General features: G+C 58.0%; 52 protein-coding genes and 4 pseudogenes (1 of these 56 cut by a window edge). 26 read left to right on the top strand and 30 right to left on the bottom strand.

What is annotated here, in order from left to right:
• Positions 1-254 carry the beginning of a Bug family tripartite tricarboxylate transporter substrate binding protein gene (locus tag ACNAZA_RS17620; RefSeq protein ID WP_415797832.1) on the bottom strand. It extends 709 nt beyond the left edge of the window, so the window shows 254 of its 963 coding nt (coding positions 1-254); it begins with the start codon at positions 252-254; the stop codon falls past the left edge of the window.
• 318 nt (positions 255-572) lie between these two features.
• Here ACNAZA_RS17620 and ACNAZA_RS17615 point away from each other — a divergent pair, with 318 nt between their 5' ends.
• The 3 genes from ACNAZA_RS17615 (at position 573) to ACNAZA_RS17605 (ending at position 3,263) form a co-directional block, all read left to right on the top strand.
• On the top strand, positions 573-1,292 hold the full coding sequence (locus ACNAZA_RS17615; RefSeq protein WP_415797831.1) for a GntR family transcriptional regulator: 720 nt from the start codon (positions 573-575) through the stop codon (positions 1,290-1,292).
• A 229-nt stretch (positions 1,293-1,521) separates the two neighbouring features.
• Positions 1,522-2,343 (top strand): IclR family transcriptional regulator domain-containing protein, encoded by an 822-nt coding sequence (locus ACNAZA_RS17610; RefSeq protein ID WP_415797830.1) that lies wholly within the window; start codon positions 1,522-1,524, stop codon positions 2,341-2,343.
• Positions 2,340-3,263, top strand: coding sequence for a LysR substrate-binding domain-containing protein (locus tag ACNAZA_RS17605; protein WP_415797829.1), 924 nt, complete (start codon positions 2,340-2,342; stop codon positions 3,261-3,263). The genes ACNAZA_RS17610 and ACNAZA_RS17605 overlap by 4 nt, the downstream gene beginning before the upstream one ends.
• Positions 3,264-3,365: 102 nt before the next feature.
• Here ACNAZA_RS17605 and ACNAZA_RS17600 read toward each other — a convergent pair whose 3' ends face one another.
• The 4 genes from ACNAZA_RS17600 to ACNAZA_RS17585 all read right to left on the bottom strand — a co-directional run bounded on the left by ACNAZA_RS17600 (position 3,366) and on the right by ACNAZA_RS17585 (position 8,275).
• Entirely contained in the window at positions 3,366-4,751 is a 1,386-nt protein-coding gene (locus tag ACNAZA_RS17600) for an MmgE/PrpD family protein (RefSeq protein WP_415797828.1), read from the bottom strand.
• 88 nt (positions 4,752-4,839) lie between these two features.
• Entirely contained in the window at positions 4,840-5,817 is a 978-nt protein-coding gene (locus ACNAZA_RS17595) for a flavin reductase (protein WP_415797827.1), read from the bottom strand.
• Between the two features lie 162 nt (positions 5,818-5,979).
• Entirely contained in the window at positions 5,980-7,251 is a 1,272-nt protein-coding gene (locus ACNAZA_RS17590; protein WP_415797826.1) for an acyl-CoA dehydrogenase family protein, read from the bottom strand.
• Between the two features lie 202 nt (positions 7,252-7,453).
• Entirely contained in the window at positions 7,454-8,275 is an 822-nt protein-coding gene (locus ACNAZA_RS17585) for a DNA-binding transcriptional regulator (RefSeq protein ID WP_415797825.1), read from the bottom strand.
• A gap of 235 nt (positions 8,276-8,510) precedes the next feature.
• Between ACNAZA_RS17585 and mhpA the strand changes: the two genes are divergently transcribed.
• From mhpA to ACNAZA_RS17495, 18 genes and pseudogenes are all read left to right on the top strand, one after another.
• Positions 8,511-10,298 (top strand): bifunctional 3-(3-hydroxy-phenyl)propionate/3-hydroxycinnamic acid hydroxylase MhpA, encoded by a 1,788-nt coding sequence (gene mhpA / locus ACNAZA_RS17580; RefSeq protein ID WP_415797824.1) that lies wholly within the window; start codon positions 8,511-8,513, stop codon positions 10,296-10,298.
• A complete protein-coding gene (locus tag ACNAZA_RS17575) occupies positions 10,295-11,266 on the top strand; it encodes a 3-carboxyethylcatechol 2,3-dioxygenase (protein WP_415797823.1) in 972 nt (323 codons plus the stop codon). Before mhpA ends, ACNAZA_RS17575 begins: the two co-directional genes overlap by 4 nt.
• On the top strand, positions 11,263-12,072 hold the full coding sequence (gene mhpD, locus ACNAZA_RS17570; protein ID WP_415797822.1) for a 2-keto-4-pentenoate hydratase: 810 nt from the start codon (positions 11,263-11,265) through the stop codon (positions 12,070-12,072). Before ACNAZA_RS17575 ends, mhpD begins: the two co-directional genes overlap by 4 nt.
• A 100-nt stretch (positions 12,073-12,172) precedes the next feature.
• Entirely contained in the window at positions 12,173-13,159 is a 987-nt protein-coding gene (locus ACNAZA_RS17565; RefSeq protein WP_415797821.1) for a Bug family tripartite tricarboxylate transporter substrate binding protein, read from the top strand.
• A 19-nt stretch (positions 13,160-13,178) separates the two neighbouring features.
• Positions 13,179-14,156 carry a Bug family tripartite tricarboxylate transporter substrate binding protein gene (locus ACNAZA_RS17560; protein ID WP_415797820.1) on the top strand — a complete coding sequence of 326 codons (978 nt, stop codon included), beginning with the start codon at positions 13,179-13,181 and terminating at the stop codon, positions 14,154-14,156.
• A gap of 22 nt (positions 14,157-14,178) precedes the next feature.
• Positions 14,179-15,129, top strand: coding sequence for an acetaldehyde dehydrogenase (acetylating) (locus tag ACNAZA_RS17555; RefSeq protein WP_415797819.1), 951 nt, complete (start codon positions 14,179-14,181; stop codon positions 15,127-15,129).
• An 11-nt stretch (positions 15,130-15,140) separates the two neighbouring features.
• Positions 15,141-16,175 (top strand): 4-hydroxy-2-oxovalerate aldolase, encoded by a 1,035-nt coding sequence (gene dmpG, locus ACNAZA_RS17550; protein ID WP_415797818.1) that lies wholly within the window; start codon positions 15,141-15,143, stop codon positions 16,173-16,175.
• 115 nt (positions 16,176-16,290) lie between these two features.
• A complete protein-coding gene (locus ACNAZA_RS17545; RefSeq protein WP_415797817.1) occupies positions 16,291-17,151 on the top strand; it encodes an alpha/beta fold hydrolase in 861 nt (286 codons plus the stop codon).
• Positions 17,152-17,262: 111 nt separating this feature from the next.
• Positions 17,263-17,604, top strand: a pseudogene (locus tag ACNAZA_RS17540) (transposase); the annotation flags it as partial.
• A gap of 63 nt (positions 17,605-17,667) precedes the next feature.
• Positions 17,668-18,764 (top strand): IS3 family transposase gene (locus ACNAZA_RS17535; protein WP_415797816.1). Its coding sequence is split into 2 segments (ribosomal slippage): positions 17,668-17,923 and positions 17,923-18,764, totalling 1,098 coding nucleotides; the frame shifts between segments, so codons are not numbered across the junction.
• Positions 18,765-18,982: 218 nt separating this feature from the next.
• Entirely contained in the window at positions 18,983-20,704 is a 1,722-nt protein-coding gene (locus ACNAZA_RS17530) for a site-specific integrase (protein ID WP_415797815.1), read from the top strand.
• Between the two features lie 4 nt (positions 20,705-20,708).
• A complete protein-coding gene (locus ACNAZA_RS17525; RefSeq protein WP_415797814.1) occupies positions 20,709-22,772 on the top strand; it encodes a site-specific integrase in 2,064 nt (687 codons plus the stop codon).
• Complete coding sequence (locus ACNAZA_RS17520) at positions 22,744-23,193, top strand: hypothetical protein (protein ID WP_415797813.1); 450 nt, start codon at positions 22,744-22,746, stop codon at positions 23,191-23,193. Before ACNAZA_RS17525 ends, ACNAZA_RS17520 begins: the two co-directional genes overlap by 29 nt.
• A 59-nt stretch (positions 23,194-23,252) precedes the next feature.
• Positions 23,253-23,573: pseudogene (locus tag ACNAZA_RS17515) on the top strand (transposase); the annotation flags it as partial.
• Between the two features lie 144 nt (positions 23,574-23,717).
• The gene (locus ACNAZA_RS17510; RefSeq protein WP_415797812.1) at positions 23,718-24,881 is read left to right on the top strand and encodes a pyridoxal phosphate-dependent aminotransferase; all 1,164 of its coding nucleotides are present in this window, start codon (positions 23,718-23,720) and stop codon (positions 24,879-24,881) included.
• A gap of 143 nt (positions 24,882-25,024) precedes the next feature.
• On the top strand, positions 25,025-25,447 hold the full coding sequence (locus ACNAZA_RS17505) for a transposase (RefSeq protein ID WP_415797811.1): 423 nt from the start codon (positions 25,025-25,027) through the stop codon (positions 25,445-25,447).
• Positions 25,444-25,989 (top strand): annotated as a pseudogene (locus tag ACNAZA_RS17500) (transposase); the annotation flags it as partial. The gene ACNAZA_RS17505 and the pseudogene ACNAZA_RS17500, both read left to right, overlap by 4 nt.
• Positions 25,990-26,817: 828 nt before the next feature.
• Positions 26,818-27,264, top strand: a pseudogene (locus ACNAZA_RS17495) (aminotransferase class I/II-fold pyridoxal phosphate-dependent enzyme); the annotation flags it as partial.
• A 146-nt stretch (positions 27,265-27,410) separates the two neighbouring features.
• On the opposite strand, the gene ACNAZA_RS17490 reads toward ACNAZA_RS17495, so the two are convergent.
• On the bottom strand, positions 27,411-28,403 hold the full coding sequence (locus tag ACNAZA_RS17490) for a tripartite tricarboxylate transporter substrate-binding protein (RefSeq protein WP_415797810.1): 993 nt from the start codon (positions 28,401-28,403) through the stop codon (positions 27,411-27,413).
• 34 nt (positions 28,404-28,437) lie between these two features.
• Positions 28,438-29,946: a M81 family metallopeptidase gene (locus ACNAZA_RS17485; protein ID WP_415797809.1), complete on the bottom strand. Its 1,509-nt coding sequence runs from the start codon at positions 29,944-29,946 to the stop codon at positions 28,438-28,440.
• A 156-nt stretch (positions 29,947-30,102) separates the two neighbouring features.
• On the opposite strand from ACNAZA_RS17485, the gene ACNAZA_RS17480 reads away from it, so the two are divergent.
• Entirely contained in the window at positions 30,103-31,014 is a 912-nt protein-coding gene (locus tag ACNAZA_RS17480) for a LysR family transcriptional regulator (RefSeq protein ID WP_415797808.1), read from the top strand.
• Between the two features lie 111 nt (positions 31,015-31,125).
• Here the strand turns inward: ACNAZA_RS17480 and ACNAZA_RS17475 are convergent, their stop codons facing one another.
• From ACNAZA_RS17475 to ACNAZA_RS17365, 23 genes are all read right to left on the bottom strand, one after another.
• Positions 31,126-32,472 carry an efflux transporter outer membrane subunit gene (locus ACNAZA_RS17475; RefSeq protein WP_415797807.1) on the bottom strand — a complete coding sequence of 449 codons (1,347 nt, stop codon included), beginning with the start codon at positions 32,470-32,472 and terminating at the stop codon, positions 31,126-31,128.
• A gap of 44 nt (positions 32,473-32,516) precedes the next feature.
• Positions 32,517-34,589, bottom strand: coding sequence for a MacB family efflux pump subunit (locus ACNAZA_RS17470; RefSeq protein ID WP_415797806.1), 2,073 nt, complete (start codon positions 34,587-34,589; stop codon positions 32,517-32,519).
• Entirely contained in the window at positions 34,583-35,764 is a 1,182-nt protein-coding gene (locus ACNAZA_RS17465; RefSeq protein WP_415797805.1) for an efflux RND transporter periplasmic adaptor subunit, read from the bottom strand. The genes ACNAZA_RS17470 and ACNAZA_RS17465 overlap by 7 nt, the downstream gene beginning before the upstream one ends.
• Positions 35,765-35,901: 137 nt before the next feature.
• Positions 35,902-36,255, bottom strand: a complete 354-nt coding sequence (locus ACNAZA_RS17460) for a DUF3325 domain-containing protein (protein WP_415797804.1) — start codon at positions 36,253-36,255, stop codon at positions 35,902-35,904.
• Positions 36,252-37,994 (bottom strand): PepSY-associated TM helix domain-containing protein, encoded by a 1,743-nt coding sequence (locus ACNAZA_RS17455; protein ID WP_415797803.1) that lies wholly within the window; start codon positions 37,992-37,994, stop codon positions 36,252-36,254. The genes ACNAZA_RS17460 and ACNAZA_RS17455 overlap by 4 nt, the downstream gene beginning before the upstream one ends.
• Before the next feature lie 3 nt (positions 37,995-37,997).
• A complete protein-coding gene (locus ACNAZA_RS17450; RefSeq protein WP_415797802.1) occupies positions 37,998-38,288 on the bottom strand; it encodes a hypothetical protein in 291 nt (96 codons plus the stop codon).
• Between the two features lie 13 nt (positions 38,289-38,301).
• Positions 38,302-40,356, bottom strand: coding sequence for a TonB-dependent siderophore receptor (locus tag ACNAZA_RS17445; protein WP_415797801.1), 2,055 nt, complete (start codon positions 40,354-40,356; stop codon positions 38,302-38,304).
• 475 nt (positions 40,357-40,831) lie between these two features.
• Positions 40,832-42,106, bottom strand: a complete 1,275-nt coding sequence (gene ccmI / locus ACNAZA_RS17440; RefSeq protein ID WP_415797800.1) for a c-type cytochrome biogenesis protein CcmI — start codon at positions 42,104-42,106, stop codon at positions 40,832-40,834.
• Positions 42,103-42,567: a cytochrome c-type biogenesis protein gene (locus tag ACNAZA_RS17435; RefSeq protein WP_415797799.1), complete on the bottom strand. Its 465-nt coding sequence runs from the start codon at positions 42,565-42,567 to the stop codon at positions 42,103-42,105. The genes ccmI and ACNAZA_RS17435 overlap by 4 nt, the downstream gene beginning before the upstream one ends.
• Positions 42,564-43,082, bottom strand: a complete 519-nt coding sequence (locus ACNAZA_RS17430) for a DsbE family thiol:disulfide interchange protein (RefSeq protein ID WP_415797798.1) — start codon at positions 43,080-43,082, stop codon at positions 42,564-42,566. The genes ACNAZA_RS17435 and ACNAZA_RS17430 overlap by 4 nt, the downstream gene beginning before the upstream one ends.
• Positions 43,082-45,088: a heme lyase CcmF/NrfE family subunit gene (locus ACNAZA_RS17425; RefSeq protein WP_415797797.1), complete on the bottom strand. Its 2,007-nt coding sequence runs from the start codon at positions 45,086-45,088 to the stop codon at positions 43,082-43,084. The genes ACNAZA_RS17430 and ACNAZA_RS17425 overlap by 1 nt, the downstream gene beginning before the upstream one ends.
• Positions 45,085-45,549: a cytochrome c maturation protein CcmE gene (gene ccmE, locus ACNAZA_RS17420; RefSeq protein ID WP_415797796.1), complete on the bottom strand. Its 465-nt coding sequence runs from the start codon at positions 45,547-45,549 to the stop codon at positions 45,085-45,087. Before ccmE ends, ACNAZA_RS17425 begins: the two co-directional genes overlap by 4 nt.
• A complete protein-coding gene (locus ACNAZA_RS17415) occupies positions 45,546-45,695 on the bottom strand; it encodes a heme exporter protein CcmD (RefSeq protein WP_415797795.1) in 150 nt (49 codons plus the stop codon). The genes ccmE and ACNAZA_RS17415 overlap by 4 nt, the downstream gene beginning before the upstream one ends.
• On the bottom strand, positions 45,695-46,456 hold the full coding sequence (gene ccmC, locus ACNAZA_RS17410; protein WP_415797794.1) for a heme ABC transporter permease CcmC: 762 nt from the start codon (positions 46,454-46,456) through the stop codon (positions 45,695-45,697). The genes ACNAZA_RS17415 and ccmC overlap by 1 nt, the downstream gene beginning before the upstream one ends.
• A gap of 1 nt (position 46,457) precedes the next feature.
• A complete protein-coding gene (gene ccmB, locus ACNAZA_RS17405; protein WP_415797793.1) occupies positions 46,458-47,114 on the bottom strand; it encodes a heme exporter protein CcmB in 657 nt (218 codons plus the stop codon).
• Positions 47,108-47,809 carry a cytochrome c biogenesis heme-transporting ATPase CcmA gene (gene ccmA, locus ACNAZA_RS17400; protein ID WP_415797792.1) on the bottom strand — a complete coding sequence of 234 codons (702 nt, stop codon included), beginning with the start codon at positions 47,807-47,809 and terminating at the stop codon, positions 47,108-47,110. Before ccmA ends, ccmB begins: the two co-directional genes overlap by 7 nt.
• Before the next feature lie 3 nt (positions 47,810-47,812).
• Complete coding sequence (locus ACNAZA_RS17395; protein WP_120967498.1) at positions 47,813-48,451, bottom strand: cytochrome c3 family protein; 639 nt, start codon at positions 48,449-48,451, stop codon at positions 47,813-47,815.
• A gap of 24 nt (positions 48,452-48,475) precedes the next feature.
• Positions 48,476-48,982, bottom strand: coding sequence for a nitrate reductase cytochrome c-type subunit (locus ACNAZA_RS17390; protein ID WP_120967497.1), 507 nt, complete (start codon positions 48,980-48,982; stop codon positions 48,476-48,478).
• A 17-nt stretch (positions 48,983-48,999) separates the two neighbouring features.
• Positions 49,000-51,492 (bottom strand): periplasmic nitrate reductase subunit alpha, encoded by a 2,493-nt coding sequence (gene napA / locus ACNAZA_RS17385; RefSeq protein WP_415797791.1) that lies wholly within the window; start codon positions 51,490-51,492, stop codon positions 49,000-49,002.
• Positions 51,485-51,769, bottom strand: a complete 285-nt coding sequence (locus tag ACNAZA_RS17380) for a chaperone NapD (protein ID WP_415797790.1) — start codon at positions 51,767-51,769, stop codon at positions 51,485-51,487. The genes napA and ACNAZA_RS17380 overlap by 8 nt, the downstream gene beginning before the upstream one ends.
• Before the next feature lie 11 nt (positions 51,770-51,780).
• Entirely contained in the window at positions 51,781-51,942 is a 162-nt protein-coding gene (locus ACNAZA_RS17375; RefSeq protein ID WP_415797789.1) for a periplasmic nitrate reductase, NapE protein, read from the bottom strand.
• Between the two features lie 255 nt (positions 51,943-52,197).
• Positions 52,198-53,682, bottom strand: a complete 1,485-nt coding sequence (locus ACNAZA_RS17370; RefSeq protein ID WP_415797869.1) for a sensor histidine kinase — start codon at positions 53,680-53,682, stop codon at positions 52,198-52,200.
• On the bottom strand, positions 53,682-54,407 hold the full coding sequence (locus tag ACNAZA_RS17365; RefSeq protein WP_415797788.1) for a response regulator transcription factor: 726 nt from the start codon (positions 54,405-54,407) through the stop codon (positions 53,682-53,684). The genes ACNAZA_RS17370 and ACNAZA_RS17365 overlap by 1 nt, the downstream gene beginning before the upstream one ends.
• Before the next feature lie 98 nt (positions 54,408-54,505).
• Here ACNAZA_RS17365 and ACNAZA_RS17360 point away from each other — a divergent pair, with 98 nt between their 5' ends.
• The 4 genes from ACNAZA_RS17360 (at position 54,506) to msrA (ending at position 57,168) form a co-directional block, all read left to right on the top strand.
• A complete protein-coding gene (locus ACNAZA_RS17360; protein ID WP_415797787.1) occupies positions 54,506-55,147 on the top strand; it encodes a cytochrome b/b6 domain-containing protein in 642 nt (213 codons plus the stop codon).
• Entirely contained in the window at positions 55,144-55,935 is a 792-nt protein-coding gene (locus ACNAZA_RS17355; RefSeq protein WP_415797786.1) for a molybdopterin-binding protein, read from the top strand. The genes ACNAZA_RS17360 and ACNAZA_RS17355 overlap by 4 nt, the downstream gene beginning before the upstream one ends.
• Positions 55,936-56,030: 95 nt before the next feature.
• Complete coding sequence (locus tag ACNAZA_RS17350) at positions 56,031-56,342, top strand: pentapeptide MXKDX repeat protein (RefSeq protein ID WP_415797785.1); 312 nt, start codon at positions 56,031-56,033, stop codon at positions 56,340-56,342.
• 127 nt (positions 56,343-56,469) lie between these two features.
• A complete protein-coding gene (gene msrA, locus ACNAZA_RS17345; protein ID WP_415797784.1) occupies positions 56,470-57,168 on the top strand; it encodes a peptide-methionine (S)-S-oxide reductase MsrA in 699 nt (232 codons plus the stop codon).
• The last annotated feature ends 151 nt before the right edge of the window (positions 57,169-57,319 follow it).

The following is a 57,319-nucleotide window of genomic DNA, read 5'->3' as shown; positions in this document are numbered from 1 at the left end:
TTGGGAGCCGTGGTGGTCACATAACGGGTACCGATCAAACCACCAGCGCCAGGACGGTTTTCCACAATTACCGGTTGCTTGATTTTTCGTCCGAGCTCCTCCGCCACGATGCGCGCTATCGCATCAGTTCCCGAGGCCGCTGGATAAGGCACCACGATCTTGACGGATCCGTTGGGGTAGCCATTGGCATTGGCGGCTGCGGCACTCAATGCCAACAAACAACCCAGCCCCATCTGGCGCAACATTTTCTTCATAGCGTGTCTCATCCTTATTTGTAGCAACAGGCGTTGATGACAGCGGCAGCCATTCACTGACGCAATCAACACCTCCAATTGGCACGTATCTTTTGAAAGATGCGCCATTATTGAGTGGCTAAAAAAATAAAAAAGACTGTGCAAAGAGTGCACAGATAGATCAGGGAAAACCCAAAGACACTTCATTTCATCAAAAAATTATCATTTGGCACGTGAAAAGATCAATTTGGCATTTTTCACAACTTTGGTTGTACTTAAACTCAACTTCCTCGCTTCATGAATGCACACGTTCTAGCCATCGCAACACCCCCTGAGACCATGAACGCACCTACCCCTGCCACGAGTCCACGTAAAGGTCGGCACACTTTTAACGTTCAGGAAGCGTTGCTGAATGACATTGACCGGGGGGTGCTCACACCAGGCATGCCACTGGAAGAACGTGCGCTGGCAGATAAATTTGATGTCTCTCGCACCCCTGTGCGCGATGCTCTCAAACAACTGGCCCAGATGGGGCTAGTCAAACTCACGCCGCACGCGGGGGCACAAATCGCACGCAAATCCATTGGTGAGTTGCGGGCTTTGCTGGAGTACGTCAGCGAGTTGGAGCCGCTGTGCACCAAGCTGGCGGCCCGCCGGGTGGATGCGTTGCAGATCGCACGCATGGAGGCCGCCAATGCCCTGTGCGAGCGCTGTGCCAACACACCGGAGGAATACGGCAAGGCCAATGAAGCCTTTCATGATGTCATCTATGACGCCAGCCATAACCCGATCCTGGCCAACCAAATCAAGGCGGCTCGTCGCCAAGTCAAGATGTACCGGGTGGGAAGCCTGGCGTCTCCTGCGCACATCCAGCGCTCGCTGGAAGACCACGCCGCCATTGTGAAAGCCATCTCCAGCGGCGACGAACGCCGCGCCATGGAAGCCATGCAAAAACATTTGCCAGCTGGAAATACGGGCTTTTCGGAGTTTTTAGCCAAAGTACCCATGCACTACTTCGACAATGAATCCGCCAACCCCTATGCGTTGATGCGCTTATAAAATTCATAGCACCTCATCTACTCATATCCAAGCATTCAACACTATTTACATGAAGCTCCTTCATTCACAGTGACTGAATGCTTCCATATAGATAGCAAAAACCAAACACCAGGCACCTAGATCGCATACCTGCACTGCAACCGCAAATGCTGCAGCACACATCGGCTACCTCGCGATCACAGACGCACGCGTTTATCGAATCCACGCTTCCTCGACACATTTACAGGCCATGGCTACCACCACTCCCAACGCAGCTGCCGTATGCCCCGACCCGCAGTACAAAGAAGTGCGAGGCCTGGCGCGTGGTCTTTCACTGCTTCGCTCACTCAATCAGATGCCGGGTGGCATGTGCTCGACCAGCGAATTGGCTAGGACCTGCGGTATTCACCGGACCACGGCGAAACGACTCCTGGAGACGTTGCGCCAGGAAGGCTATGTAGCCCTGGGCGAGCGCGATGGGCAATATCGCCTGTCACGCATGGCCCGCGTATTAGGGGACGGCTACCAGGAGCGTGCATGGGTGAGTCAGGTGGCCCTGCCCCAGTTGCAGGCCCATGCCACCCAGCTCCTATGGCCCTGCAACCTGGCCACGTTTGAAGCAGGCTGGATGGTGCTACTGGCCTCCACCCGCAAACAAAGTCCCATGGCGCATAACCACGCATTACTGGGTGAGCGACTTCCAGTCCTGCAAACTGCACTCGGCCGCGCCTACCTTGCCGCCTGCAGCTCCGAGCGATTGACTGCTGTGCTGGCCGATCTGCGCTACCGCCAAAAAGAGTGCAACGTCACCGAAGCCGACCTGCAAACCGTGCAAGAGATCATCGACCAAACCCGTGCCCGTGGCTACGCCCTGAGCGCGGATGTGCAAAATGCCCGTTTTTCCAGCCTTGCCGTGCCAGTGCAGTGCGATGGCACATTGCTGGGCGCACTGAATTTGGTGTTCACTAAAAATGCCCTGGACACCGAAGCCATCGCTCAGGCCTACTTGCCCAAACTTCAAGCCTTGGCCAAAGACATTGGCGAGACCAGCATTTCCTGGATTGACCGATGAGCCAGCCCCTGCGTATTTCAGAGCGCATGCCCTCACTGACGGCAGTGCGCTATTTTTCTGTGGCAGCCCGACTGCTGAGTTTTACGGGTGCGGCACAAGAGCTGCATGTCACGCAAGCGGCCGTCAGCCGCATGGTGCAAACGCTGGAGCAGGATCTGGGCGTTGCCTTGTTTCAGCGCAGCGGCAAATTCATTCGACTGACCCCTGCAGGCCTTGCCTACTACCAAGAGGTCAGCGAGGCTTTGGCCAAAATTATGCAAGCCAGCCAAACTGCACGTCGCTCTGTCCAGGAAGAAACGCTCTCGCTGATTGTCAACACCGGTTTTGCCATTCGCTGGCTGGTGCCCCGGCTGCCAGATTTCCAACGCCTGTACCCCCACATTCACGTGGATATTCTGGCTAGCGAAGCGGATGCCCTGGAAAGTCAGCGCCCAGTGCACTTAAGCATTCGCCTCGGCAGCCAGAGCGCGGCAGGCCACAGCGTCACGCGCCTGAACGTAGGAGATGACTTTGGCGTGGTGTGTTCACCGGCACTGCTGAGCTACAAAAAAGTCTCTACCCCTGAGGACCTGATAGGACAGCCGCTACTGGCCCACACCAACCCCACCCGCGACTTCTGGGCAGAGTTTTTTGCCGACTTTGGCCTGGGCTCACCCGACTTGGGGCAGGCCCCGCGCTTTCATCAACTGCTGATGATTGCGGAGGCGGCGATCTCAGGCCTTGGTTTTGCGCTGGTGCCTCTGTTTTTATTTCAGGAAGAACTGAAATCTGGCCGCTTGGTGCCGGTGTTTAGCCAAACCCACCGACCACGACAAGGCTACTGTTTGGTGCAATCCAAAGAGTCCGAAAAAGACCACAAGGTCAACTGCTTCAAGCAATGGCTGCTGAAGACGGCAGAAACCAATATGCCCTCCGCCTGAAGCATCAGCACCCAATGACGCGGGAGACAAGACTCGTCAATGCAGGTCATGCCTGACGAAGAGCACCCCTGACGTGGCGCTCTTGCATATCCTCGCGGTACTTTATGCCGCTGGTTGGCCGACTAAGCACGACACTAGAGAGCGTACATCGCTCAGTGTCTCTAGCTGATCGAGTAACGCTAGACCTTGCTGGGCTTGCTCCGCTGTCACTCGCCCCGAGAACGTCATATTGCGATCATATTTTTCACGCACGTGCGCAGGCGTGATAGGGTTGTCACCCCAGCCCAGCGGGGTGTCTCTGAAGGCAGAAAAGCGCTCGCCATTGCGCAAGTGCACCGTCAGCAGTCCCGCATGGGGCTTCGCCATCTCATCAGAGGGCAGCAGTTGCACCTTGGCCGACAAAGCAATCACATCGGCATCGCGGATAAAGCCTTCGGTGTAGTGCTCAATGCGCACTTCGCGGTGCAGCAATGCATTGGCCACGCCATACGGAATGCTGAACAACGAACGGGGCTGCGCATCATCCTGGGCCATAGTCTGGTTCAAAAAGTGCTTGATGCGGTTGGGTGGTACCTCCAGCGTCACCGAGGTGATATCAGCTACCTCGTAGGATTGGTTGCGGGCAATTTCCAGCGCGCTTTCAATCGGGTTGTGCACGCCGTAGCAAGATGGATGAATCTTGTGCATGCCCTTGGCATAAAACACCTTCCCCAGATCGATCAGCGCGTTGTCGGGCTGCGGGTTGTGGCAATACAAGTTGAAATAGCCTTGCAGAGCATTGAGCGGATCTTTCACACCCTTGAATCCCTTCATGGCCAACTCCACCGCCAGCACAGCGTTGTATCCAGCCAGGGCACCTGGCAGCTTGAAGGTATCCACCCCATCCCACAAGGACTGGAAAGAGCCAGCCATCATGTGCAGCAAAATGCCATAGGCATTCACCAATTGCTCATGATTGGCTCCCATCAAACGGCCCACTGTTGCTGCCGCGCCCATGGCGTTCGCCGTGCCGCACACTTCAAAGCACTTGTCAAAATTAAACTGGTCAGAGACAGCGATCCGCGCGCCAATATCGCCACCCAGCACCACGGCTGCGATCAACTCTTTGCCACTGCTACCCACAAACTCAGCGGTGGAAAATGCCGTGGGGTCCGTGGTGCTGCACACATGACCCACCATTTTGTGGGCATTGGCACCTTCAGGCTCCGGACCGGCCACTTCAAAGTCAAAAGAGCGCCCCATCAAGCAGTTCATCATGACCGCATGCTGAAGTGGCACCTTATCGCCATGCGCCAAAATGCTGGCCTGCGCCGCACCACCCCAGGTGCGAATCAACTCTAACATGGCATTGTTTCCGCCTGCTTGCCAGCCACCTACCGTGCAGCTGAGCGTATCAATCAAGCGCAACTTGGCGGCGTTCACCGTGGCTTCGTCGAAAGCCTCGAAAGGAGTGTTGAGAGTGTGATCAACCAGCGTATCAATAAGCATTTTGTAGTCTCTTACAGTCTCTGAAAAACAAACAAGTCTGCGCCGGTCCAGCGGGCAGACTTGCAGATGGATACCGTGTAGCGCGCAATCAGTGGGCCTGCAACGAATCCATCACTTTTTTGGCCGTTGCAATCTCTTGGGCCGTCAGACCTTTGAGCTTTTGCAAAGTGAAGTCCATAGCGCGCTGGCGCAAAGCCTCCACTTTGCTTCGGCCGCTGGCGGTCAACGTGTACTCGCCTGAAGCGTCTGCATGCGTCACATAGCCATTGGCCAGCATCTCGTTCAGCGCATCTTCGGTGGAGGTTTGTCCCAAATAGGTGGCACGTTCCAACCCATCGAGAGTGCTAATGCCATCACCCAAAGCATTCAACATGCGGCTGGTGGCCAGCGTCATACCCAAAGCTTCACGATGCTCCTCAAACTGGCCAGAGAGCTTTTGCGCCGTGGATTTGAGCAGCGACAGCAACGGCATCTCAGACGAGTCTTGCTTGGGCACAGGCGTTTGCTCTGCGGCAGGTGCCAGGAGCGAGGGATGACTTTGCGCCACGGCATACTGCCCTTGCGTGAACAGCAGAGGACGACCATCAAAGCGGGAAAATCGCAACACGCGGCCAATCAAAATATGATGATCACCCCCATCGGCCACATGCTCCAGCGCGCATTCAAAATGCCCAATAGCCGGAGAAATCAAGGGACAGCCATGTACACCGCTTGCCCAGCGCACTTGCTCAAACTTGTCTGCGCGTCCCGCACCAAAGATGCGGGACACTTCGGTCTGCTCTTCTTCCAAAATGTTCACCGCATATTTTTGCGCACCCAAAAAGGCCGCCGCACTACTGGACTCTTTGCGAATGGACCACAGCACCAGCGCAGGATCGAGCGATACCGCAGCAAAAGAGTTGACAGCCATGCCCACCGGCTGACCCTCAAATTCTGTAGTGATGATCGCAATACCCGTGGCAAATTGACCCAGGCAACGGCGAAATGCCCGCGCATCGTCTTGAGGTTGACCCTCTTCCACGGGCTGTACAGCAGGTGCAGTATTGAGTAAAGGTGCGGTGTTCATGGCGTGATCTGGATCTGCAACGCCCGGCCCATCAAGGCAGGCCGAGGTGCTTGTTCAAGGAAATCTTCAGCCCCACCCAGTCCAGCATTGGCTTTGAAAGAGCCAGCGCTGCAGGGGGCTTGAAGTCAAAGAATGGGAAAGCTTTGAGTGCCTTGTCTGAAATTACTTGTAGTAGGCCAGCGTTCCCATGTCGCTGAAGGGTGCTGGCTCCATGCCAAACATGGTCTTGATATACAGACTTGCCGCCATTTCACGACCCGCCGACCCGTGGTTGCGGGCTGCCATCAAATCACGATAAACCTGCTGCAAATCGTTGTTTTGTGCCGAGGCCGCTGCACCGGCAATCGGCCAGATTTCATGAATTGCATCAAAACAAGTGGCATTGGCATCCGCCGATTCAAAGCGCACACGCATGCGCTCCAGCGGCGTACCTTCTTTGCCCTTGCAAGCCAGATCAAACAGCGCACTCCAGTTGCTCAGGTGACGGTTGCGCACACCGTTGACCTTGGTCAGCGTGTCTGCCAACTTCAGGTGCAAAAACGGATTATTGGCAATGGGTGCGCCCGTGCCTTGACGTGTCAAGCGCACCTTGGCTTGTTCCATAAAGTACTGCAGACCGTAGCTGGCCGTGCCAATTACAGTATTGGTAGCTGTGGAGTTGAAGATGCCCATGAACGACAGCCAGTAAAGCGGACGGTTGTTGAGCAACCAGCCAGCGTTGTTGTCTTCGTAGGTATCGCGCAAATGGTGCACGCGGTACTCGGGCACAAACACCTCGCGCAGTGTGAGCGACTTGCTGCCCGTGCCCTTCAAGCCTTCCACATTCCAGCTGCTGTGGTCGACTTCCAAGTCGGTCACGGGAACCACAAAGTTCTTGTCGCCACCGCCCAGAATCACCCATTGAGCGTGGTCCACGCCGCTGGAGAATGTCCAGGTGCCGTTGAGCTCATAACCCCCCTCCACTGCTCGGAGTTTGCCGATAGGCGCATAAGAGCTAGAGGCACGGGTGTCGGGGTTGTCGCCCCAGAACTCTTCTTGCATACGCTCGTTCATCAAAGCAATTTCAAAAGAGTGGCAATTCAGTTGCCCGGCAATCCATGCGGCGGCGCTATCTGCTTCGGCAATTTTCATAACGCCTTCAAAAAACGATGCGGGATCGGCTTCCAAGCCGCCGTACTGCAATGGCGTGAAGGTGCGGAACACGCCCGCTTGCACCATCAAGTCACCTGTGCGCTGGCTCACCTTGCCATCGCGCTCGGATTCATGGCGCAAAGACTTGATCTCCGGTGTGACGGCTTCTACAGCCTTCACAAATTCGCCGCCTGCCTTATAGGCACGAGCGCGGTAATCGCTCCAATCTTGCGTAGCAGCCATGGCGCGCAGCTGTGCAGGGCTGTTGCATTGCTTGGATTCAATTTCGACGGTCACGGACATGGTTTCTTCCTTGTTGATGAGTGCTTAGGAAGAAATGTAGAAGCGATGACTACAAAACCAAAACGACCTTTTTCAGGGCTTCCATGACGTCAGATCATGCAAGTCCCCAACTGCCCAAACCACGCCATCCAGCATTACCGGACACTTGGCAGATTGCAAGACTGCCTCAAACATGACTGGCGTGGACTTCAATGACGCTTTGCTACTCGCGATTACTCATCCATGGCTGAATATCCTTGCCAATACGCTGAGCCAGGCGCTTTAAACGAGGAAAGTAACGATTTTCTATGTCTGCCACGCTGACAGAGGCTTTGGGAAACACCAGGTTAACCCCTCCGAGCAACTGGCGCCCGCAAGTCACCGGGACGGCAATGGCCGCAAACGCGTCTTCTCTATCCCAGTCACCATCGTTGATGGCATAGCCCCGAGAACGTGTTTCCGCAATCAATTGCTCTACCGTACCCGTATCACGTGCCATCACCCCCACGTCATCAGCTCGTTGTGCAAGCAGTGTGAGCAGTCCTTCTCGCTCAGCGGTAGAGCAGGCTGACAAATAAGCACGCCCCATTGCCGTAAAAAACAATGGCAGTTTTTCGCCTATTTTCCCCCGGTGCTGGGACAGAAGACTGAAGCGATGCGTACTCTCACGCACCACCATGAAACCGCCTTCCAGAGTCCCCAAATCACAAGGCCAAAGCAAATCCGGTATGGCTGCACGCATGAGTGGTAATGCAATTTTCTCCACCCAGTCGTCATCCACAAAACCTTCACTCAGGCCACGCACCGCAAAAGTCAAATAGTACTGGCCCTCTTTCTCTCCTTTGCGAACATAGCCATCTGTGCGCAATGTCTCCAGAAGACGTTTCACCGTTGTTCTGTGAATATTGCAACTTTGAGCCAATGACGTCGTCGTGGCCATGCCTCCAGGAGCGCGATTGAGTGCCTGCAATAACGCAAGGCCACGAGAAAGACTGCGGACATCTTTGTAGTCGTTGTTGATCGTCCCGAGATTGGAAGATTGCATATTGATGAAATGTTTTTGTGGGGAATCTCGGCCATATCCGTACCTAAGCCATCACGTAGCAAAGCGCGCATCTAAGAGATCAGAGGTATGTACGCTCTCTACTGAGCTAACGCTTCGAGGGTATTCACCAAGCTTTATGTGCACCACGTGCACGCAGTTCTGAATTTTGGCACGGGTGTTGAGAATGATCAAAACAGCGGGAAATTCGCGCTGAAGCGACATTGGAGACACAGGAATGAATGCCAAAGATCAACGACCAGTTGAAATCAATGAGTGTGATGTTTTGATTGTTGGAGCGGGGCCAGTGGGACTGACCTTGGCCAACACCTTGGGACTCGCTGGTGTCAGCGTACTCGTGCTGGAAAAACTCGACAGCATCATCGACTATCCCCGCGCTATTGGCATTGACGACGAATCTCTGCGCACTCTTCAGGCCGCAGGTTTGGCCGAAAAAGTTCAGGCCCACATCACGCCTGATCACTGGATGCGTTTTTACACCGCATCAGGCCAGTGCTTTGCCTCTATCGAGCCACGTACTGACGAATTTGGCTGGTCACGCCGCAATGCCTTTATTCAGCCCCAGGTCGATGCCATCCTCTACCAAGGGCTTCAGCGCTTTCCTCAAGTACAAGTGCTGCTGGGCCAGGAGTTGCAGCAGTTCTCGCAAAACGACTCCGGCGTGAGTGCAGAGATCAAAGACTCCAGCGGTCAGCAGCGCATATTGCGGGCCAAATACATGGTGGCCTGTGATGGCGGCAACAGTTTGATCCGCAGAACGCTGAATGTCGGATTTGAAGGTCGCACTAAGCCCAACCAATGGATTGTGGTTGATGTGCGCAATGACCCATTGGGTACACCGCATGTCGGTATGCACTGCGACCCTGAACGCCCTTATGTGTCCGCAGCCCTTCCCCATGGCATTCGCCGCTTTGAATTCATGGTGATGCCCGGCGAGACGGAGGAAGAACTTTCCAAACCCGAAAACCTGGCCCAACTCATGCGCAAAGTGGTGGCAGACCCTGATAAGGTGGACTACATCCGAAAGCGCGTATACACCCACAACGCACGTTTAGCCAACCAGTTTCGCGTGAATCGTGTTTTGCTCGCCGGTGATGCCGCGCACATCATGCCCGTCTGGCAAGGTCAGGGCTACAACAGCGGCATGCGTGACGCCAGCAATCTGGCTTGGAAAATGGCAATGGTCGTCAAAGGCCAAGCAGGTCCCTCCTTGCTCGACAGCTACGAGCAAGAGCGTCGCAGCCACGCACGCAGCATGATTCACCTGTCTGAAGTTGCGGGTGACATCTTTGCCCCAGAAAGCCACACGGCGGCAAAGGTGCGCGACACTTTGATGCTCGCACTGAATGCGGTGCCCCCCGTGAAGCAATACTTTGCAGAAATGCGCTTCAAACCCATGCCGCGCTATGAGCAAGGTGTGGTGCTTCACCAGACTGCTACGCAGAATCAAGGTCACAAAACGCCTCTGGCCGGCCTGCTGAATCGCTCTGGCGATACGCCATTCAGCCGTCTGCTTGGTCTGATGGCTGAAAAAAAGGAATCTCTGTTTGGCCGCTTGGTTCATGGCTTGGAGGCCCCACAACCCAGTCCTATCGGGCGAATGTTTATTCAGCCCAAAGTCTCGACACCTGACGGCGAAACGGTACGTCTGGATGACCTGATTGGCCTGAACTTTGCCATCATTGCCTGGGGCACTGATCCAAGCTATGGTATGGATGAAGCGACCCTTTCCTTCTGGAAAAGCCTTGGTGCACGCTTTATCCGTGTCATGCCAGTTGGGCAAATGCAGCACTCTTCACCCACTCGTGAAGGTGTTTTGACCATTGGCGACGCACAAGGCCGTATCAAAGACTGGTTTGGCGCACAAAACAAATCCATCGTTTTCGTGCGTCCAGATCGTTTTGTCGCTGCGCTTGCATCACCTCAAGAAGTTTCCAGCGTTACGCGACAACTCGCAGGTGCGCTGCATGCCCAACTGCCCTCCACTCAAGAGGCATTTGCATGATGCAAGTCACACTCCAAAATGCCCAACGCGCATTTTTGGGTATGTCTCATTCGCCCCTGCTGGGACTCAACCCCATCAGTGCCGAAGATCAGACCGCCCTGGACAATGCAGTGGCACAGGCGAAGGCAGCCGTTCATGCTTTTGATCCCGAGCTCATCATCTTGATTGGCCCTGATCACTACAACGGCTTTTTCAATGAGCTCATGCCTACCTTCTGTATTGGTAGCGATGTAACGGCCGTCGGAGACTACTTGTCTCCCGCTGGCCCATTGAATGTCCCCAGTGATACCGCCATCGCCTTGGCTGAACACTTGATGGATTCGCATTTTGATATGGCCGTGTCTAGACGCATGCAGGTCGATCATGGGTTCTCCCAAGCGCTTCAGGTTTTATGGGGAGATGACCTCAAAACACCACCAGTGATTCCAATCTTCCTCAATGCGGTAGCCCAACCCACCATCGCACGCCTGAGTCGTTGCGTTGATCTGGGCAAAGCGATTGGTAATTTTCTGGATACCTTGCCGCAGCGCACCTTGCTGATCGGCTCCGGCGGCTTGTCACACGAACCACCCGTGCCTACGCTGCAGCACCCCGACCCCGCTGTGCGCGAACGCATCACGATTAAGCAGATACCGACATTGCAGGAGCGCGATGCCAAGACCGAGCGCGTCAAAGCAGCGGGCATGGCTCTGGCTCATGGTGAAGACTGGATGAAGCCGCTCAACCCTCAATGGGACTTGCAATGGATGGAAGCGCTAGCTAGCGGCGAGCTGACAGACCTCTGCGCCATGAGCGAAGACTCGATTGCCCAGGAAGCCGGCAACTCTGCCCACGAGTCCAAAACCTGGCTGGTCGCACGCAGTGCCCTGCCGTTGAACACCAAACTGCCCTGCCCTGTGCGGGCCTACCGCGCCATTCCTGCACTGATAGCGGGCTACGGACTGATGCTAATGCACACCCAGCAATGAACGAACACGAGAGCACCATGTCTGAATCCACCCTCCAAATCGCCCGCTGGGCTGAACGTCTTCGCCAAGCCGAGGCAACCTCCACTCCGATCGCGCCACTGCGCGACGATATCAGTGACAACGAAACCGCCTACGCTGTGCAGCTTGCCAATGTCCAGCATGCGCAAGCGCAAGGTCGCCGTATTGTCGGCCGCAAGATTGGCCTGACATCGCTCGCCGTGCAAAAGCAGTTAGGGGTTGATCAGCCTGATTTCGGCACTTTGTTTGCTGACATGGTGTATGGCGACGACGAAATTGTTCCCCTGTCACGCACACTGCAACCCAAAGTGGAAGCCGAAGTGGCTCTTGTGCTCGCGCGCGATCTGAACTTGAAGGATGCGACTCTGGTCGACATCATCAACGCCACTGACTACGTGCTTCCGGCCATCGAAATCGTGGGCAGCCGCATTGCCAACTGGAATATTCGCTTCATCGACACCGTGGCCGACAACGCCTCCAGTGGTCTGGTTGTTCTAGGCGCTGTACCCACCCGCTTGAATGCACTCGACCTGAAGCTGTGCGACATGCGCATGGAGCGTAACGGCGAGGTGGCCTCCACCGGCTCTGGGGCTGCCTGTCTGGGCCACCCGCTGAATGCTGCTGTCTGGCTTGCCCGCAAACTGGCACAGCTAGGCCAGCCCCTGCGTGCAGGTGATCTGGTTCTCACCGGCGCCCTCGGCCCCATGGTTCCTGTGCAAGCAGGAGATCGCTTTGAGGCACATATCAGTGGCGTCGGTTCGGTCCGCGCCCAATTCGGACAGGCCTAAACGCGCTCACAGACTGGTCATAGCCAGCACGCCCATCAAGCTGTCTGATTTTTCGCTTTTCTACCCCTGCAAACGACACAACACCAACGGAGACAATCGGATGTGGAATCGACGTAACCTGCTGAGCCTGACGGCCTTCACCCTAGTAGCAACCGCTACGCCTGTCTGGGCACAAGCCACAGCCCCAAACTTTCCCAGCCGTCCGCTGACGATGGTCGTGCCTTTTCCCGCCGGCGGCATCACGGATGCCATTGCCCGCATTCTGGCGCTGAAGGTAAGTGAGCAACTAGGCAAGCCTGTTGTGGTGGACAACAAGCCTGGCGGTGGCGGCCAGATTGCAGCCGCTTTTGTGCGCCAACAACCAGCTGACGGCCACACCATCTATGTGGCAGCCACCGAAATGTTTGCGATCAACCCCACGTTGTTCCGCAACTTCTCGTATGACCCACTCAAAGACTTCACGCCTATCACGTCGCTGATTTCATCTCCCCTGGTGCTGGTCGTTGGTGCCAACAGCCCCATGAGCAGCGTCAGCGATGTGGTAAAGCAAGCCAAGATCCGTAAGGACGGCCTGAACTTTGCATCGCAAGGCATGGGATCCATTGGCCATCTACTGGGTGAAACCTTCCGAGGCAAGACAGGCGGCACCTTCAACCATGTGGCATACAAGGGCTCAGCCCCGGCGCTGCAAGATGTGATGAGCGGGCAGGTGGACTTTATGTTCGATCCTGTCATCAGCACGGCGCCTTTGATTGCAGGCAAAAAACTCAAGCCGCTGGCCATTGCAGCTGACAAACGCGCCTCGCAAATGCCCGATGTCCCCACACTCAACGAGCTGGGTATTGCCGGTGTGAATGCTGGCGTGTGGTTTGGTGCCGTCGCCAAGGCAGGCACACCCGCGACAGCTGTCAACCGTCTCAACGAAGCGCTGCTCAAAGCCATGAAAGATCCAGAAGTGCTCAAGCGCTTTGCCGATCAAGGCATGCAGCCCTTTCCTTCAACACCTGCGCAGTTCGGCACTTTCATTCAGTCCGAACTGACTCGCTGGGCACCGCTGATCAAAGCCAGCGGCGCCTCTATCGATTAACGCAGACAGGAAACAACGCATGTTCGACCGTCGCACAGCACTTCAAACAGCTTTGGTTTTTACAGCATCAGGCTGGGCAAACCTGTCTTTCAGCCAGCACTTTCCCTCTCGCCCTATCACCCTTGTGCTGCCATTCGCCGCTGGTGGTATCAGCGACACCATGGCCCGACTGCTAGGCCAGCATGTCGCCCAGCAACTGGGTAAACCTGTAGTGATAGAAAACAAGCCCGGGGGCGGTGGGCAGATTGCTGCCTCCTACGTGAAACAACAGCCCGCCGATGGGCACACCATGTATGTCGCTGGTACAGCCATGTTTGCGATCAATCAAACTTTGTTTCGTACCTTTTCCTACGATCCGGTTAAAGACTTTGATCCGGTTACTGCACTGGTCACTTCACCGCTGGTTTTGGTCGTCGGCGAAAACAGCCCGATTAAAAATGTGGCCGATCTCGTCGCGCTGGCCAAGAGCAAAAAGGCGGGCTTGATCTTTGCTTCACAAGGCCTTGGCTCTATTGGTCACCTGCTCGGTGAGCTTTTCCGCAGCCGCACTGGTGGCGTTATGGAACATGTAGCCTACAAAGGCTCTATGGCGGCATTGCAGGACGTCATGACGGATAGGGTGGATTTCATGTTTGACCCCATCAGCTCAACCGAAGCGCTGATTGCGGGAAAGAAAATGCGCGCCCTAGCCATTGCAGCTGACGTACGCGCACCACAGCTGCCCAATGTGCCCACGCTCAAGGAGCTGGGCATTTCCGGCGTTGATGCTGGCGTTTGGTTTGGTGCGGCTGTACGGGCAGGCACTCCCGCTTCTGCTGTACAGGTGTTGAACAGAGCCTTGGTTGCTGCGCTCAACGAGCCGAGCATACGACAGCGCTTTGCATCACAAGGCATTCAGGCAATACCTCAGACACCTGAACAGTTCAAGCAATTCATTCGCAGCGAAATATTTCGCTGGACACCGCTAGTCAAGGCCAGCGGCGCCTCAATCAACTGATTTTTTCTGGAAAGCAATTGCTATGACCCGCAAACTCAAGGCTGCCATCATCGGCAGCGGCAACATCGGCACAGATCTGATGATCAAGATTCTGCGCCACGGCCAGAACATCGAAATGGGTGCCATGGTTGGCATTGACCCTGCCTCCGATGGCCTGGCTCGCGCTGCCCGCATGGGTGTGGCCGTGACCCACGAAGGCGTGGAAGGTCTCACGCGCATGCCCCAGTTTGCCGACATCGACTTCGTCTTTGATGCCACCTCAGCAGGTGCTCATGTAAAGAACGATGCCTTTTTGCGGGGTCTCAAGCCCGGCATTCGCATGATCGATCTGACGCCTGCGGCCATCGGTCCTTATTGCATTCCCGTGGTCAACGGCCTAGCGCACCTGGACGCGCTGAACGTGAACATGGTCACTTGCGGCGGTCAGGCCACCATCCCCATGGTGGCAGCTGTCTCGCGTGTGGCAAAGGTGCATTACGGCGAAATCGTTGCCTCCATTGCCAGCAAGAGCGCAGGCCCAGGCACCCGCGCCAATATCGATGAGTTCACCGAAACCACCTCTAAAGCCATTGAAGTGGTGGGCGGTGCGACCAAGGGCAAGGCTATCATCATCATGAACCCGGCCGAGCCGCCACTGATCATGCGCGACACCGTCTACACCTTGAGCGACTTTGCGGACCAAGATGCAATTGCCGAATCGGTGGAGCGCATGGCAGCAGACGTGCAGTCCTATGTACCCGGCTACCATTTGAAGCAAAAGGTGCAGTTTGACCACATCGACACGCCCATCCGCATCCCTGGCGTGGGCAATGCCTTAACGGGTCTGAAGACCTCGGTGTTCTTGGAAGTGGAAGGCGCTGCCCATTACTTGCCCGCCTACGCTGGCAATCTGGACATCATGACCAGCGCAGGTCTGCGCACCGCTGAACACATGGCCGCCCGCATGCTGGCCGCCACACTGGCTACTGCTTGAGGAAGACCGCCATGAACGCGAACAAGAAAATCTACATCTCCGACGTCACCCTGCGCGATGGCAGCCATGCCATTCGTCACCAGTACAGCGTCGAGCAAGTCAAGCAAATCGCCAAGGCCTTGGATGATGCCAAGGTGGACTCCATTGAAGTGGCCCACGGCGACGGCCTGCAAGGCTCCAGCTTTAACTACGGCTTTGGGGCACACACCGATCTGGAGTGGATTGAAGCGGTTGCCAGCGTTGTCAAGCACGCCAAGATCACCACCTTGCTGCTACCCGGCATCGGTACCGTCCATGACCTGAAAGCCGCCTACGACGCCGGCGTGCGCGTGGTGCGAGTAGCCACTCACTGCACCGAAGCCGACGTTTCGCGCCAACACATCGAATACGCCCGCCATCTGGGCATGGAAGCCGTGGGCTTTTTGATGATGAGCCACATGCAGACCCCCCAAGGTCTGGCCCAACAAGCCAAACTGATGGAAAGCTACGGCGCCACCGTCTGCTACGTGGTGGACTCGGGTGGTGCCTTGGGCATGCAAGACGTGCGTGACCGTTTCCGCGCCTTCAAGGAGGTTTTAAAGCCGGAAACACAAACCGGCATGCACGCCCACCACAACCTGAGCTTGGGTGTGGCCAACTCCATCGTGGCTATCGAAGAAGGTTGCGACCGTGTGGATGCAAGCTTGGCCGGCATGGGCGCCGGTGCAGGCAATGCGCCTCTGGAAGTCTTCATTGCCGCTGCCGAGCGCATGGGATGGAACCACGGCACCGATTTGTACAAACTCATGGATGCGGCCGACGATATCGTTCGTCCCTTGCAAGACCGCCCAGTACGCGTAGACCGCGAAACACTGGCTTTGGGTTACGCCGGTGTGTACAGCTCGTTCCTGCGCCATGCCGAAGTGGCAGCAGCCAAGTACAACTTGAAGGCCGTAGACATTCTGGTGGAGCTGGGCAAGCGCCGCATGGTGGGTGGTCAGGAGGACATGATTGTGGACGTGGCTCTTGATTTGCTCCGCCAGCGCGGCGCAGCTGTAGCGGCTTAAAACGGTGCGCATGGCACGGTGGCCGTGCCATGCGATGCACTTCAAGTGCCTTAAGGCACTTTCAACTTTGTGCAGCCCCTTTCTCAAGGCGCTGCCCTCTTAAGGAATTTCAGGCATGAGCACCCCCATCACCGAAGAATCCACCAGCCACTTCATCACCATCACCGAAGACGGTAAGCCCCTGAAGCTCCACTACAACGACGTCGGGCAAGGCGAGAAAGTAGTGGTCATGCTGCACGGCTCCGGCCCCGGCGCTAGCGGCTGGGCCAACTTCCACCGCAACATTGACCCGCTGGTGGCTGCAGGCTACCGCATCATCTTGCTGGACTGCCCAGGCTGGAGCAAAAGCGACACCATCATCAGCACCGGCTCACGCTCCGACCTGAATGCGCGCTGCTTAAAAGCCGTGCTTGATGGTCTGGGCATTGGCAAGGTTCACATCATTGGCAACTCCATGGGCGGTCACAGTGCCGTGGGCTTTGCACTGGCCAACCCCGACATGGTGGGCAAGCTCATCTTGATGGGTGGCGGCACGGGCGGCCCCAGCAACTTTGTGCCCATGCCCACCGAAGGCATCAAGCTGATCGGCGCGTTGTACCGCGACCCCAACGTGGAGAACATCAAACGCATGATGAGTGTGTTTGTGTACGACACCAGCAGCCTGACCGAAGAGTTGTACCAGCAGCGCCTGAACAACATTCTGGCCCGCCGTGACCATCTGGAGAATTTCGTCAAAAGCGCTCAGATCAATCCCAAACAGTTCAGTGACTACAGCCCGCGTCTGCACGAAATTAAGGCAAAGACCTTGGTCATCTGGGGCCGAGATGACCGCTTTGTGCCGCTGGACATTGGTCTTCGTTTGATCTGGGGTATTCCGAATGCCGAGTTACATGTTTTCAACCAGTGCGGGCATTGGGCTCAGTGGGAACATGCTGATTCCTTTAATCTTATGGTCCGCCAATTTCTCGCTTCCTGAGCGTAAGTGGACTGATGTTGTCCCAAATTGTGGGGTTCCTAGGGATCCTTTGCATAAATCTTCAACGCATGTGCTTGCACATGCGTGCCAGGAGCGGCAGCATCCCGGCCCATGCAGCAATTTGATCTCGGCCTGAACCTTTCCACCAAAAAAACACACAAACGCGAATTCCTGGAGCAGATGCAGCAGGTTGTGCCATGGCAAGAGTTGGTGGGCTTGATTGCACCCTATGCACCTGAAGGGCGTAAGGGACGGCCACCGTTTCCTGTTGAGATGCTGCTGCGCATTCACTTCATGCAGCAGTGGTTCAACCTCAGTGACCCGGCCATGGAAGAAGCGCTGCATGACATGCCTTTGTTTCGGGACTTCGTTGGCTTGTCATGGGACAGTCCTGTACCCAACGAGAGCACCATCTTGCGTTTCCGCCATTTGCTGGAGTCACACAAGCTGGCCTGAAGCCTCCTCGAATCTTCGCTCCACTCCAAAGTAGAGAATCCACCCCACGGAGGTCTCTGCATGAAGAAATCCAGATTCAGTGAAGCGCAAATCGTCGGCATCCTCAAAGAGGTCGAGCTCGGCGCCAAAGTCGGTGACACCTGCCGCAAACATGGCATCAGCGATGCCACGTACTACAAGTGGAAGAGCCAGTATTCAGGGATGTCCGTGCCCCATCTGGCCCAGATGCGGCAGTTGCAGGAAGAGAACGCCAGGCTCAAGCGCATGTATGCCGATTTGGCGCTCGTGCACCATGCACTGAAGGATGTTGTCGAGCGAAAGCTCTGACCCCGGAGCGTCGGCAGTCCGTCGTGCATGCGCTCATGAGCGAGCATTGCCTGAGCCAGCGCAGAGCTTGCCAAGCTGCGGGCCTGGCTCGCTCAACGCGGCGATATGCACGGGTGGTCTGTGACGACTCCGGGGTAATCGACTTCATCCAAGGATACGTGGCATTGAATCCTCGCCACGGGTTTTGGCTGCTTTACGCCAGCGCCTGCTATCAAGAACAGCCCTGGGGCAAGACTGTGCTCTGGCGCGTGTATTGCCAGCTCAAACTGAACCTGCCCAAGCGAGGCAAGAAGCGTTTGCCGCAGCGCATCAAGCAGCCCTTGGAAGCTGCTACCCAGCCAAACCAGGGCTGGAGCTGCGACTTCATGTCCGATGCCCTGTGGTCAGGACGGCGCTTCAGAACATTCAATGTCATTGACGAATTCAACCGGGAATGCCTGCGTATCGAGATTGACACCAGCTTGCCCGCCGCTCGGGTTGTACGTGCCTTGGAGGAACTCGCTGAGGTCCGTGGGACGCCGCAGTCCATTCGCCTGGACAATGGACCAGAGTTCATCGCCCAGGCTTTAAAGCAATGGGCACAGCGCAAAGGCGTAGAGCTGCGCCACATTCAGCCGGGTAAGCCGACGCAGAATGCTTACGCAGAACGTTTCAACAGAACCTATCGCACGGAGGTGCTCGACTGCTATGTCTTTGAATCGCTGCAGGAAGTGCGCTCGATGACCGAGGACTGGCTGCATCGCTATAACCACCATCGTCCACATGAATCGCTGGGCCGGATTCCGCCGGTCGCGTATCGTGTCAAACGTTTCCCCAACCTCTACTTTTAAGTGGCGCAGGAAAGCGAGGATGCTTCAGATGTGGCGCTACAACCATGAGCGCCCAAACATGGCATTGGGCGGCATCCCCCTAAACAGCGGCTGGCCATGGCCGCATAGCTTTACTTCTCAGTGCGGGGTCTATGGGGGATTAACATTTCTTCATGGTACAGATTCTCCTGTGAGAGTCTCTACTTCTCAGCGCGCTGGAATTGCGGAAAGATTACCGGATGAGTGACATCGAAATACCACCACTGACGTTCACAGGTGTTCCGTACGGTGACAAAGAGACGCCCTGGACTTTGTTTCCGCTACTGTACAAAGGTGGGGCGGCGATAAGAGCTAACTTGGTAGGCGCAATAATCACTGCAGGAGAGTTGGGACCAGCGCACCTAGAGCGCCTCCCTCTGCTTGTAGGATTACATGGCGTCATTCAAGGAAATATAACTGGAGGGGCCAGTAAGTTTTCAGAACAAGTCGTCCTTAACACGATTAAACAATTCTTCCGATGGATGGAGGAGCGTGAAATGTCTTTCAGACTTCAGGATATAGAAACTACTTATCTTGTCTGGACTGACTATCTATTTCATCGTGTAAGAACGGTTAGGAACCTCTCAGAGCACAGTGCATATGTGACCGCTTCCAGGTTGGGCCGCTATTTGGACCAGATTCTTGAGCGACGCAAACCAATCTTGCTTCAATCGAGTTTAAGAAGTCCACCTAATCCAAAGAGTGCGATCGGGACAGGGGCCGACAAGCAGAATCTTGAACATGCATTCTCTTTTGGCGCCGCTCTGTTGGATATCTGCAGGGGTTTGGATCTGAATGCGCTTTGGGGGCCTTTGCCTGTTCGAATTCACTTGCGCACTGGGCAAACTCTCCTTGAGTATTCCATGCCCGGTCGGCGGGAATGGCCCCACCCACTCGAGGCGGATTCAGCCAGCCGGAAGTCCCAAGAAAGAGTTAAGGCCGCTCACCATGCCAAGCATGAGGCAGATCGGACACTTAAAACCCGATACTTGATAGTCAATCTTCGTATTGAAGCTGAATTGCTGGTCTTCATCGCGCAGACTGGAATGAATTTGTCCCAAGCTCACCAGCTACGGATGGATCAATACAGCTACACCAGCTCCACCGATGGATACCAAGTGCGAAGCTACAAGCAGCGGCGAAATGGACCGGTGTTGTTTGAAATTTTTTCTCACTACAGGGAGATGTTTGAACACTACCTCCAATGGCGCAACGCGGTCTTCCCAAATGACCGTGATGGCCTATTGTTTCCGCTGATCCGGCGCTCGCGTCATGTCTCCACACCACCCACATTTAACAAGATACAAGCTGCTTGTGAGAAGTTGAATTTGCGATTCATCGCACCTCAAGCGCTGCGCAAGACGCGCGTAAATTGGCTGCTCCGGCGCTCGCGTGATGCCGATCTGACGGCCGAACTGGACCAGCACACCAAAGAAACGCTGTTGCAGGTCTACGCGGAACCTAGTCTCCAGGTGGCGATGACTGAAGTGACTCGTTTTTGGCATAGCCACGACCCCGCCATCGCGCCTCCATCACCTGGCATTTGCGTCGGAGCGGGGCCTAAACCGCTCGCGGACATTCCACGTGAAGCAACGACACCAGATTGCATCACCCCTGCCGGATGCCTGTGGTGTGAGCATCAGAGAGACATCGACAGTTTCGATCACGTATGGAGTCTGTGCAGCTTCCGCTATCTGAAGACCCAAGAGCATGCGACAGTTCGTCCGAAGGTAAGGCTCAATGGAGTTGTCCCACCACATCCAGCGGGGTTAGCAATCGACCGTATCACTGAAAAACTGCGCTTTTTTAAGAATTCAAGCGAGGTCAGATTGCAGTGGGTCGAGGAAGGGCTGACACGAATTGAGGAAGGATTTTTTCACCCAGATTGGGCGAACCGAATTGAAACCTACACAGGAGCGTAGCTTCATGCAACTAGAAAACTTGAGCTTAAAAATCGTTTCGCCCGTGGTTTCGCCATCAGCGGCCAATTTCCGTCCGCCCAATTGGCCGCCTCCGCCCGATTGGGCACCTGTGCTTGACTCGCAAGGGCACCCTGTCTGCTATTACAAAGACTCTATTTGGCCTTTGCGCAGCTGGAGCGGTCAAAGCGGCCGAGCGAAACAGCTCAATTTTGGCGATGGCGGAAAGTCTAAAACTGCGCCCATCGCACGAGATAACGCTGACTTATTGCGCCTGTTAATGACTTGGCGAATTTGGGGACCCCGCGGAGCAAGAACCATTGGAAGCATTAAGAATGCCTATGACCCCCTTCGTTCCATCATGGTGTTGTGTTCCCAGGAAGGGATATGCGCTAGCGAACTAATGCGTTTTCCTACTGTTGTGGATCAGATTGCGGCACGTATTCCTTCCTCCAAATACTCCTACGTCATAGGTCTGCTGCACGATCTTTATGACGCCAGAGACTCTTTGGGCTTCGTTCTGCTTGATCGTGAAGGCATCTCCCGCTTGGTTGCGGCGACGCCGATACACTCGAAAGAGCAAACCCCCTATATTCCGCCACGTATCTGGGCCTATCAAGTGACTCGACTGCGATCATTTCTTGATGATTTCTTAGAGCATAGGCAGCAGATCGAGGAGTGCTTTGGCTTCGCATGGGAAGCCTACGCACATAACTTTGGTTCCCATTCTTCCGCCTTTACAAAGAAGGGCAAGACAACCGTGCTTCCTTTTCAAGACCCAGAAGTTACGAGAGTCAATGGAATCCGAAAGGGCCTCGTAATTCATGGTCCTTTCGCATTTACAGAAGCCAGATTCGGCCTTGGCGAATTGTTCGACCGTTGGCTTGGAAAGGACGATGGTCGGCGAACTCTGGGCATCGTTCGCCTTACCCAATTTCTTTCATTAGCATCGCTAGTCGGACTGAAATACCTCTTAAATTTTTCTCTAATGCGAGTCAATGAGGCCTGGAACCTACGTGCCGATTGCCTGTTAGTCGAAAAAGATGAAAAGCTTGGTGACGTCTACATGCTCCGCGGCGAGACTACCAAGACGGATCCCGATTCAGATGCTCGTTGGCCAGTAAGCTCCAGCACCTCGGTTGCGGTCAGTGTCATGTCAGTCATTGCACGTTTACGCATGCTCTGCGCACGCCACAACCCATTACTTGATCTATCAGAAGAAGAAATCACGAATCCCTTTTTGTTAGGACCCGCACATGAGCCCTGGTCAAACGACGGAGGAAGAGGCAAGGCCCGAAAGCAAATTCGTCAAAGCTACCAATCCTACGCCGTGTATTTGGGAAAATTCCCTCATCTATTTGATCGAGAAGTACTCAAGATAACCGAGCAGGATTTGCAGACTGCCCGCTTGATCGAGCCAAGCCTGAACGAATCGGAGTTCGCGGTGGGCCTGGTTTGGCCGCTAGCATTTCACCAATTGCGGCGAACAAGTGCCGTCAATATGCTCTCCTCTGGGATGGTATCCGAGTCTTCTCTACAGCATCAGCTCAAGCACCTGTCACGGGCAATGACTTTGTACTACGGTCACAACTATGCCCGCTTGAGTTTGGATCCTGAAACTCGAGGTGTCTACCTGCGCACAATGTACGAGGCGCTGGCCAGAGAGCTGGCTAACATCGTTTCACCTCGCTTTGTGTCCCCTCACGGGGAATCAAGAAAACTGCAAATCGTCGCCCTCATAAGTGAATCGGACAGCAAGAAGCTGGAATCTGCTGGTCGAAAGGGAGAGATTTCTGCACGTCAGATCCGTCTTGGGTTTTGTATGAAACGGAGTGCGTGTACATACGGCGGCATAGAATCCATTGCTCACTGCGGCGGTGGAGATACCGGGACGCCTTGTATGGATGTTCTTTACGACAAAGAGCAAGAGAAGAAGATCTTGCAATATGAACAGGATTTGAATAATCGGCTGCAGACTACTCCTGCAAACTCGCCACGCCACAACTCCTTGCAAGCGGAGAAGAGGTCGACGGAAAACTACTATGACGTCATCCACCAACCAGAGCGCTGAGGATCGATTTCGAGAGGCATTCGCCCGCTTGAAGTCCGGACTGCCGCGCACACTATCAGCCGGTGCATTGGTCAGCCAGAACAACGTCGCAAAAGAGGCGGGCTGCGACCCGTCTGCATTGCGAAAGTCTCGATACCCAGAACTGATCAACGAGATTCAGGCCTACGTTGACGCTCATAAGGATGAGCACCCTCCTTCGAATCGCCAAGAGGTGTTAAAAAAGCGGAGAAATAACAGATCTATTCGTCAGGCAAAGATCTCCAGTGATCTGCAGAGGGATCAATTGGCCAGTCAGCTGCTATGCGCCAATGCGCAAATTGTTGAACTCACTCGCAAACTAGCTGATGCAACTGCGAAGCTTGAGACCTTCATGCCGACCGCTCAACGCTTGTCACTGCCTAGCAGACTGGACTGCCCCTAGGCAGGTAGACATCCCTGGCCTATCTTTGGACTGCCCCTAGGCAAGTAGACATTGCCGGCTGGGGAACACCTTCCATCTTCAACACCGACCAGGGCAGCCAATTTACGAGCGACACCTTCACGGCAGAACTCAAGCGCCACGGCATTCGCATCTCTATGGATAGCAAAGGCGCTTGGCGTGACAACCTCTTCGCGGAGCGCCTATGGCGGTATGAAGAAATCTACCTCAAAGCCTATGACAGCGTGCGTGCCGCACGCTGCGGGATTGCCCAATACTTGGAGTTCTACAATTCACAGCGACCCCATCAGGCTCATAACCAAGCCACCCCTGATGAGGCGTACTTTGCAGCATTGCCATTTACACAATTGCAGGCGGCATAGCCCCGAGGATCTCGCCTAGCAACCAGACTTAGTTGTTCAAACGACCGGGTCCATCTCTGTTGCCCAAGCGTTGGTGACTTTTTCGGCCTAAAGATGAGATTGCCCGCTCAAGTAAACTTAGTAGGGTTTAGATTGCATATAGCTATGAGTTTCATTCCAAAGACACCGAAAATTGAGTCGAACCTGCCCAACGTTGGCACAACCATCTTCACTGTCATGTCGGCCCTTGCTGCCGAGAACGGCGCCGTCAACCTGGGCCAAGGCTTCCCAGATTTCGAAGGCGACTCACGCCTGGTGGATACCGTTGCCGACGCAATGAAACGTGGACTAAACCAGTATCCGCCCATGACAGGTGTGCCTGCGTTGCGCGAGGCGATTGCGATGAAGATCGACGCACTCTATGGACATCGCTACGACTCTAACAGCGAGATCACCATTACTGCGGGCGCTACGCAAGCCATACTTACCGCAATACTGGCCACCGTGCATCCAGGCGACGAGGTTATCGTGCTTGAGCCCTGCTACGACAGTTACGTGCCCAATATTGAACTAGCCGGCGGAGTGGTGGTGCGTGTACCGCTCACGCCCGGTAGCTTCCGCCCAGACTTCAACAAGATTGCCACAGCCATTACACCCAACACGCGGGCGATCATAGTTAACTCGCCGCACAATCCAAGCGGAATAGTCTGGACGCGCACGGAAATGCTTCAGCTGCAGGAGTTGCTGGACCCGACGGACATCGTCGTCATCAGCGACGAGGTGTATGAGCACATAGTCTACGACGGCAAGTCGCACAAATCCGCAGCGTGCTTTGCAGGTCTGGCCGCACGCAGTTTCATTGTCAGCAGCTTCGGAAAAACGTACCACGTTACAGGTTGGAAGATTGGATATGTCGCGGCCCCAGCGTCGTTGACTGCTGAGTTCCGAAAAGTACACCAATTCAACGTTTTTTCTGTAAATACGCCAGTGCAGCACGGCCTGGCTGCCTATATGGTTGACCCCAAACCCTATTTGGATTTGCCCGCTTTTTACCAACGAAAGCGTGACTTGTTCCGCGCGGGACTAGCTAAAACGAGACTGCGGGCACTGCCAAGTGAGGGGACGTACTTCCAATGCGTGGATATTTCCGAAGTTAGCGACCTTAGCGAGGCGGACTTCTGCAAATGGCTTACGAGCGAAATAGGAGTCGCTGCTATTCCAGTCTCGGCTTTTTACGGCAGCGGATTTGATCAGCGCGTGATCCGATTCTGCTTCGCCAAGCGAGACGAAACACTTGCCAGCGCGCTTTCGAGGCTGGCAAAGTTGTAATCGGGGTGAGTCGGCTCTATGGGACCTGCACCGCCGGCCGCATTTTGTATGAAAAGAAGTGGCTCCGGTTTTTTGAACAAGTAGCTAAGCGAGATCTCTTCCCGTAAAAATGGCCTGACAGCAGGCCGAAGCTGGAGAGATCTATGAGCATCAAATCGAGACGCAAGCACGGCGCCGTTTTCAAAGCCAAGGTTGCCCTAGAGGCGGTGCGCGGAGAGCGCACTGTTGCTGAGCTGGCTCAGCAGTATGAAGTCCATCCTAGCCAGACAGCGGACTGGAAACGGCTGCTGTTGGAGCGAGCTGCAGACGTGTTTGGCCCAGCGCCGGAACCTACAGCACCTGTGATAGACCTCAAAGAGCTACAGGCCAAGATTAGACAACTGACTTTGGAGAAGGATTTTTTTGCACGGTGCGCTGAGCAAAGCGGGATTGCTCAGCGGCGGTCGATGATTGACCCCAGCCATGACCTGTCGCTCACCCGCCAGGCGCAGTTGATGCGCATCAGCCGAGGCTCTGTGTATTACCGCCGCAAACCGCCATACCATGCCCAAGTGCAGTTGATCTGATCGCCGTCACCGACGGTCTGAAGGGCATGCCCGAGGCGCTGGCGGCGGTGTTTCCGGCGACCACGCTGCAAACCTGCATCGTCCACCTGATCCACCTGATCCGCAACAGCCTCGATTACGCGGGCTGGAAGGATCGCACGGTACTGGCCGCCGCCATCAAACCAATCTATACAGCTTTCAGTGCCGAGGCAGCCCAGGTCGAGCTCAATGCCTTTGCCGACGGCCCCTGGGGCCAAAGATTCCCCACGGTCAGCGTGGCATGGCGCAATGCCTGGGATCGCGTGATTCCATTCTTCGCCTTCCCGCCCGTCGTGCGCAAGGTGATCTACACGACCAACTCCATCGAGAACATCAACTCGCAACTGCGCAAGATCATCAAGACCCGGGGCCATTTCCCCACCGAAGAAGCCGCTGCAAAATTGATCTGGCTTGCTTTGCGAAACATCACAGCTAAATGGAGCCGCTCAGCCCACGATTGGAAGCAAGCCAGGAATCAATTCGCTATCCTTTACGCTGAGCGATTCAGCCGACCTTCCGTGTAATTCTCAACCCGCCCTAAACACGGAATTTCTGACACCCCCATTGCAGCTTTCGGATGATCACTTCTTTATCCTGCAAGACTGCTTTGGGTCGCGGTCTGCCTCTGGAGGCGACCAGAAGACGTCACCCAGACCTCTCTCCCAGTTGAAGCGCAACTCAAATCTGGGAGGACATCGCACCCAGCAAAGATGGCAGTGATTTAATCAACAAGGCCAAATTAATGTGTTGCTGGTCATGACCAGTATTTTTCCTTTTTCTGGACACCAACCTCCGACATCGGCGGTCAAGTGGATCGGAATGCGCAGTATTGCTTCCAGCTGATAGTGCGATAACGAGGTTTGGGCTGCGGGGCTGACTCATCACACGAGGCTACCTGACCCTAGCCGGCGATTTGTGCAACAGCGCCTAGTCAATGTTGATCTGGCCGACGCTGAGCGCAACCATTGATCCCATGTACAGCACTGTATCGCGGAACAGCGATGCTTCCAGTTTCGGGAAATGTACCGCAAACAGGTAAAAGCCTGCTATCTGGCTGATAGATGGTTCTCTGACATCACGAACCAAGGCCGCTTCTTTCTGGCAAGCGGGTCGCCCCTGCTCCGATCGCTGCGGATCAAGTCCGAGAACACCAGTGCGAAAGACTTGATGTCAGACCGACTAGCAACCTTCGACGGAATAGACAGTCTCAAAACGAACCGAGAGATCAGCCATGGACAAAATCTTCAGATGCACCTGGAAAATCCACAAACCCTATGGACATTGAAAGCACTGTTAATCTAACCCGATTGCCTAGGAAGATGCAAAATGTCAATAGATCTAAAACTCACCGGTACTCCAACACGGGCTGGAAAGTGGGTACCGTGGCAGCGCCCGCCGCTCTCACTGCCGAATTCCGCAAGGTGCACCAGTTCAACGTGTTCACCGTGAACACCCCCATGCAGGCTGGCTTGGCCAGCTATATGCAAGACACGGCCCCTTATCTCAATCTCTCGGCCTTCTACCAAGCAAAGCGTGACCTGTTCACCAGCGGCCTGCAGGGATCGCGCCTGAAGCTTTTGCCCACGGCGGGCACGTATTTTCTGTGCGCCGATATCTCGTCGGTATCCGACCTGAACGAAGCCGACTTCTGCCAATGGCTGGTCAAGGAAGTGGGCGTCGCCGCCATTCCGTTGTCGGCCTTTTATGGTGATGGTTTCGATCAGCGTGTAGTGCGCTTTTGCTTTGCCAAAAAGGACGAAACCCTGATCGAAGCGGCAGCACGCTTACGCAAGCTGTAAACCGGCAGTGAAAGGCAAGACGCCCGGGCAGTTCTGCTCTGGCAAACGTCACGCAGTCAGGACCTTGCCTTGATGCCTGCCTGAATCGGGCGGGTGAATTTCACACCGCACCCGACCAAGGCAGGCCAGCGCATATGGCCTAGCCTTCAGTCGTTGGCAACAAAGCCCGAGGCCTCGACTATGGGTTTCCACTGCGCGCGCTGCGTCTGAATGGTCTTGCTTGCCTCGGCGCCAGGCAAGCCGGTGATCTCCATGCCGGCCACGGCCATCTTCGCGCGCAGGGCAGGATCCTTGACCGCCTCGATAAGGGCTTTCTCCAGACGGCTGACGGTTGCTGCAGGCGTGCCGGCCGGCACGAAGGCCGAGTACCAGCCCGATGCCATGTCGAATCCGGGGATGCCGACTTCCTTGAGCGTGGGAACGTCAGGGAGCAAGGTGGAGCGCTTGGTGCCGGTCACGCCCAGGAAACGCAGCTTGCCGGACTTTTGCAGCCCTACCTGGCTGGCAATGGCATCAATGCCTATAGGCAACGAGCCACCCATCACATCGGTAACCATCATTGACGCGCCGCGGTAGGCTGTCGGCGTCAGGGGCAGATTCAAGGACTTGCTCATCGCAAGAGTACCAAAATGGATGGCGCCGCCCATCGAAGCCATGCCAAACCCGGCAGTTTCCGGATGCTTACGCACCCAGCTGACATATTCGGGCATGGTCTTGAACGGCTGGTTGACGCTGGTGGATGCGACCAACGGTACGTCCGCAAGATGGGCCACGGGGATGAAGTCCTTGTCCGGATCGTAGCCGGGGCGCGCATAGGTCATGGGAAACAAGACAAAAGGCGGCGCTGGCGAGATCAGAATTGTCTTTCCATCCGGCGGCGCCCGCTTGACTGCCTCAACGGCCAGGCGGGTGGATGCGCCCGTTTTGTTCTCCACCAGAACGACGCCACCCAGCGAGACGCGCAGCTTGTCCGCGATCGAACGCGCGAGCACATCAAGCGCGCCGCCCGGCGCAAAACCGATGACGATTCGCGTGGGGGTGTTGTCGGTGTCGCTGGCAGCAGCGACACCCGGGCCTACTGCCGCACAAGTGACGGCCAACATGGCAGTCACTTTGCGCAAGGAGAAAAAACGTTCCATGGATTTGCCTCGTTTGGTTTTTATGAAGGGAGTGTCAGGACGCTGCGCATTCCAGCTGGGTATCCAGCTCCAGCGGGTAGATGGGTCGGCGCAGGTTCTCGAAGGGAAACAGCTTGTAGTCAGAGCTGCACACGCCCGGGCCTGCCACCAGCACGATGTGTTGGGCAATGGGACCGAAGCCGGCGCGAAAGTGCTGGCGTGACTTGATCAGAATGTATTTCTTGCGTGCCGGATCGATCCCGGCGTGGGTGAACACCCCCGTGTCGAAAGGCTCCTGTGGCTTCTCACAGACCATGACCAGGATGCCGCCCATATCCAGAACTGCAGTCCGCCCCAGGCTGAGATGCACGCCGGTGAACATAGGCCCGGTAACCTGGTAGTTGCCGTCGGTGATGCATTTCACGCGCCCTGTCAGCTTCAAAGGTTGCCCCTTGAGCTTCATGGCAGGCATGTCCGTCTTGCCGCCCACCTCCAGGCTGATGGTCTGGCCTACGCCTGCCGCTATCATTTGCGCTACAGCGCCTGGGTCGCAGAAAGGGCCGGCCACCACATCATCAAGTCCCTGGCGCATCACTTCCGCCAGCACGGCCATCTGGTCCGTGGATCCACCTGCGCCGCAGTTGTCGCCATGGTCCACCAGAACAATCGGCCCACCCTCAAGCATCTTCGCGCTTGCCACTGACTCCGCCATCGGCTCGATGGGATAGACAAAATCAGCGCGCCGCTCCCAGGCCATCTGCGTCAAATCATTCAGCAGCTGCTGTGCAGCTTGCTGCCGTCCGGCATCGGCTACCAGCAGCACGGTCAGACCGACATGGGGAATGTCCGAAAGTGGAAAACCGCCAAACACGGAAGCATTGAGCACCTCGCCATCACGCTCTGCGGCCAGGACACGATCCATGATGTCCTTCATGGGCTGCTCCCTGGGCGACTGGCGCAGCATGTGGGTGAGCATGGGCAGCGTGCGGCTGAGGATGACCGGTTGCACCTCGCCTCGCAGCTTGGCCATCAGTGTGCGTGCGGCACGCACGCCGGTTTCGTAGACATCTACGTGCGGATAGGTGCAATAGCCGGCAATAGCCGTTGCGTTGCTCACCAGGGCATCGCTGAAATTGGCATGAAAATCCAGCGCCACTGCAATCGGCATCTCGGGCGCCACAGCCCGTATGCGTCTGAGCAGCTCGCCTTCGGCGTCCGGAAAGCCCTCGGCCACCATTGCGCCATGCAGATCGAGCATGACGGCATCGCATCCCTCGCGCACAGCAGACACGATGCGCTCGCTCATGAATTCAAAGGCCTCGGCCGTCACGATTCCGCTGGGCACGGCATTGCCCAACAGCGGCATGACGAACTCGTCACCCTGCCTGCGCACTATGTCGATAAAGGCGGCAGCAGCATTGTTGGTGCCTTCGCAGGAGCGGATGGCATTTTCACCAACCGCAGGTCCATTCGTATCCGAGCCACGATTGAAGGCCGTGAGCGGCGTGGCAATGGGGGAGAAAGTATTGGTTTCATGCCGCATCAGGGCAATGACAAAGCGCATGTTTATTTCCTTGGCTCGCATGATTTCGCTCGCGTTCAGGAAAATATAGTCCAGGCACTCATTAGCCAAAAGCGAATTAATATTGATATGTATTGAGCATTTGGTTAACTATCTGGGAATTTCATGCAATCTGCCGTCCACCCCGTCCAATCGCTTTTGGCACGCCTGAAGCTGCGTCATTTGCACGTTATTCAGGCACTGGGAGAACTGCGCACCGCAGCCAGGGTGGCAGAACATTTCCATGTGAGCCCGGCAGCTGTGTCAAAGACGCTTGCGGAAGTGGAAGAGGTTGTGGGCATGCCCCTGTTCGAACGTGGGCACCGGGGAATGCGGCCGACCGAAATAGGCAGGGAAATGCTGGACGGCGCCAGCATCGTCATCAGGCAACTCGGTCGCATGGCGGAGTCACTGCACGCCATGAAGGAAGGTACGCAAGGCCAGCTCAGCCTGGCTTTTCGCACAACCTCGGTGCACGCCCATGTTGCGCAAGCTATTTGCGCATTCCGCGAGAGCCATCCGAATGTGGACATCACCATCGTGGAAGGCGGAATCCTCGAGCTGATTGATCAGCTCGATGAAGGTGTGCTCGATCTGGTATTTGCCTATGATGATCCACGCTTTGAACAGAAGTCATTGCGGCGCGCGCCCATGATTGCCGAGCAAGCGCTGCTCGTGGTAGCCAGCGTGAATCACCCCCTGCTCGAGAAAAAGCGACTTACGGCCAAGGAGTTGGCCGAGTACCCCTGGTGTTTGCCCGTTCAGGGAGGGCGCATGCTCTATCACCTGCAAGCTGCGTTCCGAGCCTTGGGAGAGGCTCCGCCGACAAAAGGCGTGCGGGTCAGCGATGTGTCCATGACAACCAGACTGATGCAGACGGCCGATTTTCTGGCCGTCTATCCGCAGCACATCGCGACCCAGCTGGAGCAGGAGGGGCTGGTGCGCGTGCTGCCCTTCAAATTGGACAGAAAGGTCGAGCAGGTTGTTGCCGTATGGAATGGCGCCCTGGTGTCGCGCTCCGCCGCGAAAGCCTTTCGCAACTACATTCTGGACGGGCAAGCAGCTGTCTAGCTTCTGTCCAGTTCCGCCTGAAAAAAAGCAGGCAAGCGTTATTGCGCAACAAGCTGGACCTACTCATCGGACAAATCTGGAGAGCACCTCCCCAAATCAAGGTACTTCCGCTCAAACGCTTCGGCCCCAACCACCGCCAAGGGCCTTGTACAGGGCCACGCTTTTTTGCAAGCGTTCCTGATGCAGTTGCACGGCCATGTCCTGGGCTTGATACAAAGACCGTTGTACATCAAGCAGCGTCAGCAGCGACTCGGCTCCCGCACGGTAGCGGGCTTCAGCCAAGGTCAGCGCCTTGTGGGCTTGCTCCAGCTCTTCGACCTGCGCCCGCACCCGCGTCTGCGTCCAGGCCACGCCGTTCAGAGCCGTCTGCACCTCCGCAAACGCTTGAACAATGCTCTGCCTATAGGCAATCAGCAATTCTTCGCGTCTGGCAGCAGTCAGATCTCGACCTGCTGCCAGACGGCCTGCGTCAAAGATGGGGGCGACCAGGCCCGCGCTCAGAGAATACAAAGGGTTGTCAAACACTTTGCGCAGCCTGTCGCTCTCCGAACCCAGATCCAGCTGCAGGGTCAGGCGCGGCAACATCGCTGCCCTGGCCACCTGCAGATTGGCATCGGCAGCCGCCAGCCGAGCTTCCGCTCTGGCGATGTCAGGTCTGCGGGTCACCATCTCCAGCGGCTGGCCCTGATCAATCGCGGGCACCTGCACCGCCGTCAGGCTGGTCTGAGCTAGCGGCAGGTTCTCCGCCTGGCCCAGCCACAAGGCCAGCGTTGTTTGTGCATCGGCCTCTTGCTGCTGCATCGATGCCAGAGCCCGTTGCTGCACCGCCACCAGACCGCGCTGCTGGGCCAGCTCCAGGGGAGTGGCCGCACCCCAGCGGGCCCGGGACTCCACCAGTTGCAGCAGGCGCTGTGCGGTTGCGAGGTTCGCTTGCGCAATGCCAATGCGCTCGCGCAAGGCAACCACCTGCAGCCAGGCATCGGCCACCCCGGCGGTGACGGTCAGTTGCACCGTATCCCGGTCAAACACACTGGCATGAAAGCCGGACTGGGCTGCGTCGCGAAAGGCACGGTTACGCCCCCAGAAGTCCACCTCATAACTGGCAGACAGCAAAGCGCCCATGCGATCAGACGTCGTATGCTGGGCACCGTCCAGGCGCCTGTAGCCTGCAGCATTGAGGCTGCCTGTAAGTTCGGGGAACAAGCCGGCCCTTGCCTGGCGTGCGCCGGCTGCGGCCTGGTTCACTCTGGCGACGGCAGCCGCCACATCCCAGCTTTGCTGCCTGGCCATGTCAATCAGGCCCGACAGCTCTGGACTGCCAAAACTTTGCCACCAATGCTCGCTTACCTTGTTGGCGCTGACATCTGATTCCAGCTGCCACCGGGCAGGCAACTTCACCGCTGCGACTTCCTGTGGAATTTCCTGCCGCACCGCTGGCGCGCTACATGCAGCCAGCATAAGAACCCCTGCTGCTGCTGCAGCTGTCTTGATCATCGCCATCCTCATTCTCCTGCCAGTGCCCGCACGGGGTCCAGGCGCGCTGCCGTCTTGGCAGGCATGTAACCAAACACCAGCCCCGTGATCACGGCGCAGGCAAACGCGCCCAGCATGGCTTTCACGGAAAAGACCATGGGCACGTCGGCCAGGATCAGCACCACACCAATCACCAGACCGGCAAGCAGCCCTGCGGTTCCCCCCACCAGAGTCACCAAACTGGCCTCCGTCAGAAACTGGCGCAGGATATCGCGCTGGCGTGCGCCCACAGCCATGCGAATTCCTATCTCGCGCGTGCGCTCCTTGACGGTCATCAGCATCACATTCATCACGCCTATACCGCCCACCACCAGAGAAACGGCGGCGATCAGGCCCAGCATTATGGTCATGCTCTTGCGAGTGGCGACTTCCGCCTGAATGCGCGCTGCAGCATTGCCGATACCGAAATCTTCCCGGCCTCCATGCCGGGCCAGCAGCAGCTGGTGCATCGCCGTCTCGGCCTCATTCACCTGGGCCGAAGACATGGCTTCCACCACCACATAGTCGGGCTGGGTCTGGCTTTGGTAAACACGCGCCCTCCCCGCTCGGTAGGGGATGAACACCATATCGTCGTAATCCTGCGCCCCGGACTCTGCACCGCGCTCGCTCATGACGCCAATCACTTCAAAGGCAGAATTACCGATGATGAGCTGCAGGCCCAAGGGCTTGGGCGTATCGGGGAAAAAATGCCGCCAGGCTTTGTGCCCTAGTACCACCAGGGGCGCCAGGTCATGATCTTCAGCATCTGTGTAAAAACGACCCTGGGCCACACTCCAGTGGTGCACGGCCGGCATCTCATGGCTGGCCGCAAACACATAAATCTGCTTGTCGGCACTACCATAGCGCACCGTCACGGGGTCCCCTATCACCGGCAGAACCCGGCGGATTTCCGGCAACTCGCGCACCGCTTGCAAATCCTCTGCGCTCAACTCTCCCGCTGGGCCACCAGTAGCTGGGGGCTTGCTTCCTATGTAGAGAATCGACGTTCCCATGGTGCCCATGCGCTCCAAGACCTGGCGGCGAGCACCTTCGCCAATGGCCAGCATCACGATCACCGAGGCCACGCCAATCACAATGCCCAGCAAGGTCAGGCTGGTGCGCGCACGGTTGCTGCGCATTCCGCGCCAGGCACTGCGGCAGGCTTCCTGCATATCGGCCCACCAACTCCGGGCGTTCGCAATCGAAGCCAGAGGCGGAGTAGAACCGGCAACAGGCAAAGGCAAGACCGGCTGGAGTTCGGCTTGCGCGGCTGGCTGCCGCTCTGCGCCTTGAGGCTGGGCTGCACTATCGCTCACAATGCTGCCGTCACGGATTTCAATCACCCGCCGCGCCTGTGCGGCCACCGCCCTGTCGTGGGTAATCAGGATGATGGTGTGCCCGGCATCAGCCAGTTCGCTGAGCAAAGCCATGACTTGTGCTCCGCTATGCGAATCCAGCGCACCTGTGGGCTCATCGGCCAGGATGATGCGGCCGCCGTTCATCAACGCGCGGGCGATGGAGACACGCTGCTGCTGCCCACCCGAGAGCTGATGGGGCCGGTTGTCCATGCGCTCGCCAAGACCCAGCCGCTCCAGCAATTTCTGTGCGCGCTGTGCACGCTCGACCTGGGATAGGCCTGCATAGATGGCCGGCATTTCCACGTTCTCGCGCGCCGTCTCACTGGCGATCAGGTGATAGCCCTGGAACACAAAGCCAAAAGCCTCACGGCGCAACCAGGCCAGCGCATCGGCATCAAGCCCAGCCACATCCTGGCCTTGAAAACAATAGGTTCCGCTGCTGGGTCTATCCAGACAGCCCAGAATATTCATCAGCGTGGACTTGCCCGAGCCCGAGCTACCCACCACGGCCACAAACTCTCCAGCCCGAATCTCAAGGTTCACTCCACGCAAGACCGTGACTTCGGGCTGACCGCTCTCGGCGCCGCCATAGTGCTTGCAAATGCCGCGCAAGCCAATCAGGGGTGGGCCGCTCTCAGACTCTGTACTTACCACTTGTGCGACTTTGGGCTCATCGGCTACCGGCTCTGCAAGAACACTCACCATTGCAGCCACCGCAGTCCGCCTTCGCTGGTGGCTTCAGCCGTCACCACCTTGTCACCTTCAAGCAGACCTTCAAGCACCTGCACCTGATGGCGGCTTCGCACGCCGGTGCGCACGTTTTTCAACTGCGGTTTGCCGTCGGCACCCAGCACGCGCACGGCATGGCCATCTTGTTGCGCCGTCGCTTGCAATGCCATCAGCGGTATCGTCAATGCCTGCTTGGCATGTGCAGTGACGAAAACGACTTGGGCCGTCATCTGCGGCATCAACTCGGCATCGAGATTGTCCACATCAAACAGCACCGTATACGCCACTGCCTTGGTGACGGGCGCAGGTACGGTAGCCGATCCACCTGCGGCCGCTGCGTTGGCCGAAGGTGCGGGCAAGACCTGACGCACCTGACTGTTCCAGCGGCGTGGCTTGTCCTGGCCCGCACTTCCCAGCGTGGTGAAGTAGACCGCCATGCCATCCTTGACGCGGCGCACATCGGCCTCGGAGACATCGGTCCATACCGTCATCGCGCTCAGGTCGGCAATTCTCAAGATGTTGGGCGTCTGATAGGTGGCATTCAAGGTCTGACCTTCGCGCGCATCCAGTGACACCACCGTCCCCGCCATAGGCGCATAAATGCGGGTGTAGCCCAGCCTAGCCTCATCGGCCTTCAAGCTCGCCTGGGTCTGGTCTATTTGCGCCTTGAGATGGTCGATTCGTGCGGCAGCACCTGCCAGTTGAGCTTCTGCGGACTGCACATCTTCTTCCCGTGTAGCTGCCTCGCGGGCCATCTGCTGCTGGCGATTCCATTGCTGCCGCGCCAGGCGATGCTGGGCCTGCTGCTCGGCCAACTGGGCACGCAGCCCAGCAAGCGAAGCGCGGCCTGCATCCACCGTGGCGCGCTGCACGCTGGGATCGATCTCCACCAGCAAAGCACCTTTTTCCACCTGGGCACCCGGCGCCACCAGCAGCCGCGTGATCTGCCCCGAAACCTGCGCCCCCACATCCACATAGCGCCGGGGTTGCAATATACCTATGGCCGTGACCGTGGCCTCTACATCGGCGCGTGTCACCACGGCGCTCTGGTACTCGGTGCGGGGACGACTGGCCCACCACAAAGCACTGCCAAGCCCACCAACCACCATCAGGGCAAGCACGCCCCAGCGTTTAACTCCACCAAGCTGCATCAACGTAGCGCTTTCCAGAAAATAACAAAACCGCAGCTTGGCAACGCGCGCTGCGGCCCAAGCTGCACACGGAGTGCCCTCGGCGTATACAGACGAATCTGTTCACCGCTGAAGACCTCGGAGCGGCTGTTTGACATTCAAAACATCAAGGACCAGAGACAGCTACCTATGCCCAACACAGCAGCCGCCATGGCGGCACGAGCCAACCAGCGGGCAGACACTGCCAGCCACCCGGCCGTCAGCAAGGCGCCCAGGCTCCAGAAGCCCAGAACCACCACCGTACTGACGGACGCACTCCAACCCGACACGGCTGGCACCCAGGCTCCCACCAAAAGCAGCACACCTGCACAGCGCCACAGCCGACGCTGTAGGGCAGGAACCTCATCCACCGCCGTCCACTGCGCGTAATGGCGATCCATGGCAAAAGCCAGCGCCGTCATGCCGGCAAACGACAGCGCCCAGGCTTGCAGAGATGCAGACAACATGCTCATACAGCCTCCTCTTCTTGCACGGCATTCCTGGGCCTGTGCGCAGGGGATGGGGAAACGTCGGCAGGTGCATACGGCGGCGCACTGGATTGAGGCTTTTGCTGGCGCCTGCTCTTCACCACCGGAGCGCGCAGCAAGCCGCGCAACACCCCGGTCGCGGCAAGGCCTACGGCACACACAAACAACTCCAAACCTGCGCTTTCCCAATCGCCAGCCAGGAAATACGAGCCCAGATGCTCACCCGTGCTCCAGAAACTCAGCAGTGGCAACAGCAGGCACAGCAGCGAGAGCACGACCATTTGCTCCTTCCAGGCTGCAGCGGGCGTGCGCATCAGGGCATGGGCCAAAGCCAGCAGCCACAGCGCAAAGAACACGCCCAGTTCCCAATCGTCCCGGTGCGGCAAGCCCAGCGGCACCAGTCGGTTGGCCCATAAATAGCCAACACAGGCGATGGCCAGCCCGGCGATGGCTGCCACATTGAGTCCTTCAACCAAGCGGTAGACCCCGGCTGTTGCATTGCCAAACTCGCCCAGATGCTTGGCACGGCGCTTGACCACGAACAAGATGGCCCCCGTAGCCATCATGGCGCTGCCCGCCAGACCGCAGATGAAGTACACCCACTTGAGGGCCAGACCTCCGAAGCTTGCCATGTGCAAGCTGCCCATCACCGATTGCGTCAGTGAAGCGGCTCCACCATCCACCCTGCCCGGTTGGCGCAGCTGCAGCAGCTCACCGGTGGCGGCGGAAAACATGGCCAAGCCGCTGGTAGGACTCAGGCGCTGGCGCAGCTCGTCAGCATCGTTCCATCCATACACGCCGATGCGGGCCGACGCATCTCCCGGGTAATCGATCACCACCGCTCGAACAGGCTGGCCCATCAATGTCTGGCCACGCAAAACAAAGGGTTCCAAATCAGGCACAGCCATGGCCTGCCCTGAGCGCTGCGGTTTGCCGGGCTCGTTGAGCGCCGTCTGAAAGGCCTTCGTACCTTCGCTGCTCGCGCCAAAATAGGTGGCAATGCCGGCCGGCATAAAGGTCGGGCCGGAGATCGCAATTCCCGTGTAGGCAATCATGAGCTGGAACGGCAGCGTCAACACGGCCACGGCATTGTGGGCATCAAGCCAGCTGCGCTGGCCCTTGTGCGAACGGAAAGTGAAGAAGTCCTTGAAAATCCGCCTGTGAGTGATCACCCCGCTGACCAGGGCTACCAGCATGGCCAGGGCTGCAATTCCCACGATCCACAAGCCGATCTGACCGGCATGGAGTTCATAGTGGAAATCCACAAAGTGATGCCCGCCCTGGGTCTGGCGCAGCGGCGCCTGGGCAGCCCCTTCCAACGACTCGCCGGTCAGCGGGTCCAGTTGCACCGCCGCGTACTGGCCTTTGGCATCAAACCAGTACACGCGCAGCTCCCCGCCCCCTTTAGCGTCGGCGGGCCACAGCTCCCACATGCCAGCGCCCGGGTGCTGCCGCTCCATATAGGCCGTCGCCCAGCCCAAGCGCTGGCCCAGAGATGCACCGGGCTCGGCGGCCTCATGGCTCAACGCCGCAGCAGCCTCCTCGGCATGGTGCTCGGGGGTCATCCAATGGGTAATCGGCTCTTCAAAGACCGCCAGAGTACCGGTCAGAAACACGGCATACAACAGCCAGGAAAACCACAGGCCGCACCAGGTGTGCAGCCAGGCTTGGGCCTGACGAAAGCCGCCCTGCCCAGCACCAAAAGCGTTTTTTTTCTGCGTCACGGGTCAGCCTCTCAAGGAGGTCAGCAACGCAGCAACACCCAGTAGCAGCACCGTCACCCCGCTCAGCACAGCCCATACCCGGCGGGGCGCCACCGGCGAGAAAGCCCAGATCACAGCGGCCACATACCACAGCCAACTCGTTTGCACGCCACCAAGAACGGTCTCCACGCGAGCAGTGCCTAGAGCCCCGCACATCACCACCCAGGCGCTGGCGAGCGCATAGCCCCCCAACACCGCGGCAGCGAGGCGCGAGATCAGAGCCAAGCCCGAATGCTTTTCAGCAGATTGATCCATCTCGCACACCTAATCAGAAGCGACCCTTGAGGGATACGGTCACCGTGCGCTTTTCGCCATAGAAGTTTCCGTAACCCGCATAACCCACGGTGCTGTAGTAAGTCTTGTCGAACAGATTGCCCACATTCATAGCCACGCTCCAGTCCTTGTTGATGGCGTAGCCCACCCGCGCCGACCAAACGGCATAGCCAGGCGAAGTGAAGTTGTAAGGCGTCCAGGCGCCGTCATAGCGACCGGTGCTCGGGTTGTAGGCACTGATGCCCGAAGCCCGGAAGTTGGAGCCTTGCGCCACCACGCCAGCGCCCAGGCTCCAGCCGCGCAGTGCGCCGCTCATGCGGTAGTCCGCCCAGGCCTTGAACAGATGCCGTGGAGTCACGGTGCTGAACTGGGCGTTGTCCTTGCGCCTGTCTTGATTGCTGTTGTAGGTATAGCCCACGGCCACCTGGAAGTTGGGAGTAATGCGCCCCGTCATCTCCAGATCAAGACCCTGACTCAGCTGGTAGCCATCACGAAAATAGCAGCAGCCGCCGCGCCAGTCTGTTTGTGGATAGGCTGGGTCATAGACCGCCTGGCCCCTCTTCTCGGTACGAAACAGGGCGGCACTGGCCATCAGATCCTTGTTCAGCTCTCCCTTGATGCCCAACTCATAGGTACGCCCACGGACCGGATCCAGGGGCGAGCCAGGCAAAGGTGCCGAGAATTTTCCAGCCTGTGATTGATAGATCTCTGCCGTGCTGGCATACAGGCTGGCCGACTTGGAAAGCTCATAGACCAGTCCGGCATAGGGAACGAACACATTGGATTCACGACTCTTCGAGGTCAGAGCACCGTCCATGTCGTGCTGCGTATTCCTGTCCTGCAGCACATAGCGCCCGCCCAGAATCACGGCCCAGCGGTCTATGGGCCTGAGTCGTACCGAACCATAGAAGCCGGATTTCTGCGCCTGAGTCTGGGAACCATTGGCCCACTCGCCCAGCGGATAGCCCGGATCTGCCGGAGGAATCCGGTTGAACACATCGGCTGGCCCGATTCTGGGCCACAGGCTGCGATAGAAGTTGCTGGAGCGGTGTTGATCGAAGCCCAGTATCACATCGTGGCGCTGGCCAAATGCGTCAAAGCCGCCTTGAAGATTGATGTCGAAGCTAGTCTCGCGCTCGCGCGACTTGGCCTGATGTATCCACCAGTCCGTACCCAGCAAGGTGCCGGGTTCCGGAGCACTTTCGATTTCGGCCGCATTGATGCCTTCATTGAAGCGCGTATGCCTCAGCTGCGTCTTGAGCAACCAATCGGCATTGAGCTGGTGCTCAAGCTTGGCAAACACCGTCGTGTTTTCTCGGTTGATCCAATTCCAGGGTGCGCCAAAGTTGGTGTTGCGCGGAAAACCGATATCGGTGCCGTCCGCATAACGCGGCAGGCTGGCATTAAAACCGGTGTTGCGATCTTTTTGGTAGCTGGCGCCCAGCGTTGCAATCGTGCTGGAGGTCAAATCGAACTCCAACGCGCCATACAGCATCTGTCGCTTGAGCTTGGAGGGTTCCGCCATTTCGCGGCGATCATGGTTGACCGCAACAAAGCGCCCTCTCACGCTGCCGGACTGGTTCAACGCCCCCGTGGTATCGATCTCTGCACGATAGTTGTTCAAAGTCCCGCCGGAAAGCAGCACCTGCGTCTGGCGCTTGGCAAGCGGCCTCTTGTAAGTGAAATTGAGAACACCGCCGGCTTCTCCGGCGCCGAACATACCGTCGGCCCCGCGAAGCAGACTCACGCTATCGAATTGCGCCATGTCCAGGTTGCGGTTGCCAGAGCGTGTAGAGCCGGCAGCGCCGCCATCAAAGCGCACATTCGAGATCGACATACCGCGCGACAGGTAGGTGGTATCGAGCCACGTCTCCTCACGCGTCACCCCAGTCGTGTAGTTCATCACGTCATCCAGGGTTCGCATGGCCTGGTCATCCATGCGTTGGCGCGTGACAACGGTCACCGACTGTGGAATTTCGCGCAAAGACTGAGTCGTCTTGCCGACCTCGACGCCCTGGGGAATATAGGAATCGACAGCTTCCCCATACACGCTTGGGGCGGCCTTCTCGGTAACCGTGACCTCCGCCAAAGTGGAGGCAGTTTCAGCTGAAGAGCCGCTTTGCGCGAAGCTGACGTGGGGAAGAAGGCAAACCAAACCTGCTGCAACAGCAGTGCTGCGAAACGAAAATGGCAAAGCCCCGCTGGCGGGACGGTACGAACGATCTAGCATGAGCAATTCAGGTGCAAACCATGGGAGGCCCTCGACAGAGATCGCTTTTCGATCACTTCAAGAGGCAGTGAATGCTGTGGCTAGGTCGGAAGAAACCGCATGCGGGCTAGCAGCTCACAAGAAAAAGAATGATTCTCACTTGCGTTGCCAGCAATTGTAAAGCAGGCGTAAAGAAATTTTCATGTGATGACACAGCTTCAGCCTTTGTCCGACAAAACTGGCCGATGTTAAGCAGCGTGAATCAAAGCCAGAAGCGTGCCATATCTGCCGCCTGGCGGCTCCTCTTTGTTAAAGCCTAGGGAACAGCACCAAGCTCCAACACCAGGGCTGAGGCCCCAGGTGCAGCCACCAAAGCGGGGCTGTAGACATCACCATTTTTTGGCATTGCCTGGCCGTCAAGCGACAGCCGCGCCTGCACTCGCAGTGCAGCAAAGGCCGGCAGAGCGACGGAGGGATCAAGCAGGTTTTCAGGGCCCAATGTGAAATGCGTGGGCAAAGCGCTTGCAGGCAAGCGCAGCACAGCCACCGGTCGAGGATGGCCGTCGGCACGTACCACTACAAAGACCTGGGCCTGTGTGCCCTGAATCTGCGCGGTGTGAGTTGTCTGTCCAGCAGCCCAGCGCAACTCGCCACTGAGTCGGCTCGGCGATGTCTCTGGAACCTTGGCCTTGGCTGCCACCGGCTGCCCGCCTTCCTGCGACAAGGTTTCCAGCTTGAGCAAATCGTCTTGCACACGCAGCGCCAGATCCGAGCCTGGCTCCAGCAAGGCCAGCAAAGCCTGCCAATGCTTGCGTGCCTGCCCCAGCTCGCCAAGACGCAAGGCTGCACTACCCGCCAGAGCCAAGGCCTTGGGTTGCGTTGGTTGCAGCTTAAGCGCCTGGGCAATGGCCTGGCCTGCTTCACCATCCAGGCTGCCGCCACGCGCAGAAGCCAGGGCATCGGCCATATCGGCCCATAGCATGGCCTGAACTTCTGCATCCATCTGGCTGTGCTGCGCCTCTTGCAAGGCCTGACGCCAGGCCTGGGCCGCGTCGTCGTAGCGCTCCAGAGTTTCATAAGAGCGAGCCAGCATCACCCAGGCGGGCAGATTCTGCGGCTGCTCCTGCAGGCGACGGGCCAGTCCGTCCACCATGGCTTGCACCTGATCATTTTGCCCGCTATGCGCATCGGGTTGCGCCTGTGTCAGCCGGGCAGCGGCCTGCGGATCACCCACCTGCAAATACAGTCCAAACGCAGCAACCGGCAGCAGCACGGCCAGCGCCAGGGCGCTGCCACGCTTGACCCAGGCGCTCTGGCGCCAGGCGGCCGAGCGCTTGGGCCTTTCAAGCTCGTTCAACAAGCGGCGCTGCAACTCTTCCATGGCCTGGGCATGATCGGTCTCGCTCAGGCGCGATCCCTGCCGTTCCTGCTCCAGCTCGGCCAGTTGGGCCTGGTACAGGCGTCTCAGCTTTACCTCATCACGCTCGGCTGGGACCGATGTCGTCTCAGTCAGCAGCGGCGGCAGCAATACCGCCAAACTCAGCAGCATCAAAGCAATGGCTCCCAGCCACAACCAGTGCATGGCAGTCATGCTTGCTCCTCTTTCTTACCCTCATCCGGCATTTCTTCATCCAGCCATTGCCGGGCTCTCTGACGTTGAGCCTGGGTGAGCGGCACATTCTCGGGGCGACCACGGCGCAAGGTGCGCCGCAGCAGCCAGAATCCGCCCAATGCTGCAAAAAAAGGACCGCACCACAGCAACCAGGTAGACGGTTTCCAAGGCGGGTTGTAGCGCACAAAAGCGCCGTAGCGCTGTTCAAAAAATGCGATCACCTCGGCATTGCTATGGCCTTGCTCAAGCTGGGTACGAATCTCGCGACGCATGTCCTGAGCCATGGGCGCCCGTGATTCGGCCACGGTCTGGTTCTGACAGACAACACAGCGCAGCTGCGCAGCCAGCGCCATTTCCCGATCCTGCAGGTCCTGTGAAGCCTGAGTCTGGGTACAGGCCCAGACCACGGCTGCGGCCGACAGCCATTCACGAAGCCTCATTTCACGCTCCTGATTGCGGGCAGCAGATGATCACGCCAGACCTCAGGCGTCACCGGTCCTGTATGGCGAAAACGCACCCGGCCCTGGCCGTCGATGACAAAGGTTTCGGGCACGCCCTGTATACCGAAATCCATGCCCACGCGGCCATCGGCATCTACTGCCGAAGCTCGGTAAGGGTTGCCGGCAACGCGCAGCAGCGCGCGGGCCTTGTCGGGCTGATCCTTGTAGTTCAGGCCATAGACCGACACCTGGTCCTGCCGAGAAAGCGCCAGCAGCACGGGCAGCTCTTGACGGCAAGGCGCACACCAGGAGGCCCAGACATTGAGCAACCAGACCTGGCCGCGCATGGAGTCCAGTTCCAGGCGCTGACCGGGATCGTCAAGCAGGGGTAAAGCGATGGCCGGCGCCGGCCGATCCAGCAAGGCCGACGGCAAGGCCCGGGGGTCGCGCTGCAAGCCCAAGCCCAGCATGACTGCCAGCCCCAGGAAAATCGCCAGTGGCAGGACAAAACGCATCAGGCAGCCCCTTGCAATGCGGGGCTATCCAGCTGGCTGCGCGTGCGACGCGAGCTCATGCGAAAACGCCTATCCATCAGACTCAGCCCCGCCCCCAAAGCCATCATCAGCGTGCCAATCCACACCCAGTCCATGAAAGGCTTGATCTGCAGACGCACGCTCCAGCGCAAGCCTTGGTCGTCAAGCGGCTCCCCCAGTGCGACGAAGACGTCGCGCGTCCAGCCACTATCAATGGCGGCCTGACTCAGTGCCATGCCCTGGGCGCGATAGACGCGTTTTTCTGGCAGCATGATCCACGCGGCTTGCCCCGGTTTGCCTACACTAAATTGCGCTCGCTGAGCGTCGTAGTTGGGGCCAGCAACCGGTCCCAGACTGTCAAAGCGAAACTGATAGCCGCCAAGCTCCACGGTTTCACCTTGTGCCATTGTGGTCTCGTGCCGGCTTTCAATGCCATCGGCCAGACAGACGGCCAACACGAAAACGCCCACACCCGCATGCGCCATCAACATGCCCCACCAGCCCCAATTCTGGCGTGCCAGACGCTGGCCCAACTGGCCTTTTTCCAGCCCTTGGAAAAGACGCTGCCAGAGATGAACCATGGTGCTCAGGACACACCACAGTCCCAGCGTCAAGCCCAGCAAGGTCGCAGGCGACAGTTGCAGCCCCCACCAGCCGCTGCTCAGCGCAAGCACGAGTGCACAGACCGCGCTCATCACCACGGCCATGCGCAGACGGCGCCACAGCTCGCCAGCGGAGTTGCTTTTCCAGCGTGCCACCGTGCCCACGCCCATCAGCGCCAAAGCAGGCAGCACCAGGGGCAGAAACACGGCTTCAAAGTAAGGGGGTCCCACGGAAATTTTCTCCCCACTCAGCACATCGAGCGCCAGCGGGTACAAGGTGCCGATCAGTACAGCCAGCGCGGCAGCGCTGAACAGCACGTTGTTGATCAGCAGAAAACTCTCTCGCGAGAGCATGGAAAATTGCCCTGAACCCCGCCCTAGCTCAGGCGCACGCCAGGCAAACAGCCACAGCGAGCTGCCCACTACGGCCACTATGAAGCAGAGGATGTAAAGCCCTCGCCCGGGGTCCACGGCAAAAGCGTGCACCGAGGTCAGCACACCGGAGCGCACGAGGAAGGTGCCCAGCAGACACAAAGAGAAGGCACAGATGGCCAGCAGCGCCGACCAACTGCGGAAAGCTCCACGCTGATCGGTGACTATCAGCGAATGCACCAAGGCCGTCCCCATCAGCCAGGGCATGAACGAGGCGTTCTCCACCGGGTCCCAGAACCACCAGCCTCCCCAGCCCAGCACGTAATAGGCCCAGGCGCTGCCCAGCAAAATGCCCAGGGTCAGAAAGCCCCAGGCCGCCAGAGTCCACGAACGTGACCAGCGCGCCCAGGCGGCACCCAGCTCGCCAGAGATCAACGCGGCTAATGCAAAGGCAAACGGCACGGCAAAGCCCACATAACCCATGTAGAGCAAAGGCGGGTGCAGCACCATGCCGGGGTCCTGCAGCAAAGGATTCAGATCCTTACCCTCGGGAGCCGCCGGCACCAGACGGGTGAACGGATTGGATAGAAACAGCAAAAACAATAGCAGGCCCACGCTGATCCAGCCCAGCACGGCCAGTACGCGGGCCACAAAAGCCGGTGGCAGATCTCGGCTACGCCAGGCCACGGCCAGAGTCCAGCCCGACAGCATCAGCTGCCACAGCAGCATGGAGCCTTCGTGCCCGCCCCAGAACGCCGCCAGCTTGTAAGCCATGGGCAGATCGCTGTGTGAATTGGCCGCCACATACAGCACGGAAAAATCGCCCTGCCAAAAACACCAGAACAGGCTGGCAGACGACAGCACGCACAGCAGGAATTGCAAAGCGGCCGCTGGTCTGGCCAGGCGCACCCAGCTGCTCAAGCCCCAATGGGCTCCGACCAGCGGTAGAACTGCCTGCAAGGCTGCGACAACCAAAGCCAGCACGAGGGCGAACACACCAAGCTCAGCAATCATGGCCGTCCTCCTTTTTCTGCTGCTTTATCTGCCGCCTTGTCGGCCGCACTCTTGAGCGCGTGGGCGGCCTCGGGCGGCATATAGTTCTCATCGTGCTTGGCCAGCACTTCGGTGGCATGAAAATACCCTTCTGACGCAAGCTTGCCCGAGACAACCACGCCCTTGCCTTCGCGAAACAGATCGGGCAGCAGGCCTCGGTACTGCACGGGAACGCGCTGCACCTCGTCGGTAACCACGAACTTCAGCAGCAACCCGTCTGCGCTGCGCTGCAAGGAGCCCTGCTCCACCAACCCACCAAGACGAAAAGCCGCCCCATGCGGCACGGAACCAGACTGGACCTGACTCGGGCTATAGAAGAACATCACATTGGAGTTGAGCGCACGCAACACCAGGGCAACGGCGGACGACACCAGAACCAGCCCGGCAAGCACCCACAACAGACGACGCTGGCGCGGCTTCATGGACGATCCTTGGATTCGGATTCGAATGCGTCAAGCGAATCACGGCGGGCGCGGCCGCTGCGGCGGTACAGAAAAAGCAGCTCAAGGCCTATCGCCGCAATGCTTACTCCATAGGCCAGTGCGATGAAAAATGCATGGTCCTGCATTACAGATGCTCCTCACGGCTGCGTTCCAGAATCAAGGCACGGGTTCGCACCAGGGCCACGGCCAACGTATAAGCCCAGCAGGCCAGAGCCATCAGCAACATTCCGGCCAGCATGGTGTAGGTCATGCTGGGCGCAGCATCCATGCGTATGCTTGCCCCCTGGTGCAAGGTGCTCCACCACTGCACGGAGAAATAGATGATGGGAATATTGACCACTCCGGCCAATAGCACGATGGCACCGGCACCGTCGGCACGGCGCGTATCCTCGATGGCCGAGACCATGCCCATATACCCAAGGTACAGGAACAGCAAGATCAGCTCCGAAGTCAGCCTGGCATCCCACACCCACCATGCGCCCCAGGTGGGCTTGCCCCAGGCAGCCCCTGTCCACAAGGCGATGGCTGTGAACAGCGCACCGGTGGGGGCCAGTGCACGGGCCAGCAAAGGCGATAGGCGCGTGCCGTAAATCAGTCCTAAAGCCGCATGAGCAGCGGCCACAAGATAGATGAACATGGACATCCAGGCCGCAGGAACGTGCAGAAAGATGATGCGGTACACCTCACCCTGCTGACTATCGGTAGGAGCCAGTGCAAATCCCACCCACAGGCCTGCGGCTGCCAGCAAGGCGGCCAGCACAGCCATCCAGGGCCAGACCCGGCCCGCCCAGTGGTAGAAAACCGGCGGCGAGGCCAGTCGGCGCCATTGCCGGCCACGGCTGCTCGCAGCAGACGGCGACGAAGATTCGGAAATCAGGGAATTCATATCACTCCAGCGCCAGACGCAAAGCGCCTGCTATGGCCCAGGGGCCGGCCAGAATCGCCAAACATAGCCAGGCGCCCAGCAAATTGAGAGCAGGCGCGGCGCTCAAGCCCTGCTGGGCCTGGGCCACGGCATGGCTGCCGAAGATCAGAACGGGAATGCTCAGCGGCAGCACCAGCAAAGCCAGCAACATCTGCCCTCGCACCCCCAGCGTTAACGCAGCGCCCAGGGCTGCCAGCAGACACAGACTGGGCATGCCCAGCGCCAGCGAGGCCAACAAAATGGCAATCACATCGCCATCCAGGCCATATTGCCAGCCAAGCAAGGGAGCAACCAGCAGCAATGGCATCACGCCCAGCAAGCAATGCGTGGCCACTTTAATACCCACCAACAAGGGCAAAGCTGTGGGTGCCAGCAGCCACTGCTCTAGCGAGCCATCGGCCATGTCGCTCTCAAACAAGCGGTGCTGACCCAGTAGCACGGCCAGCAAGGCCGCTACCCAAACCATGCCCGGGGCAATCTGCTTGAGCAAAGCCGTATCAGGCCCCAAAGCCAGCGGAAAGAGACTGCCTACCAACACGAAAAAGAACAAGCCCCCCAGAACATCGGCAGGCCTTCGGGCGGCCAGTTTCAACTCTCTGGCGCAAACAGCTCTCAGCAAACAGCCACCTGCACATTCTTTGCAGTGGCTTGCGCGGGCGAGGAAAGATCCAGTATCGACATGGCGGATTCCGGCAATATCAGGTTGCGATGCGATGCAACCACCGCCATACCGCCTCCTGCCAGATGCTGCTCCAAGGCCTGGCCCAGATACTGTTCGCCCTGCATGTCAAGGCAGTTGTCGGGCTCGTCCAGCAGCCACAGCGGACGCTGGCCCAGCAAGACCCGCGCCAGGCCTAGGCGCCTGCGCTGCCCCTGGGACAAGCGACCAAATGGCCGTGAGGCCACATCATTCAGCGTCAAAGCCTGAAGGACGATCTGCACCGCAGTCTTATCCCAGGACACGGCCATCAACTGCAATGAAAAATGCAGATTCTCCAGCCCGGTCAGGGTATCGCTCATTCCAGCCTGATGCCCCAAATAGGCCAGTTGTCCCTGGTAAGCGGCATCCGCTGCTCTCACCTCCTTGCCGCACCAGTGCAGGCGGCCCGCACGCCAAGGCAGCAGACCGGCCAGACAACGCAGCAGGCTGCTCTTGCCAGCACCGTTATGACCTCTCAACATCAAAAGCTGACCGGAACCCAGTTCCAGACTACGATCACGAAACAGCACCCGGCCGCCGCGTATGCAACCCAGGCCGGAAACTGAAAGAGAGTGCGAGAGGCGCGGGCCAGCTGCCGCGTCAAAATCTTGCATGCGTTACTGAGCCAAGGCGAGCGGTGACCCAGGCACCTTTTGACCAGGCGAATCGCTGGGACCTTGGCCGGGCGGGATATGGGGCAACTTATGGGCAATGCCCTTGTGGCAATCAATACAGGTTTTTTCCTTGCTGGCCAGATAGGTGTTGTGCATGTTCTGGGCACGCAGACTCTGGCGCGTCATGTCCATGGAGTCATAGTTATGACAGTTGCGGCATTCCAGCGAGTCATTGGCCTTCAGGCGCGCCCATTCATGCTGCGCCAGCTCCAGCCGCTTGGCCTGGAATTTTTCAGGCGTGTCTATGGTGCCGAAGATCTTGCCCCAGACCTCTTTGGAGGCCTGCATCTTGCGGGCAATCTTGTCGGTCCAGTCATGCGGAACGTGGCAGTCGGAACACACGGCACGCACGCCAGAGCGATTGGTGTAGTGGATCGTGCTCTTGAGTTCAGCAAACACGTTTTCCCGCATTTCATGGCAACCGGTACAGAATTTCTCCGTATTGGTCAGTTCCATGGCGGTATTGAATGCGCCCCAGAACAAAATTCCGCCGACGAAGCCGCCTATGGTCAGAAAGCCCAGACTGAAATGCACACTGGGGCGGCGAATCACCGCCCAGTAGCGCTTGAGAAGTGTCAACATAAATGGACCTCGTGCGCCGCAGCGTCAGTTTTTCTTGGATGCCTTGCCCGACTGGGCCTGCATGGCCTTGAGGATCACGGTGTCCACATCCTCGAAGGTATTGCTGACCAGGGGGCGCACGGCATCCTGGGCCACATGGCACTGCTGACAGAAATAGCGCCGCGTGGACACCTGGCCCAGCATGCGGCCATCACGATCCATGTAGTGCGTCACCGATACCGGTATGGCCTGGGAAATCTCGGCCTTGGTACGTGAGTGGCAATCCATGCACTTGTTGAAATTCTTGTCCACCTGATAGCCGTCCACACGATGAGGAATCGTGGGCGGTTGCCAGGTGTAGTTGCGCGTGCGACGCACATCGTCGTTGATGGCATTGCCCAGCACCGGCGGCTTGGTGGCTTGCATGATGGGCGTGGTTCCGCGCGCCGCATCGTAGAACGTCTCGGCAACAGCAGATGGCCCCCAGGCCATGCCCGTGCACAGCATCAGGGGCACGACCAAAGCACGAACGAAATGACGGATGAAATTCATGACCCACACTCCTTTCGTCACACCTTGGTGATCTTCACGGCACACTTCTTGAAGTCCGTCTGCAGCGAGATCGGATCGGTTGCGTCCAGTGTCACCTTGTTGATCAACTGGCTGGCATCGAACCAAGGCACATAGACCAGGCCGCGCGGCGGCTTGTTGCGACCCCGGGTTTCGACACGGGTACGCATGGAACCACGCCGTGAAGACACCTCCACCTGACTGCCCCGGCGCAAGCCCATGGCCTTGGCATCGTCGGGATGCATATAGCACAGCGCATTGGGTACGGCACGGTGCAGCTCGGGCACGCGCCGGGTCATGGAGCCCGAGTGCCAATGCTCAAGCACCCGGCCCGTGGAAAGCCAGAACGGATAGTCCTTGTCAGGTGCTTCGGCGGCCGGCTCATAGGGCAGAGCAAAGATGTTGGCCTTGCCGTCAGGGTTGCCGTAGAACTGGTACTCAGTGCCCGGCTTCACATAAGGATCCGTGCCTTCACGGTAGCGCCAGCGGGTCTCCTTGCCGTTGACCACCGGCCAGCGCAGACCACGCACCTTGTGATATTCGTCGAACGGTGCCAGATCGTGCCCGTGGCCGCGACCGAAGGTCGCGTACTCTTCAAACAGACCTTTTTGCACATAAAAGCCGAACTGCTTGGCCTCATCGTTCTCATAGGCCGGGTCCATTTCGGCCAGAGCAAACTTGTCCACCTGACCGTTGCGATACAGCACATCGAACAAGGTCTTGCCACGCAGCTGGGGCTTCTTGGCCAGCAACTCCTCGGGCCAGACTTCCTCGACCTTGAAACGCTTGGCAAACTCCATCAGCTGCCACAGGTCGGAGCGGCACTCGCCAGGTGCTTTCACCAACTGATGCCAGAAGTGCGTGCGACGCTCGGCATTGCCATAGGCACCCTCCTTCTCCACCCACATGGCCGTAGGCAGGATCAGGTCAGCCGCCACGGCGGTGACGGTCGGGTAGACATCGGAGACCACCACGAAATTTTCGGGATTGCGGTAGCCCGGATAGCCTTCCTGTGCCAGATTGGCACCGGCCTGGATATTGTTGTTGACCATGACCCAGTAGGCATTGAGCTTGCCATCCTTGAGCATGCGGTTTTGCTCGACCGCGTGGTAGCCGGGCTTGGGCGGGATCGTGCCTTCTGGCAGCTTCCAGATGGTTTCCGCCGTCTTGCGGTGCTCGGGATTGGTCACCACCATGTCCGCGGGCAGACGGTGAGAGAAGGTTCCCACTTCGCGCGCCGTGCCGCAGGCCGAGGGCTGGCCCGTCAGCGAAAACGGGCTGTTGCCCGGTGTGGCAATCTTGCCCAGCAACAGATGAATGTTGTAGACCAGATTGTTGGCCCAGACACCACGTGTGTGCTGATTGAAGCCCATGGTCCAGAACGACACCACCTTGCTGTTGGGGTCGGCATACAGCTCTGCCAGGGCCTTGAGCCGATTGGCCGCAACCCCTGTGAGCTTGGCCGTGTAGTCCAGCGTATAAGTGGAGACAAACTTGGCGTATTCCTCAAAGCTCATGGGCTTGGCGCCGCCGGGATCATTCGCGTTCTTGGCCGCTCTTTGCAGCGGATGCTCGGGACGCAGGCCGTAACCGATGTCGGTGTTGCCCAGCTTGAAATTGCAGTGCTTGGAGACGAACTCCTTGTTGACGCGCCCCGTGACAATGATGTGGTTAGCGATGTAATTGAGAATCGCCAGATCGGTCTGGGGCTTGAAGGTCAGCTCCAGATCCGCCAGTTCGTAGGAGCGATGCTCGAAGGTGGAGAGCACGGCCACTTTCACGCCCGGCGTGGAAAGGCGGCGGTCCGTCACCCGCGTCCACAGCACTGGGTGCATCTCGGCCATGTTGGAGCCCCACAACACAAAGGCGGTCGCGGCCTCGATATCGTCGTAACAGCCCATGGGCTCGTCCATGCCGAAAGTGCGCATGAAGCCTGCGACGGCCGAGGCCATGCAGTGGCGGGCATTGGGGTCGATATTGTTGGTGCGAAAGCCCGCCTTGAACAGCTTGGAGGCCGCATAGCCCTCCCAGACCGTCCATTGACCAGAGCCGAACATGCCCACGGCATCGGCCCCTTTGGCCTTGATTGTTTTCTTGAACTGCTCGGCCATGACATCGAATGCCGTATCCCAGGACACCGGCTGGAACTCGCCATCCTTGGCGTAGCGGCCGTTTTTCATGCGCAGCAGCGGCTGGGTCAGACGATCACCGCCATACATGATCTTGGACAGGAAATAGCCCTTGACGCAGTTGAGGCCTCGGTTGACCTCGGCTTCCGGATCGCCCTGGGTAGCCACCACGCGGTTTTCCTTGACGGCGACCATGACGCCGCAGCCGGTGCCGCAAAAGCGGCAAGGAGCCTTGGACCACTTCAGTCCGACATCCGCGGCCGCGACACTGCCTTGCGACAGAACTTCAATGGGAATGCCGGCCACAGCGCCTGCAGCGGCGGCAGCGGATTGACGGACAAAGTCGCGCCTGGTGCTAGTCATGTTCTACCCCTTGATTGAGTGATTGCCAGCTTTCCGCATGCTGGTAGACGAGTGAGGCGTTGATCACCCCCTGGAGTTGCTCGATTTGAGACACACGATCCAGAATTTCCCTTGCATGGGGTGCTTCCAGCGTCACCACCAGCTTGCCGCTGGGGTGGCTTCCATGCACCTTGGCACCGTCGATGGCGGCCAGCCCGTGGGCCACCTGCGCCAATGCCTGGGGAATTACATGCACCACCAGACTGGTGATGTGCAACTCATCGTTCGTATCGGGCATGCGCAATGCCCTCATGCGTGCGGAGGCCCGCCGATCAGCATCTGATAGATCCAGACCAGAAAACCATAGCTGGCAATCAGCACACCAGAGAGCACTGGGGCCATCACCACCGTCATAAAGACAAAACTACGCAGCTCTTCCGAGCGCGTCGAGTGGGGCTGAGGATTCGTCATAGTTCAATCTCCGCTTGCTGGATACCATGGCATCCGTAATCTGGCTAAAGAGATGCAGATAGACAATTCTGCCCAGAGATTACAGGCAAGCGGACATAGTCACAAGCAACTTGATCATTCCTTGCGCTATGACAAGATCACCGCTCTTCGTCATCAGTCGGTCATGGATGATTGCTGGCGCCCTGGAAAAATGAGTCTGGCGCGTTGATTTAGCAGGCTAGGCGTGCCCTCCCTGGGAAAGACACGCCGCAATTCTCAGTACCCCGCCCCGGTAAGCTGAAAGCGAAATACCGCGCCCTTGTCTGGCAAGCGCACCAGCTGAATATCGCTGCCGTGCAATTGCAGAATGCGCTTGACGATCACCAGACCCAGGCCGCCGCTGCCGGATCGCTCTGAGCTTGCGCCACTCATAAAGGCCGGGCGTATGAACAAGGACTGCTGCAGTTCGGCCGGTATGCCGGCACCGGTATCGCTCACCTGTACGGCCACGCCCGCGTTCTGGGGACTCAGCTGCACCACGATTTCACCGCCCGTGGGCGTGTGGCGAATGGCGTTATCCAGCAGATTTGTCAGAACACGTTCAATCATGCCCAAGTCGGCAGACACTACAGGAAGATTGGACGCAATATCGGGCCTGAGCCTTTGCTGACGGGCTTCGGCCGCCAGTTCGAATTTCTGGAATACGTCCTGCACCAGGTCGGCCAAGGCAAAATTTTCCCTCTCGGGCTTGACCACGCCGTACTCAAGCCTTGCCAGCTCGAAGACCTCTTGGGCCAGCCGCCCGACCTTACGACTCTGGCCCAGTGCAATTTCCAGGTAGCGTCGTCGTTCGGTCTCGTCAAGCGTGGCAGCCTTGAGCATCAAGGTCTCCAGATAGCCATGCAGCGAGGTCAGCGGCGTGCGCAAATCGTGGGAGATATTGGCAAACAGTTCCCGGCGCTGCTGGTCTTGCAGTGTCAGCTCGCGCCACTGCTCGGCAATGCGCTGCTTCATCTGCATGAAGGCCTGACCCAGTTGCGCAATCTCGTCGTGCCCTTGCGACAGACGCTCCAACCTGGGCGCCTCGTTCTCCAGCGCCGCAACGCCTTCGGTTTCAAAACGCTTGACCACAGCCGTCAGCTCGCGCAGCGGCCGGGTGATGAGGCGAAATGCGGCCAGACCCGCCAGCAAACCCAGCAAAGCAACCAGCCCCGTCAACCACAGCGTGGTCCGCAGCACGTTGTCGGCCACCGTATTGGCGACCAGCGCATCATGCTCCTCGCCCTGAAGCACCACATAGACATAGCCCGCATCACGCCCTCCCACGCGCAGCGGGGCCGCGCTGAACACTTTGCGAGCATCCAGGCTGCGCGGATCGTCACCCACAATCGGCAGCGCTATGCCGGCGAGCAGGTCACGAACCGGCTTCAGATCGACTTTATCGCGCTTCAAATGCCCTGGCGGTGCGGCCTGCGCCTCGATGCGACCGTCCAGTCCCAGCAGATAAACCTCCACGCTGGGATTGACGGCCATGAGCTTGTCAAACAAATCCTTCACCGCCTCCTGGTTCAGGCCGCCGGGCTTCATCAACTCTGCATTCCCTGCAATATGGGCTGCCAGCCCGCTGGACAGGCGCTGAATCACCTCCTGCTCGTGCTTGCCATTGGAGCGAACCTGCAGCCAGACCGAGGCGCCGCAGCACACCAGCAGCAAGACAGCGAACACGGTCGACAGCCGTCTCGACAAGGAGGCCCAGGCCATCATGGTGCCTCCTCCTCACCGGCAGAGGCAGACAGCTTGTACCCATGACCCCAGACCGTGAGTATCCGGCGCGGTTGCGCGGGGTCGGTTTCTATCTTCAAGCGCAGCCGGTTGATATGGGTGTTGACGGTGTGCTCATATCCATCGTGCTGATAACCCCAGACCTGGTTGAGCAGGTCCAGGCGTGAAAACACTTTGCCGGGGCTGCGCGCAAAAAAGTACAGCAAATCGAATTCGCGCGGCGTGAGCTCGATGAGCTTGCCGCTGACCCGTACCTCCCGGGCCAGTGGTTCGATGTCGATTTCGGCAATCGAGAGACTGCCGGACTCCATGCGTGCATTGCGGGCCAGCGCGTCATTGCGCCGCAGCAGCGCCTTGACGCGGGCCACCAGTTCCAGCACCGAAAAAGGCTTGGCCAGATAGTCGTCCGCACCCAGTTCCAAGCCGAGAATGCGGTGTACCTCACTGGAGCGGGCGCTGATGATGATGATGGGTGTGTAGCGTGCCATGGCGCGGGCCCGGCGGCAGATTTCCAGGCCGTCAATGCCCGGAAGCATCAGGTCCAGCACCAGCGCATCCCAGTTGCTGCGTTCCAGTTCACGCAGGCCCGCATGGCCGTCGGCCGCATGCTCGACGGCATAGCCCTCATCGCGCAGATGCAAACGCAAAAGCTCCGCAATGTGGAGGTCGTCCTCGACGATCAGTACGCGTTTGGTTGATTCCATAGATAGGCATTTTCTCGCGATACGCGCTGGGGAGTTATCACAATTAATTGAACTTTGCGTGATATATCGGCCATGAGGTGCGCCCAACAATGGCCTCCATGAACAGCACCATCATCGCCCCTCTCGCCGGCACGGCCGATGTTCGGCCCATTCATCCGCTGTGGATGCGAATCACGCACTGGCTCAACGCCCTGGCCGTGGTGATCCTGACCATGAGCGGCTGGCGAATTTACGACGCCTCGCCCTTTTTTCCTTTCACCATCCCGCCTGCCATCACCCTGGGCGGCTGGCTTGGCGGCGCGCTTCAATGGCATTTCGCTGCCATGTGGCTGCTGGTTTTCAACGGCTTGCTGTATCTGGCGCTCAATATTTTCAGCGGCAGATTACGGCGCAAATTCCTGCCACTCAGCTTCAAGGGTGTGGTGCACGACCTGATCGAGGCACTCCAGGGCAGGCTCTCGCACGCCAACCCGCGTCAGTACAACCATGTGCAAAAGCTGGCCTATCTGTTCGTGGTCCTGGATCTGATTGTGATCGTGCTGTCCGGCCTAGTGCTGTGGAAATCGGTGCAATTCCCCCTGCTGCGCCAATTGATGGGCGGCTACGAGTTTGCCCGACGCATTCACTTCGTGGGCATGGCAGCCATGCTGGCCTTTGTTGCTGTGCATCTGGTGATGGTGGCCCTGGTGCCCCGCACCCTGCTCACCATGATCAGCGGCCGCGCGCCCAAAACACTATGAAAATATTCAAAGCCCCCACCTTGAGCGGCGTGGATGCCGATGCCGCAGTACGCGAAGCCCGTGTGCTGATTGCCAGAAAGCTCGACCAGCCTGCCCGCCGCGCCTTTTTGCAACGATCGTTCACGCTGGGTGGTCTGTCACTGCTGACCGGTTGCAGCATCAGCGATGACGCCCACGTAGAGGCAGCGCTGGGCAAGATATCGCGCTTCAACGACAAGGTGCAAGCGCTGATCTTCAGCCCCACACAGCTGGCGCCCACCTATACCGATGCAGAGATCACGCGGCCCTTTCCTTTCAATGCCTACTACAGCGAAGACGAGGTGCGCGTGGTGGACGAGGCCAGCTATCGACTGGAAGTGACAGGCCTGGTCGCGGACAAGCATGCCTGGACCCTGGCCGAGTTGCGAGCCATGGCGCAGGAGGACCAGATTACGCGCCATATCTGTGTTGAAGGCTGGAGTGCCATAGGCAAATGGGGTGGCGTGCGCTTTTCTGATTTTCTGCGCCATATCGGTGCCGACACCACGGCCAAATACGTGGGCTTCAAGTGCGCCGACGACTACTACACCAGCATTGACATGCCTACCGCGCTGCACCCGCAGACGCTTTTGACGCTGAGCTATGACGGCCAGCCGCTACCGCCCAAATACGGCTTTCCCATGAAGCTGCGCATGCCGACCAAGCTTGGCTACAAGAACCCCAAGCACATTCAGGCCATCTTCGTGACCAACACCTATTCCGGTGGCTACTGGGAAGACCAGGGCTACAACTGGTTCGGAGGCAGCTGAGGGAGCTTTCCTCGGCAGCCAAAGAAAGCGCGAGGCCGTGTTCCCAGGAACCGAGCCTATCTTTTGACCATGACAACTCAACTGAAAGCATCCAAATGAACAAGCTCACCACTACCGTACTCGCCACCTGCCTTGCCTTTGCTGGAGCCTCCGCTTTTGCCATGGGCGATATGTCCAAGGACAACATGGCTAAGGACGGCATGGCCAAGGATTCCATGTCCAAGGACGGGATGAAGAAAGACCATATGGGCAAGGACTCCATGTCCAAAGACGGCATGAAGAAAGACCATATGGGCAAGGACTCCATGGCCAAGGACGGCATGAAGAAAGACGCCATGGGCAAGGACTCCATGGCCAAGGACGGCATGAAGAAAGATGCCATGGGCAAGGACTCCATGGCCAAATAAGCGCTGAACCGGAATCGCTCTACCCGCCTGTTGACCCGCAGCGGGTTGAGCGCCAAGGTTGATGCACCCGCTATGCCCGAAGCCGACCTATGCCGTCCCGCAACAGCCATCTGCAAAAGGAGTTTTCATGAAAACCAGCACTCTCGCAGCCTGCAGCCTGGCTGCTGCGGCATTGCTCCTGCAAGCCGGGCCCTCACTGGCGCAAACAACGCGCCGGGTTCCGCCCCCCATCAGCGATATCGCTGCCACCACGGCCGGGAGCGACAACGCCGTCTTTGCCGGCGGTTGCTTCTGGGGTGTTCAAGGCGTGTTCCAGCACGTCAAAGGCGTGAGCAATGCGGTCTCCGGCTATTCGGGCGGTGAGGCCAAATCGGCGCGCTATGACCACGTGGGCTCGGGCCGCACCGGTCACGCCGAAGCGGTGCGCATCACTTACGACCCCCAACTCATCAGCTACGGCAAGCTGCTGCAGATTTATTTTTCGGTGGCGCACGACCCCACCGAGCTAAATCGCCAGGGCCCTGACCGAGGCACGCAATACCGCTCCACCGTATTTGCACAAAATCCCGAGCAGGCACGCATTGCCAAGGAATACATAGCCCAGCTCAACCAGGCCAAAACCTATGGCAAGCCGCTGGCCACGACGATCGAGATGTCCAAGCCTTTTTATGCGGCCGAGGATTACCACCAGGACTATCTGACACTGCACCCGAATCAGCCCTATATCGTCATCAATGACCTGCCCAAGATTGAGGACCTCAAGCGGTCGTTCCCCAAGGTCTACAAAGCCACACCTTCGCTGGTTCGCTCGAGCAAGAGCAGTTGATGAAGGCTGCCCCGCTTCAAGCGCGATCGAAAAGCTATTGATTCAATAGCCGGTTGCGCTTTATTTGCCTAACTTATAAAGCAATATTGCATTGAGTGGCTTGTTGATCAAGCGCTGACAGCTATCAAATTCATAGACAGCAAAGGCCTGC

The organism is Comamonas aquatilis, assembly GCF_965139575.1.
Lineage (GTDB): Bacteria > Pseudomonadota > Gammaproteobacteria > Burkholderiales > Burkholderiaceae_C > Comamonas > Comamonas aquatilis.
This window is presented reverse-complemented; position numbering and strand designations above follow the sequence as displayed.

Coding starts and splice junctions, on each gene's coding strand:
- ACNAZA_RS17615 (WP_415797831.1), top strand. CDS start 573: ATGAACGCACCTACCCCTGCCACGAGTCCACGTAAAGGTCGGCACACT.
- napA (WP_415797791.1), bottom strand. CDS start 51,492: ATGACTAGCACCAGGCGCGACTTTGTCCGTCAATCCGCTGCCGCCGCT.
- ACNAZA_RS17390 (WP_120967497.1), bottom strand. CDS start 48,982: ATGAATTTCATCCGTCATTTCGTTCGTGCTTTGGTCGTGCCCCTGATG.
- ACNAZA_RS17575 (WP_415797823.1), top strand. CDS start 10,295: ATGATGCAAGTCACACTCCAAAATGCCCAACGCGCATTTTTGGGTATG.
- ccmA (WP_415797792.1), bottom strand. CDS start 47,809: ATGCAAGATTTTGACGCGGCAGCTGGCCCGCGCCTCTCGCACTCTCTT.
- ACNAZA_RS17610 (WP_415797830.1), top strand. CDS start 1,522: ATGGCTACCACCACTCCCAACGCAGCTGCCGTATGCCCCGACCCGCAG.
- ACNAZA_RS17370 (WP_415797869.1), bottom strand. CDS start 53,682: ATGGCCTGGGCCTCCTTGTCGAGACGGCTGTCGACCGTGTTCGCTGTC.
- ACNAZA_RS17415 (WP_415797795.1), bottom strand. CDS start 45,695: ATGCAGGACCATGCATTTTTCATCGCACTGGCCTATGGAGTAAGCATT.
- ACNAZA_RS17475 (WP_415797807.1), bottom strand. CDS start 32,472: ATGCTGGCTGCATGTAGCGCGCCAGCGGTGCGGCAGGAAATTCCACAG.
- ACNAZA_RS17350 (WP_415797785.1), top strand. CDS start 56,031: ATGAACAAGCTCACCACTACCGTACTCGCCACCTGCCTTGCCTTTGCT.
- ACNAZA_RS17375 (WP_415797789.1), bottom strand. CDS start 51,942: ATGACGAATCCTCAGCCCCACTCGACGCGCTCGGAAGAGCTGCGTAGT.
- ACNAZA_RS17565 (WP_415797821.1), top strand. CDS start 12,173: ATGTGGAATCGACGTAACCTGCTGAGCCTGACGGCCTTCACCCTAGTA.
- ACNAZA_RS17545 (WP_415797817.1), top strand. CDS start 16,291: ATGAGCACCCCCATCACCGAAGAATCCACCAGCCACTTCATCACCATC.
- ACNAZA_RS17520 (WP_415797813.1), top strand. CDS start 22,744: ATGACGTCATCCACCAACCAGAGCGCTGAGGATCGATTTCGAGAGGCA.
- ACNAZA_RS17505 (WP_415797811.1), top strand. CDS start 25,025: ATGAGCATCAAATCGAGACGCAAGCACGGCGCCGTTTTCAAAGCCAAG.
- ACNAZA_RS17395 (WP_120967498.1), bottom strand. CDS start 48,451: ATGTTGACACTTCTCAAGCGCTACTGGGCGGTGATTCGCCGCCCCAGT.
- ACNAZA_RS17555 (WP_415797819.1), top strand. CDS start 14,179: ATGACCCGCAAACTCAAGGCTGCCATCATCGGCAGCGGCAACATCGGC.
- ccmI (WP_415797800.1), bottom strand. CDS start 42,106: ATGACTGCCATGCACTGGTTGTGGCTGGGAGCCATTGCTTTGATGCTG.
- dmpG (WP_415797818.1), top strand. CDS start 15,141: ATGAACGCGAACAAGAAAATCTACATCTCCGACGTCACCCTGCGCGAT.
- ACNAZA_RS17585 (WP_415797825.1), bottom strand. CDS start 8,275: ATGCAATCTTCCAATCTCGGGACGATCAACAACGACTACAAAGATGTC.
- ACNAZA_RS17425 (WP_415797797.1), bottom strand. CDS start 45,088: ATGATTGCTGAGCTTGGTGTGTTCGCCCTCGTGCTGGCTTTGGTTGTC.
- ACNAZA_RS17530 (WP_415797815.1), top strand. CDS start 18,983: ATGAGTGACATCGAAATACCACCACTGACGTTCACAGGTGTTCCGTAC.
- ACNAZA_RS17465 (WP_415797805.1), bottom strand. CDS start 35,764: ATGCAGCTTGGTGGAGTTAAACGCTGGGGCGTGCTTGCCCTGATGGTG.
- ccmE (WP_415797796.1), bottom strand. CDS start 45,549: ATGAAGCCGCGCCAGCGTCGTCTGTTGTGGGTGCTTGCCGGGCTGGTT.
- mhpD (WP_415797822.1), top strand. CDS start 11,263: ATGAACGAACACGAGAGCACCATGTCTGAATCCACCCTCCAAATCGCC.
- ACNAZA_RS17355 (WP_415797786.1), top strand. CDS start 55,144: ATGAAAATATTCAAAGCCCCCACCTTGAGCGGCGTGGATGCCGATGCC.
- ACNAZA_RS17450 (WP_415797802.1), bottom strand. CDS start 38,288: ATGGATCAATCTGCTGAAAAGCATTCGGGCTTGGCTCTGATCTCGCGC.
- ACNAZA_RS17470 (WP_415797806.1), bottom strand. CDS start 34,589: ATGGTGAGTGTTCTTGCAGAGCCGGTAGCCGATGAGCCCAAAGTCGCA.
- ACNAZA_RS17510 (WP_415797812.1), top strand. CDS start 23,718: ATGAGTTTCATTCCAAAGACACCGAAAATTGAGTCGAACCTGCCCAAC.
- ccmC (WP_415797794.1), bottom strand. CDS start 46,456: ATGAATTCCCTGATTTCCGAATCTTCGTCGCCGTCTGCTGCGAGCAGC.
- ACNAZA_RS17460 (WP_415797804.1), bottom strand. CDS start 36,255: ATGAGCATGTTGTCTGCATCTCTGCAAGCCTGGGCGCTGTCGTTTGCC.
- msrA (WP_415797784.1), top strand. CDS start 56,470: ATGAAAACCAGCACTCTCGCAGCCTGCAGCCTGGCTGCTGCGGCATTG.
- ACNAZA_RS17380 (WP_415797790.1), bottom strand. CDS start 51,769: ATGCCCGATACGAACGATGAGTTGCACATCACCAGTCTGGTGGTGCAT.
- ACNAZA_RS17360 (WP_415797787.1), top strand. CDS start 54,506: ATGAACAGCACCATCATCGCCCCTCTCGCCGGCACGGCCGATGTTCGG.
- ACNAZA_RS17605 (WP_415797829.1), top strand. CDS start 2,340: ATGAGCCAGCCCCTGCGTATTTCAGAGCGCATGCCCTCACTGACGGCA.
- mhpA (WP_415797824.1), top strand. CDS start 8,511: ATGAATGCCAAAGATCAACGACCAGTTGAAATCAATGAGTGTGATGTT.
- ACNAZA_RS17560 (WP_415797820.1), top strand. CDS start 13,179: ATGTTCGACCGTCGCACAGCACTTCAAACAGCTTTGGTTTTTACAGCA.
- ACNAZA_RS17595 (WP_415797827.1), bottom strand. CDS start 5,817: ATGAACACCGCACCTTTACTCAATACTGCACCTGCTGTACAGCCCGTG.
- ACNAZA_RS17365 (WP_415797788.1), bottom strand. CDS start 54,407: ATGGAATCAACCAAACGCGTACTGATCGTCGAGGACGACCTCCACATT.
- ACNAZA_RS17430 (WP_415797798.1), bottom strand. CDS start 43,082: ATGCGTTTTGTCCTGCCACTGGCGATTTTCCTGGGGCTGGCAGTCATG.
- ACNAZA_RS17525 (WP_415797814.1), top strand. CDS start 20,709: ATGCAACTAGAAAACTTGAGCTTAAAAATCGTTTCGCCCGTGGTTTCG.
- ACNAZA_RS17485 (WP_415797809.1), bottom strand. CDS start 29,946: ATGCGCTTTGTCATTGCCCTGATGCGGCATGAAACCAATACTTTCTCC.
- ACNAZA_RS17600 (WP_415797828.1), bottom strand. CDS start 4,751: ATGCTTATTGATACGCTGGTTGATCACACTCTCAACACTCCTTTCGAG.
- ACNAZA_RS17435 (WP_415797799.1), bottom strand. CDS start 42,567: ATGAGGCTTCGTGAATGGCTGTCGGCCGCAGCCGTGGTCTGGGCCTGT.
- ACNAZA_RS17590 (WP_415797826.1), bottom strand. CDS start 7,251: ATGTCCGTGACCGTCGAAATTGAATCCAAGCAATGCAACAGCCCTGCA.
- ACNAZA_RS17490 (WP_415797810.1), bottom strand. CDS start 28,403: ATGGAACGTTTTTTCTCCTTGCGCAAAGTGACTGCCATGTTGGCCGTC.